This is a genomic window from Lysobacter panacisoli, assembly GCF_009765165.1.
Lineage (GTDB): Bacteria > Pseudomonadota > Gammaproteobacteria > Xanthomonadales > Xanthomonadaceae > Lysobacter_J > Lysobacter_J panacisoli.
In genome coordinates, this window is the sequence record NZ_VLNU01000001.1 from 2,544,747 (window position 1) to 2,602,417 (window position 57,671).

45 protein-coding genes and 2 riboswitches (1 of these 47 only partly in view) are annotated in these 57,671 nt (G+C 68.1%); of the genes, 23 read left to right on the forward strand and 22 right to left on the reverse strand.

What is annotated here, in order from left to right; genetic code table 11:
* Positions 1-277, reverse strand: partial view of an inositol monophosphatase family protein gene (locus FOF45_RS11925; protein ID WP_158985138.1) — the 5' end (the start) only. It extends 542 nt beyond the left edge of the window; only the first 277 of its 819 coding nucleotides appear in the window; its start codon is at positions 275-277; its stop codon lies off the left edge, out of view.
* Between the two features lie 99 nt (positions 278-376).
* Between FOF45_RS11925 and FOF45_RS11930 the strand changes: the two genes are divergently transcribed.
* The 3 genes from FOF45_RS11930 (at position 377) to FOF45_RS11940 (ending at position 4,315) form a co-directional block, all read left to right on the forward strand.
* Positions 377-1,171, forward strand: a complete 795-nt coding sequence (locus FOF45_RS11930; RefSeq protein WP_158985140.1) for an RNA methyltransferase — start codon at positions 377-379, stop codon at positions 1,169-1,171.
* Positions 1,172-1,259: 88 nt separating this feature from the next.
* The gene (locus FOF45_RS11935; protein ID WP_158987475.1) at positions 1,260-2,186 is read left to right on the forward strand and encodes a phosphate/phosphite/phosphonate ABC transporter substrate-binding protein; all 927 of its coding nucleotides are present in this window, start codon (positions 1,260-1,262) and stop codon (positions 2,184-2,186) included.
* On the forward strand, positions 2,183-4,315 hold the full coding sequence (locus FOF45_RS11940) for a putative bifunctional diguanylate cyclase/phosphodiesterase (protein ID WP_158985142.1): 2,133 nt from the start codon (positions 2,183-2,185) through the stop codon (positions 4,313-4,315). Before FOF45_RS11935 ends, FOF45_RS11940 begins: the two co-directional genes overlap by 4 nt.
* Positions 4,316-4,524: 209 nt before the next feature.
* Here the strand turns inward: FOF45_RS11940 and FOF45_RS11945 are convergent, their stop codons facing one another.
* Positions 4,525-5,139, reverse strand: coding sequence for a DNA-3-methyladenine glycosylase (locus tag FOF45_RS11945; RefSeq protein ID WP_158985144.1), 615 nt, complete (start codon positions 5,137-5,139; stop codon positions 4,525-4,527).
* Between the two features lie 153 nt (positions 5,140-5,292).
* Here FOF45_RS11945 and FOF45_RS11950 point away from each other — a divergent pair, with 153 nt between their 5' ends.
* The 5 genes from FOF45_RS11950 (at position 5,293) to FOF45_RS11970 (ending at position 12,388) form a co-directional block, all read left to right on the forward strand.
* Positions 5,293-6,378, forward strand: a complete 1,086-nt coding sequence (locus tag FOF45_RS11950; protein ID WP_158985146.1) for a sensor histidine kinase — start codon at positions 5,293-5,295, stop codon at positions 6,376-6,378.
* Positions 6,379-6,380: 2 nt separating this feature from the next.
* Complete coding sequence (locus FOF45_RS11955; RefSeq protein ID WP_158985148.1) at positions 6,381-7,241, forward strand: LytR/AlgR family response regulator transcription factor; 861 nt, start codon at positions 6,381-6,383, stop codon at positions 7,239-7,241.
* A gap of 318 nt (positions 7,242-7,559) precedes the next feature.
* A complete protein-coding gene (locus FOF45_RS11960; RefSeq protein ID WP_158985150.1) occupies positions 7,560-7,778 on the forward strand; it encodes an HP1242/YdcH family protein in 219 nt (72 codons plus the stop codon).
* Between the two features lie 381 nt (positions 7,779-8,159).
* Positions 8,160-11,246, forward strand: a complete 3,087-nt coding sequence (locus FOF45_RS11965) for an efflux RND transporter permease subunit (protein WP_158985152.1) — start codon at positions 8,160-8,162, stop codon at positions 11,244-11,246.
* A gap of 29 nt (positions 11,247-11,275) precedes the next feature.
* On the forward strand, positions 11,276-12,388 hold the full coding sequence (locus FOF45_RS11970) for an efflux RND transporter periplasmic adaptor subunit (protein WP_158985154.1): 1,113 nt from the start codon (positions 11,276-11,278) through the stop codon (positions 12,386-12,388).
* A 1-nt stretch (position 12,389) separates the two neighbouring features.
* Here FOF45_RS11970 and FOF45_RS11975 read toward each other — a convergent pair whose 3' ends face one another.
* The 8 genes from FOF45_RS11975 to FOF45_RS12010 form a co-directional block, all read right to left on the reverse strand.
* Positions 12,390-15,332 carry a bifunctional diguanylate cyclase/phosphodiesterase gene (locus FOF45_RS11975; protein WP_158985156.1) on the reverse strand — a complete coding sequence of 981 codons (2,943 nt, stop codon included), beginning with the start codon at positions 15,330-15,332 and terminating at the stop codon, positions 12,390-12,392.
* 211 nt (positions 15,333-15,543) lie between these two features.
* Positions 15,544-15,906: a response regulator gene (locus FOF45_RS11980; RefSeq protein WP_158985158.1), complete on the reverse strand. Its 363-nt coding sequence runs from the start codon at positions 15,904-15,906 to the stop codon at positions 15,544-15,546.
* Entirely contained in the window at positions 15,899-17,074 is a 1,176-nt protein-coding gene (locus FOF45_RS11985; protein WP_158985160.1) for a two-component system sensor histidine kinase NtrB, read from the reverse strand. The genes FOF45_RS11980 and FOF45_RS11985 overlap by 8 nt, the downstream gene beginning before the upstream one ends.
* A 223-nt stretch (positions 17,075-17,297) precedes the next feature.
* Positions 17,298-19,415, reverse strand: coding sequence for an amylo-alpha-1,6-glucosidase (locus FOF45_RS11990; RefSeq protein WP_158985162.1), 2,118 nt, complete (start codon positions 19,413-19,415; stop codon positions 17,298-17,300).
* Positions 19,416-19,424: 9 nt separating this feature from the next.
* A complete protein-coding gene (locus FOF45_RS11995; RefSeq protein ID WP_158985164.1) occupies positions 19,425-20,480 on the reverse strand; it encodes a glycosyltransferase family 4 protein in 1,056 nt (351 codons plus the stop codon).
* A gap of 163 nt (positions 20,481-20,643) precedes the next feature.
* The gene (locus FOF45_RS12000; RefSeq protein WP_158985166.1) at positions 20,644-21,549 is read right to left on the reverse strand and encodes a ribonuclease H-like domain-containing protein; all 906 of its coding nucleotides are present in this window, start codon (positions 21,547-21,549) and stop codon (positions 20,644-20,646) included.
* On the reverse strand, positions 21,546-23,966 hold the full coding sequence (locus FOF45_RS12005; protein WP_158985168.1) for a DEAD/DEAH box helicase: 2,421 nt from the start codon (positions 23,964-23,966) through the stop codon (positions 21,546-21,548). The genes FOF45_RS12000 and FOF45_RS12005 overlap by 4 nt, the downstream gene beginning before the upstream one ends.
* A gap of 267 nt (positions 23,967-24,233) precedes the next feature.
* Positions 24,234-24,869, reverse strand: coding sequence for a hypothetical protein (locus FOF45_RS12010; protein ID WP_158985170.1), 636 nt, complete (start codon positions 24,867-24,869; stop codon positions 24,234-24,236).
* Positions 24,870-25,067: 198 nt separating this feature from the next.
* Between FOF45_RS12010 and FOF45_RS12015 the strand changes: the two genes are divergently transcribed.
* Together FOF45_RS12015 and FOF45_RS12020 are read left to right on the forward strand one after the other, a co-directional pair.
* Positions 25,068-26,777, forward strand: a complete 1,710-nt coding sequence (locus FOF45_RS12015; protein ID WP_158985172.1) for a sensor domain-containing diguanylate cyclase — start codon at positions 25,068-25,070, stop codon at positions 26,775-26,777.
* Positions 26,778-27,035: 258 nt separating this feature from the next.
* A complete protein-coding gene (locus FOF45_RS12020; protein ID WP_158985174.1) occupies positions 27,036-29,678 on the forward strand; it encodes a M1 family metallopeptidase in 2,643 nt (880 codons plus the stop codon).
* A 68-nt stretch (positions 29,679-29,746) separates the two neighbouring features.
* Here the strand turns inward: FOF45_RS12020 and FOF45_RS12025 are convergent, their stop codons facing one another.
* Together FOF45_RS12025 and FOF45_RS12030 are read right to left on the reverse strand one after the other, a co-directional pair.
* Positions 29,747-32,605 (reverse strand): PAS domain-containing hybrid sensor histidine kinase/response regulator, encoded by a 2,859-nt coding sequence (locus FOF45_RS12025; protein ID WP_158985176.1) that lies wholly within the window; start codon positions 32,603-32,605, stop codon positions 29,747-29,749.
* Positions 32,606-32,842: 237 nt separating this feature from the next.
* Entirely contained in the window at positions 32,843-33,553 is a 711-nt protein-coding gene (locus tag FOF45_RS12030; protein WP_158985178.1) for a response regulator, read from the reverse strand.
* A gap of 170 nt (positions 33,554-33,723) precedes the next feature.
* Between FOF45_RS12030 and FOF45_RS12035 the strand changes: the two genes are divergently transcribed.
* The 7 genes from FOF45_RS12035 to FOF45_RS12060 all read left to right on the forward strand — a co-directional run bounded on the left by FOF45_RS12035 (position 33,724) and on the right by FOF45_RS12060 (position 39,249).
* A complete protein-coding gene (locus FOF45_RS12035; RefSeq protein WP_158985180.1) occupies positions 33,724-34,524 on the forward strand; it encodes a methyltransferase domain-containing protein in 801 nt (266 codons plus the stop codon).
* A 54-nt stretch (positions 34,525-34,578) separates the two neighbouring features.
* On the forward strand, positions 34,579-34,857 hold the full coding sequence (locus FOF45_RS12040; RefSeq protein ID WP_158985182.1) for a DUF4242 domain-containing protein: 279 nt from the start codon (positions 34,579-34,581) through the stop codon (positions 34,855-34,857).
* Between the two features lie 28 nt (positions 34,858-34,885).
* On the forward strand, positions 34,886-35,251 hold the full coding sequence (locus tag FOF45_RS18175) for a hypothetical protein (RefSeq protein WP_199244477.1): 366 nt from the start codon (positions 34,886-34,888) through the stop codon (positions 35,249-35,251).
* 60 nt (positions 35,252-35,311) lie between these two features.
* Positions 35,312-35,863, forward strand: a complete 552-nt coding sequence (locus FOF45_RS18180) for a hypothetical protein (RefSeq protein WP_199244478.1) — start codon at positions 35,312-35,314, stop codon at positions 35,861-35,863.
* 71 nt (positions 35,864-35,934) lie between these two features.
* Entirely contained in the window at positions 35,935-36,453 is a 519-nt protein-coding gene (locus tag FOF45_RS12050; RefSeq protein WP_158985184.1) for a hypothetical protein, read from the forward strand.
* 154 nt (positions 36,454-36,607) lie between these two features.
* A complete protein-coding gene (locus FOF45_RS12055) occupies positions 36,608-37,540 on the forward strand; it encodes a hypothetical protein (RefSeq protein ID WP_158985186.1) in 933 nt (310 codons plus the stop codon).
* Positions 37,537-39,249, forward strand: coding sequence for a DUF6792 domain-containing protein (locus tag FOF45_RS12060; RefSeq protein ID WP_158985188.1), 1,713 nt, complete (start codon positions 37,537-37,539; stop codon positions 39,247-39,249). Before FOF45_RS12055 ends, FOF45_RS12060 begins: the two co-directional genes overlap by 4 nt.
* A 127-nt stretch (positions 39,250-39,376) precedes the next feature.
* On the opposite strand, the gene gcvP is transcribed toward FOF45_RS12060, so the two are convergent.
* Entirely contained in the window at positions 39,377-42,298 is a 2,922-nt protein-coding gene (gene gcvP, locus FOF45_RS12065) for an aminomethyl-transferring glycine dehydrogenase (protein WP_199244479.1), read from the reverse strand.
* A gap of 49 nt (positions 42,299-42,347) precedes the next feature.
* Positions 42,348-42,461: riboswitch (glycine riboswitch) on the reverse strand.
* Between the two features lies 1 nt (position 42,462).
* A riboswitch (glycine riboswitch) is annotated at positions 42,463-42,562 on the reverse strand.
* Between the two features lie 168 nt (positions 42,563-42,730).
* Here gcvP and FOF45_RS12070 point away from each other — a divergent pair.
* Complete coding sequence (locus FOF45_RS12070; protein ID WP_158985192.1) at positions 42,731-43,153, forward strand: VOC family protein; 423 nt, start codon at positions 42,731-42,733, stop codon at positions 43,151-43,153.
* Between the two features lie 39 nt (positions 43,154-43,192).
* Positions 43,193-44,443: a multidrug effflux MFS transporter gene (locus FOF45_RS12075; RefSeq protein ID WP_158987477.1), complete on the forward strand. Its 1,251-nt coding sequence runs from the start codon at positions 43,193-43,195 to the stop codon at positions 44,441-44,443.
* A gap of 4 nt (positions 44,444-44,447) precedes the next feature.
* Here the strand turns inward: FOF45_RS12075 and FOF45_RS12080 are convergent, their stop codons facing one another.
* From FOF45_RS12080 to FOF45_RS12120, 9 genes are all read right to left on the reverse strand, one after another.
* Complete coding sequence (locus FOF45_RS12080) at positions 44,448-45,716, reverse strand: amino acid permease (protein ID WP_158985194.1); 1,269 nt, start codon at positions 45,714-45,716, stop codon at positions 44,448-44,450.
* Positions 45,717-45,888: 172 nt separating this feature from the next.
* Positions 45,889-46,983 carry an aromatic ring-hydroxylating oxygenase subunit alpha gene (locus FOF45_RS12085; protein ID WP_158985196.1) on the reverse strand — a complete coding sequence of 365 codons (1,095 nt, stop codon included), beginning with the start codon at positions 46,981-46,983 and terminating at the stop codon, positions 45,889-45,891.
* Positions 46,984-47,030: 47 nt separating this feature from the next.
* Entirely contained in the window at positions 47,031-48,470 is a 1,440-nt protein-coding gene (locus tag FOF45_RS12090) for an amidohydrolase family protein (protein ID WP_158985198.1), read from the reverse strand.
* Positions 48,471-48,638: 168 nt separating this feature from the next.
* Entirely contained in the window at positions 48,639-50,639 is a 2,001-nt protein-coding gene (locus FOF45_RS12095; RefSeq protein ID WP_158985200.1) for a M2 family metallopeptidase, read from the reverse strand.
* A gap of 254 nt (positions 50,640-50,893) precedes the next feature.
* Positions 50,894-51,373 carry a hypothetical protein gene (locus FOF45_RS12100; RefSeq protein WP_158985202.1) on the reverse strand — a complete coding sequence of 160 codons (480 nt, stop codon included), beginning with the start codon at positions 51,371-51,373 and terminating at the stop codon, positions 50,894-50,896.
* A gap of 172 nt (positions 51,374-51,545) precedes the next feature.
* The gene (minE, locus tag FOF45_RS12105) at positions 51,546-51,812 is read right to left on the reverse strand and encodes a cell division topological specificity factor MinE (RefSeq protein WP_158985204.1); all 267 of its coding nucleotides are present in this window, start codon (positions 51,810-51,812) and stop codon (positions 51,546-51,548) included.
* Between the two features lie 2 nt (positions 51,813-51,814).
* Positions 51,815-52,624, reverse strand: coding sequence for a septum site-determining protein MinD (gene minD / locus FOF45_RS12110; protein WP_158985206.1), 810 nt, complete (start codon positions 52,622-52,624; stop codon positions 51,815-51,817).
* Positions 52,625-52,649: 25 nt separating this feature from the next.
* On the reverse strand, positions 52,650-53,420 hold the full coding sequence (gene minC / locus FOF45_RS12115) for a septum site-determining protein MinC (RefSeq protein WP_158985208.1): 771 nt from the start codon (positions 53,418-53,420) through the stop codon (positions 52,650-52,652).
* Between the two features lie 8 nt (positions 53,421-53,428).
* The gene (locus FOF45_RS12120; RefSeq protein ID WP_158985210.1) at positions 53,429-54,037 is read right to left on the reverse strand and encodes a GNAT family N-acetyltransferase; all 609 of its coding nucleotides are present in this window, start codon (positions 54,035-54,037) and stop codon (positions 53,429-53,431) included.
* A gap of 149 nt (positions 54,038-54,186) precedes the next feature.
* On the opposite strand from FOF45_RS12120, the gene FOF45_RS12125 reads away from it, so the two are divergent.
* From FOF45_RS12125 to FOF45_RS12140, 4 genes are all read left to right on the forward strand, one after another.
* Complete coding sequence (locus FOF45_RS12125; protein ID WP_158985212.1) at positions 54,187-55,383, forward strand: sensor histidine kinase; 1,197 nt, start codon at positions 54,187-54,189, stop codon at positions 55,381-55,383.
* The gene (locus FOF45_RS12130; RefSeq protein ID WP_158985214.1) at positions 55,380-56,021 is read left to right on the forward strand and encodes a response regulator; all 642 of its coding nucleotides are present in this window, start codon (positions 55,380-55,382) and stop codon (positions 56,019-56,021) included. Before FOF45_RS12125 ends, FOF45_RS12130 begins: the two co-directional genes overlap by 4 nt.
* Positions 56,022-56,045: 24 nt before the next feature.
* Positions 56,046-56,171 carry a hypothetical protein gene (locus FOF45_RS18525; RefSeq protein ID WP_425481920.1) on the forward strand — a complete coding sequence of 42 codons (126 nt, stop codon included), beginning with the start codon at positions 56,046-56,048 and terminating at the stop codon, positions 56,169-56,171.
* 337 nt (positions 56,172-56,508) lie between these two features.
* The gene (locus tag FOF45_RS12140; RefSeq protein WP_158985216.1) at positions 56,509-57,585 is read left to right on the forward strand and encodes a polyketide cyclase; all 1,077 of its coding nucleotides are present in this window, start codon (positions 56,509-56,511) and stop codon (positions 57,583-57,585) included.
* The last annotated feature ends 86 nt before the right edge of the window (positions 57,586-57,671 follow it).

Below are 57,671 nucleotides of genomic sequence, written 5' to 3' on the forward strand. Positions count from 1 at the left end.
GCAGGTAGTTGCTGGTGCCGTCGAGCGGGTCGATCACCCAGGTGAACCGGCTGGAACCCGACGCACCGCTTTCCTCGCCGAGGATGGCGTAGTCCGGCGTGGAGCGGCGGAATTCCTTGATGATTTCCTTCTCGGCGAGGCCATCGACCTCGCTCGCGTAGTCCATCCGGTCCTTCTCGACCACGTTGAGCGCGTCGAGCTTGTTCATGTGGCGCAACAGGACGTTGCCGGCGGCGCGTGCGGCCTTGACCATGAGGGTGACGGCGGGTTTCTGCATGGGGCAAGGGCCTCGTTCGGGGGACGGGGGGATGGGCTGGCGGGGGTTAAAGAGCGCACCGGCGCTGTGGCCGGGGCGCGGAGTTTACCATTGCGCGCCATGAGTTCCGAATCCAATCACGACCCCATCGCCGCGGCCGCCCTGGCCGCCCGTATCCGCATCGTCCTGGTGGGCACCCAGCACCCGGGCAACATGGGCTCGGCCGCCCGCGCACTGAAGACAATGGGCCTGTCGCGGCTCGTCCTGGTCGCGCCGGAGAAGGCCCCCAATGCCGAATCCGACGCGCTGGCCGCCGGCGCCGACGACGTGCTGGCACAGGCCGCCACCTTCGACACCCTGGCCGACGCCGTGGCCGACTGCCGCCTGGTCCTGGGCTGCACCGCGCGCAGCCGGCGCGTCCAGCTGGAAGAACTGCTGCCCCGGGACGCCGCCGCCCGCGCCGTCGGCGAGGCCGCCGGCGGGGCCGAGGTCGCGCTGGTGTTCGGCCGCGAACGCACCGGCCTGAGCAACGACGAGCTGCAGCTGTGCCATGCCGCTGTCCACATCCCGGCCAATCCGGACTACAGCTCGCTCAACCTCGCCGCTGCCGTGCAGGTGCTGAGCTACGAGGTGCGCCTGGCCGTGCTCGAAGCCGGCCGCGAGGCCAACCCGGCCGAGGCCGCCGAACCGCGCGACCCGCCGGCCTCGCACGCCCAGATGGAAGGCTTCTTCGCCCAGCTGGCCGAAACCCTCGACGCGATCGACTTCCACAAGGGCCGGACGCCGGACTCGGCCATGCGCAAGCTGCGTCGGCTGTACCTGCGGGCCGGGCTGGACGAACGCGAGGTGCGGATCCTGCGCGGCATCCTCGCCGACGCCCAGCGCATGGCGATGCTGGCCGGGGGAAAGCGCTGATCTGCGGAACCATCGGCGGTTTGCCGTATCGGGCCGCCCGGCTTTTCGCTACGCTGCCCAGCGGCACTCAGACGGGTTGTCGTTCTTGATCGCAAGCCTGCGCCGTACCGCCCTGCTGCTCCTCTTTGCGCTGGCCTGCGCGACCGTGCCGCTTTCCGCGACGGCCGGTAACGCTTCCGGCGTGCTCGTGCTCGGGCGCATCAGCGACGATCCCAAGACCCACTACGAGCAGCTCAAGCCACTGCTCGATTACGTGGTGCCGCGCATGGCCGACGTCGGCATCCGCGAAGGGCGGATCCTGATGGCGAAGGACTCGCACCAGATGGCCAGCTACCTGCGCCACGGCCGGGTCGACTGGGTCACCGAGACCAGCGGCACCGCGATGCTGCTGCGTCGCAACGCCGGGGCGCGGCCGCTGCTGCTTACCGAGCGCGACGGCGTCAGCCACTACCACAGCCTGTTCTTCGCCCGCCGCGACAGCGGGCTGCGTTCGGTCGCCGACCTGGCCGGCCACAGCGTCGCGTTCCAGCGTCCGTCCTCGACCAGCGCCTACTTCGTGCCGGCCGCCGAGCTGCTGCACCGCGGCCTGTCGCTGGAGATCCTGCTCTCGCCGGAAGACGCCATCGACGGCGGTTCGGTCGGCTACCTGTTCGCGTGGTCGGAGCTCAACATCTCGACCTGGGTCCACAAGGGCCTGGCCGACGCCGGCGTGATGAGCAACCTCGACTGGAACAACCCCAGCCGCATGCCGCCGGCATTCCGCAACGACCTGCAGATCATCGGCGAGACCGGCGACTACCCGCGAGCGGTGGAGATGGTCCGTTCCAACCTCGATCCGCGCGTGGAGGCGCGACTGCGCGAGGTGCTGCTCGACGCCGCGGGCGATCCCGACGCGGGCGATGCGCTGCTGCGCTTCTTCAACACCACGCGTTTCATGCCGGTCGATCCCGATTCGCAGCGCGCCCTGGACCGCATCTCCGTCGGTGTCGAGCGGGTGAGGGCGGAGGTCGAATGAAGTTGCGCATGGGGCTGCAGGCCCGGTTCCTGATGCTGATGGCGGTCGCGCTGGTGGTGGTGCTCACCCTGGTCGCGCTGCTGCTCAATCGCCAGGAGCAGATGCGTCGCGAAGTCGAGGGCGTGAGTCGCCAGGCGATGCGCACCATCGTCGCGCAGAGCCTGCGCCGCCAGGGCGAGGGCGCGGTCACGCAGCTCGCCGCGGCGTTGACCAATCCGCTCTATTACAACGACCTCGACGCCATCGGCGCGCTCGCGCGTTCCACGCTGCGCACGCCCGCGGTGCGCTACGTCACCGTGTACGACGAAGCCGGTCGCGTGGTCCACGACGGCAGCGACGCGATCGTCCATTTCGGGCGCCGCATGGATGATCCGATGGCGAACGGCGTCATCGTCGCCAAGCGCCTGCACACGCAGATCTCCGGCGGCGTGATGGACGTGTCGATGCCGATCATGATCGGCCAGCAACGCATCGGCGGCGTGCGCATCGGCTACGACACGCAGGCGATGCGACGCGACCAGGACCAGGCCGTGGGTACGCTGCGCACGCGCCTGGACACGCTGGGCCAGCGCCACGTGATCTGGATCGGCCTGCTCGGCGCGGGTCTGCTGGTGTTCGGCGCGTTGTCGCTGTGGCTGATCCAGCGCCTGCTGGTGCGTCCGATCCGCCAGCTCGCCGACTCGGCGCAGGCGATCGAAGCGGGGCATTTCGACACGACCACGCCGATCGACGACCGCAACGACGAAGTCGGCGACCTGATGCGCGCGTTCGATCGCATGAGCCGGAGCCTGGCGCGCCACGATCGCGAGATCCGGCACATGGCCTACACCGACGCGCTGACCGGGCTGGCCAACCGCCTCGCGTTCCGCGAAGCGCTCGAATTCCGCCTGGGCCAGATCCACGGCGCCGGTCGCCAGCTCGCGTTGTTGTTCGCAGACATCGACGACTTCAAGCGCGTCAACGACACGCTCGGCCACGATGCGGGCGACGAAGTGCTGCTGCAATGCGCGCGCCGTATCGAGGACGCGGTGCAGCGCGTCGGCGGCGACGAGGCGTTGCTGGCGCGCTTCGGTGGCGATGAGTTCGTGATCCTGGTGCAGGGCAACGACGATCCGGCACAGGACGTGCGCAGTCTTGCCACGCGCCTGGCGGAAACGCTGGTGGTCGAGCTGGGCGCGCCGCTGATGGTGCAGGAGCGCCAGGTGTTCCTCGGCACGTCCATCGGCATCACGCTGTTCCCCGAGGACGCGGCCAGCGCGACCACGCTGATGAAGAACGGCGACATCGCGATGTACCAGGCGAAGGTCGCCGGCAAGAACTGCTTCCGTTTCTACAGTCGTGCGATGAACCAGGCGGTAGAGCGGCGCGTGCACCTGGAGCACGAACTGCGCGGCGCATGGGATCGCGGCGAACTGAGCCTGGTCTACCAGCCGATGTTCCGCCTGGTGGACGGCGCGATGATCGGCGCCGAAGCGCTGCTGCGCTGGCGCCATCCCGAACTGGGCTTCGTCGCGCCGTCCGTGTTCATCGACGTGGCCGAGCAGAGCGGCCTGATCGAAGTGCTCGGTCCGCAGGTGCTGCACGCGGCCTGCGCCGACGCGAAGCGATGGCAGGCGGCGCGCAACGACGATGAGCCGATGTTCGTCGCGGTCAACGTCTCGCCACGCCAGTTGCGCAGTGGTGACCTGCCGGAAGTCGTGTCCGCGACACTGCGCGAGACCGGGCTGGCCGCGAACCTGTTGCACCTGGAACTCACCGAGACCGCGGTGATCGGCGATGAACTCCACGCCAGCGCGCTGCTGTCGGAGCTTCGCGGCATGGGCGTGCGCGTGTGGCTGGACGACTTCGGCACCGGGTTCTCCGGCCTGAGCCACCTGCGCCGCGTACCGGTGGATGGCGTCAAGATCGACCGCAGCTTCGTCGCCGACGTGCTGCGCGATCCCGACGACCTGGCGCTCACCACCGCGATCATCGCGATGGCGCATTCGCTGGGCATCCTCGTCGTCGCCGAAGGCGTGGAGAAGGAAGGCCAGTACGCGATCCTGCGTGAACGCGGTTGCGATTTCGCCCAGGGCTACTGGCTGGGCCATCCGATGACCGCCGAGGAATTCCACGCGCTGCGCGTGTGAGCGCAGTGGCTCCCCCGCTTGCGACTTCTCTTTCCGGCCGTCATTCCCGCGAAGGCGGGAATCCATCCCTCCGCAGCGGCATGCCTTCCGCAGAGCGTGATGCCGGTGAGAGTTGGATCCCCGCCTTCGCGGGGATGACAGCAAACATCCAGCCCGGGGCTTGTTGACGCGGCGATCCCGGGTGCGCTGCGCTTACCCGGGCTACGCCGTCATGACCTGCGACGCACCATGCGCGGCCGCGCCGACGGTCTCCGCGACACGTGCGGATCGAGCGGTACGTGGAAACGCAGCGGCATGTCCGCTGCCTTGGTGATGCCGATGCGCACGGATACGTCAGGATCCATCGGCGGCGGCGTTCCGTCGTCCGCGAACCACAGCGGTCCTCGCGGATCGGTGATGTCGATACCGTTGTACGCACCGGTCACGCCCAGCGCCTGCGTTAGCCGCCCCGGCCCGCTCGCGAGCAGCCGCACGTCTTCCACGCCCCGCGCCTCGCGCATGCGCTCGATGCCCTGCAACGGTGCGAGCGCACGGATCAGCACGGCGTGGCCATCCTCGCCGCCGCACACCGCGTTCATCGCCCAGTGCATGCCGTAGATGAAATAGACGTACAGATGCCCGGGCGCGCCGAACATCACCTGCGTGCGCGGCGTGACGCCACGGAACGAATGCGCGGCCGGATCCTCGCCGCCACGGTAGGCCTCGACCTCGACGATGCGCCCGGCGCGTCCGTCGGCGGCGACGACGATCTTGTTCAGCAGCGTGGGCGCGACATCGCGCGAGTCGCGGGCGTAGAAATCCCGGGGCAGGGGCGTGAAGGTCATGCCGCATGCTACGCGGCGCGAGGCCCGACGGTCCGTGCGCGGCCGAACGGGGTGTCCGGGCGGCGAAGCGTGCGGTTCGGCCGACGAACCGTTGCCGGTCCGGGCCGCACTGGGGATAGGATCGGAGCCTACGCAAGGCGCCGCACCGCACTCATGGCCATCACCGCGACTCATCCGCTCGACCTCCCGCGCCAGCACCTGTTCTGGATACTGCACGCGGGCGGATGGCTGGGCTATTTCGGCCTGGGCTATCTCGCCGCGATCGCCTACGGCAAGCCGTCTGGCTACTGGGTCGTGCCGTTCACCGCCGCGTGCACGGGCTTCGTCGTCACGCTCGGCCTGCGCTACCTCTTGCGCGCGTGCTGGGGCCTGCCGCCGCGCACGCTGCTGATGACGATGATCGTGCCGATCCTCGCCAGCTCGGCGGTGATGGACCTGACCACGCGCACGATGCTGGTGCGCTTCTGCGACACCTGCGCGCCGACCAGCCGCGTGGCGTACATCGCCTATTCGCTGACCTACATCTACGTCGTGCTGGCATGGGTCGGCCTGTACATGGGCGTCAAGTATTACCGCCAGCTGCAGGACGAAACGCAACGCGCGCTGGCCGCGCGCAACATGGCGCACCAGGCGCAGCTGAAGATGCTGCGCTACCAGCTCAATCCGCATTTCCTGTTCAACACGCTCAACGCGATCTCCACGCTGATCCTCGATCGCGACAACGCCACCGCCAACCGCATGGTGCAGGGCCTGTCGTCGTTCCTGCGGCACTCGCTCGACAACGACCCGATGCAGCGCGTCACCCTGCGCCAGGAGCTCGACGCGCTGACGCTGTACCTGGACATCGAGAAGATCCGCTTCGCCGAGCGTTTGCGCATCGAGACCGACATCGACGAGGACTGCTGGCGCGCGCTGCTGCCGAGCCTGCTGCTGCAGCCGCTGGTGGAGAACGCGATCAAGTACGCCGTGGCCAAGCAGATCAGCGGCGGCACGTTGCGCATCGAAGCGAAGCGCGAAGGCGACCAGCTGGTCCTGCGCGTGATGGACGACGGCCCCGGATGCCAGAGCCTGGAGGGCAGCCAGCTTCCGCCCGGCAAGGGCGTCGGCCTGCGCAACACGCGCGAACGCATCAACGTGCTGTACGGCGACGCCGGCAGCTTCTCCGTGCGCAATCGCGAGCGCGGCATCGAAGTCACGCTGCGCCTGCCATTCGAGAACAAGCAGCTGGGCGGGGATTGAACATGGACCGTGCCGTCGAACGCGATCACCACCTCGACACGCACGTCCGCCTGCGCGCGCTCATCGTCGACGACGAACCGCTGGCGCGCCGCGGGCTCGAAATCCGCCTGGAAGCTCATCCGGACGTGGAGATCGTCGGCGAATACGGCGACGGCGCATCGGCGATCGAAGCGCTGCGAGAGCATCGTCCGGACCTGGTGTTCCTCGACGTGCAGATGCCGGGCATGGACGGCTTCCAGACGCTGCGCAGCATTCCCGCCGCGGAGATGCCGCTGGTGGTGTTCGTCACCGCCTACGACCATTACGCGATCCGCGCGTTCGAAGCCTCGGCCACCGACTACCTGCTCAAGCCGGTCGAAGAAGCACGGCTGGCGCAGGCGCTGGCACGCGTGCGTGCGGCGCGCTCGCAGCGGCAGGCGAGCGACCATCGCGCGCACCTGCTTGGACTGCTGGGCGAACTGAGCGGACGTCCGCTGCTCGATCTGGACGAAGCGCTGAAGCCCGATGCGCTGGAACAGTTGCGGCGCGAGGACAAGCTTGCGGTGCGCGATGGCGGCCGCACGGTACGCGTGGACCTGGGCCACATCCGCTGGATCGACGCCGCCGGCGACTACATGTGCATCCACGTCGACGGCGAGAACGAGCAGGGTGAGACGCTGGTGCTGCGCGCGACGATGCGCGACCTCGAGAAGCAGCTGGATCCACAGCGCTTCCCGCGCATCCACCGCTCCACGATCGTGAATGCGCGGCGCGTGGTGGAAATGCGCCCCCATACGAACGGCGAGGGCTTCCTGCGGCTGGATTGTGGGCAGGAACTCAAACTCTCGCGGACTCATCGCGACAAGCTGGCGCTGCTGATCTGACGCGCGCGCCGTGCGCGCCCTCTCCCGTCATGCTGTGTATGCCGACCTCTCCCGCGAGGGGAGAGGTGGGGCCTTTCCTTCTCCCCCTGAGGGAGAAGGTGGCGCGCAGCGCCGAAGAGGGGTGGCGCGAAGCGCTACCTGATGCACGCGCTACGCGCGCCCCCTCTCCCGTCATGCTGCGCATGCCGACCTCTCCCGCGAGGGGCGAGGTGGGAATTTGGCTCTCCCTTTCTAGGACGCGGCAGATTTGAGCTCGCGCAATACGCACTCCGGCCACGGCGGTACGTTCGCCGTGGATACCCACCGATAGGAGTGCGCATGTTTCCGGAATTTCGCGATCTGATCACCGAACTGAAGGTCAGGGATTCGCATTTCGTCCGATTGTTCCACCGCCACAACGAGCTCGACCAGCAGATCAAGAACATGGAGTCTGGCATCGAGCCCGCGGGCGATATGGTCATCGAGCACATGAAGAAGGAAAAGCTGCAGCTCAAGGACCAGCTGTACGCCATCCTCCTTCGTGAGTCGGCTGCCTGACCGAGGGCTCTTCCTTCTCCCCCTTGCGGCGACCGAAGGGAGTGCAGGGCTGAGAAGGTGCCCGAAGGGCGGAAGAGGGGCGCGCGAAGCGCGCTGGCCGCATCCTCTGTGCGCTGCGCGCCACCCCTCTTCCGGCGCTGCGCGCCACCTTCCCCCGCAAGGGGAGAGGGGAAAACCAGCGAAGTCCCCGCATAGGCCATAAGTTGGGTCGGATTTCGCGTTTCGTTGCATTGAAGAAACGCCTCGTCACCGCTTGCCACGCTTCGCCGCGATCAGCACTCCACTGATCGCAACCGCACGCGCCGCGTGACTTCCGGGCCATCTTGGCAAAGCGCTACGAGCGCATCGTGCGCCGGCACTGGTCCCCCCCCGAGCCGCACGATGAAACTCACCGAAGCATCACTGCGCAATCCCGCGGCCGTCGCCGTCGCCGTCGTGATGGTATGCGCGTTCGGGCTGATGAGTCTGCTCGACCTCCCGTTGCAGCTGTTCCCGGACATCGAACGCCCGCAGATGTCGATCCAGACCGGCTGGCGCGCCGCGTCGCCGCAGGAAATGGAATCGGAGATCGTCGAGCCGATCGAGGCGGTGATGCAGGGCTTGCCGGGCCTGGAGGAAATCGAGTCCAACATCAACGCCGGCAACAGCTTCATCAACCTCACCTTCGCCGTCGGCAGCGACATGGACGCGATGCTGGTCGAGGTGCTGTCGCGCATGAACCGGCTGCAGCCGCTGCCGCGCGACGCGAATCCGCCGGTCGTCCAGGCCGGCGCCGACAACGCCAACAATTCGCTCACGTACTTCTTCGTGCAGAAGTTGCCGGGCACCGACGGCGACATCCTCGACTACCGGCAGATGATCGAGGACCGCATCGTGCCGCGCCTGTCGGCGGTGGAAGGCGTGGCGGGCGTGGAGATCAACGGGGGCGCGCCGGAAGAGCTCACCATCACGCTGAACCTGGAGCGCGCGGCCGCGCTCGGCATCCAGATTCCGCAGGTCGCCGATGTCGCCGCGCGTGCGACCGATGTCTCCGGCGGCGTGGTCGAGGCCGGTCGTCGCGAATATGTTCTGAGGTTCGCCGGGCGCTATTCCCCCGAAGCGCTCGGCAACCTCATCCTCGCCTGGCGCGACGGTCGCCCAGTGCGGCTGGGCGATGTCGCGACGGTGGAAGTGAAGCGTCCCGAGCAGCGCTTCTTCGCCTACCAGAACGGCAATCCCGCGATCGGCCTGCGCATCCTTCGCGAGAGCGGCGCGAACGTGCTCGACACGCTCGACCAGGTGAAGGCCGTGGTCGAGGAAATCCGCGAGAAGGAGCTGAAGCCACAGGGCCTCGACATCCGACAGAGCTTCGACGCGTCGGTGTTCATCAATCGCGCGATCGGCCTGCTGTCGGGAAGTCTCGGCGCGGGCGTGCTGCTCGCGGTCGGCTGTCTGTGGTGGTTCCTGCGCGACGTGCGTGCGACCGCGCTGATCGCCTGCGCAATCCCTATCTCGCTGCTTGCGACCTTCATCGTGCTGCAGCTCACCGGGCGCAGCCTCAACGTGATCTCGCTCGCCGGTCTCGCGTTCGCCGTAGGCATGGTGATGGACGCGGCCGTGGTCGTGGCCGAGAACATCGTGCGCCTGCGCGAGGAAGGCATGCCATCGACGCAGGCCGCGCTGGAGGGTTCTCGCCAGGTTGGCGGCGCGCTGGTCGCTTCCACGCTGACCACGATCGCAGTGTTCCTGCCGGTGATCTTCATGGACGACGTCGAGGGACAGCTGTTCGCGGACCTCGCGCTGACCATCTCCATCGCGGTCGGCATCTCTTTGCTGATCGCCGTGACCGTGCTGCCAGCAGCGGCGGGCTCGTGGCTGCGCGAACGCGCCGGCGATCGCGAAACGCACCGCTTCTGGAACGGTGTCAGCGATTGGGCGATGCGCGTCACCACTGGGCGGCGCAACCAGCTCGCGTGGGTCGGTGCGCTGGTCGTCGCGCCGATCCTGCTCACGCTGGTGTTGATGCCGAAGATCGATTACCTGCCGCCGGTGAAGCGTGCCGCGGTGGACGCGATCTTCAACTTCCCACCGGGCATGAGCCCGGAGCGCGTGAACCGCGAGATCGCGCCGACGCTGCTGGCGCGCATGCGCCCATACATGGATGGCGAGAAGGGGCCGCAGCTGAGCAACTGGTACCTCAACCTGTGGCCGGGCGGCGGCACCATCGGTGCGCGCGTGGTCGATCCGGACGACATCGGCGAGCTTGAGCGCATCGTCCGCGACGAGGTCGTGGTCGGCTTCCCCGATACGCGCGCGTTCGCCAGCGAAGGCGAGCTGTTCGGCAGCTTCGGCGGTTCGGCGCGTGCCATCGCGATCCATCTGCAGCACGCCGACGGCGATGCGCTCACGCGCGCGGCGGAAAGCGGCCGTAAACTGCTGAGCGAGCGTTTCGCCGGCGCGAACGTGCAGGCGTGGCCGAACGCCGACGCCGGCACGCCGGAGCTGCGCATCAATCCCGACGATCGCCGCCTGGCCGAAGTGGGCTGGCGTCGTCCGGACCTCGGCACCGTCGTTCGCGCGCTCGGCGACGGGCAGTGGCTGGGCGAGCACTTCGACGGCGATCGTCGCCTCGCGATCATCCTGCGCAGCGACCGCGAGGACGACGTGGAGCGCCTCGGCGCCGCGCCGTTGGCAACGCCACAGGGTGGGGTGCTGAGCCTGCAGGAACTGGCGCAGGTCGACACCGTGCTCGCACCGAACCAGGTGCGTCGCGTCGATCGACGCCGCACCGTGACCCTCACCGTCGATCCGCCGGCCGCGATGTCGCTGGAGGAAGCGCTGGGCATCGTCGAGGGCGACATCGTGCCGGTGCTGCGCGAGGCATTGCCGGAAGATGCGGCGATCCGTGTGTCGGGCAGCGCCGATCGGCTCGGGGAAGTGGTGCGCAGCATGGGCACGAACTTCCTGATGGCGCTGGTGGTGTTGTTCCTGCTGATGGCGGCGATGTTCCGCTCGCTGCGCGACAGCGCGTACGTGATGGCGACGTTGCCGATGGCGGTGCTCGGCGGCGTGATCGGCCTGCGTGTGCTCGACCTCATCGCGGGCCAGACGCTCGACCTGCTGTCGATGATCGGCTTCATCATGCTGCTGGGCATGGTGATCAACAACGCGATCCTGCTGGTCGCTCAGGCGCGTGAAGCGCAGGCCGAAGGCGCGAGCCTCGAGGACGCGCTGAAGCAGGCGCTCGACCAGCGACTGCGTCCGATCCTGATCGCCGCACTGACCGGCGTGCTCGGCGCATTGCCGATGGCGATCAATCCCGGCCCCGGTGCGGTCATCTATCGCGGCCTCGCGGCCGTGTCGGTCGGTGGTGTCGCGCTCAGCCTGGTGTTCACCGTCGTGGTCGTGCCCGCACTGCTGCGCCTGTTCGATGGACGCCGCGCGCCGGCGCCGATGCCCGTCGCCGCGCAACTGCAGCCGGCTTCCTGATTACGCACTCCCTCCCCCGGAGAAACGTCATGCGCACCCTGCACAAGAGTCTGATCGCCGCCGGCCTCGCTGCCGTGCTGATCGTTCCGTTGTTCCATTGGGACGTCGATGCCAGCGCGCCGGACGCGAAGCCCGAAGCGCCCCCCGCGGTGGTAGGCGTCGCGCCCGCGGTGACCACCGAACTGGCACCGCGCCACTGGGCACCCGGCAGCGTGATCAGCCGCCAGGACGCGCGCGTGGCGAGCGAGCAGGACGGCCGCATCGTGCGCGTGGCCGAAGTGGGCCAGCGCGTGCGTGCAGGCGAAGCGCTCGCCGTGCTCGACGACACCGCGCTGAAGCTGCGTGAGCAGGAAGGGCAGGCGGACCTCGCGCGCATCCAGGCGCAGCTCGACATGGCGACGCGCCAGGAGCAGCGCTACGCGCAACTCGCCGCGCAGCAGAACATCGCGCGCGCGCAGCACGAGCAGCTGCAGGCCGATCGCGACATGCTGGTGCAGGAACGCGCCCGCGCGCAGGCGCTGCTCGCGCAGACGCGCCACCAGCGCACGCAGATGGTGGTGCGCGCGCCGTTCGACGGTGTCGTCGCGGAGCGTTCGGTGCAGTTGGGCGAGTACGTCACCACCGGCGATGCGGTCGCGCGGCTGGTCGATACGGCCTCGCAGGAAGTGCGCGTGCGCGCGCCGGTCGATCTGGCCGAACACCTCGCCGTCGGCATGTCCGTGGTGGTGCGCGTGGGCAAGTCGGAACGAACACATCCCGTCAGCGCACTAGTCCCGGTCGGCGACGAAGCCTCGCGCCAGCTCGAACTGCGCATCGCGATGGACGCCAGCGAGCTGCCCGTGGGCAGCGCGGTCGACGTCGGCATGCCGAGCGCACGCAAGCGCGCCGTGGTCGCGGTCCCGCGCGATGCGGTGATCCTGCGTCGCGAGGGCGATTTCGTGCTGCGCGTGGCGGCCGACAACAAGGCCGAGCGCCTGCCCGTGAAGACGGGCACCGAAGTCGAAGGCATGGTCGAGGTGCAAGGCGCGGTGAAGCCGGGCGATCGTCTGATCGTTCGAGGCGGCGAGCGCATCGAACCGGGCCAGTCGGTGGAGATCAGGCAGGACCTGGCGACGGCGACCGCATCTTTGTCGCGACGCTGAGTCAGCGGCGCTCGGCGGCTTCCGGGGCGCGCCAGGGCCCGTCGATCCACGCGTCCGTGTCGCGCAGATGCGCGATGGTCTCGGCCAGCGGCGCGGGCCGGTGGATGCCGTAGCCCTGCACCTGGTCGCAGCGATGGCGGCGCAGCCATTCGAACTGCTCCTGCGTCTCCACGCCTTCACCGATCACCTTCAGGCCCAGGCCGTGGCCCAGCGCGAGCAGCGCCTCGCAGATCGACGCATTGCGCTCGTCGCGGTGCACGTCGCGCACGAACGAACGGTCGATCTTGATCGCGTCCAGCGGCAACTGCTTGAGGTACGACATGCTCGAGTAGCCGGTGCCGAAATCGTCCAGCGAGATGCACACGCCCTGGCGCTGCAGCGTGCGCAGCGTTTCCAGCGCCTGTTCGGGCCGTGTCATCAACACGCTTTCGGTGAGTTCGATGTGCAGCGCACCGCGTTGCAGCCCGAACTCCTGCAACACGTGTTCGATGTCGTGCGCGACGTCGCCGTCTAGGAACTGCATCAGCGAGACGTTGACCGCGACCGAGAGATGGCCGAGCCCGGAATCGGCCAGCGTGCGTTGCGCGGCCGCCGCTTCGCGCAGGGTCCAGCGACCCAGCGGCACGATCAGCCCGGTGTCCTCGCACAGGCCGATGAACTCCGACGGCGGCACGAAACCGCCGTCGTGCTGTGGCCAGCGGATCAGCGTTTCCAGCCCGACCGCGGCGCCCTTCGCGACGTCCCACACGATCTGGTAGTGCAGTTCGAACTCTTCCATGTCGATCGCACGGTGCACGCGGCCGGCCAGCAGCAGGCGGTCGCTCGCATGCCGTGCCATTCCGGGTTCGAACACCACCACCGCGCGACGCTCGGTGCGTGCGACATGCGCCGCGAGGCCAGCGTTGGCGATGGCCTGCGCGCTGCCGTTTTCGCCCGCGCGCAGATCGCACACGCCGATCCACGATTCCAGACGATGCAGCGTGTCTTCGCCGGGGATCGGTCGCGCCAGCTCCTGCTGCAGAAGATCCAGCGCACTGTCCCATTCGCCGGCGGGACATACGACCAAAGCGAACTCGTCGGCGCGAACGTGACCAGAGGCACCGTAACGCTCGCCGAGGCGCGCGATCCGCGTCGCCATCGCGCGCAGCGTCTCGTGCCCGGCTTCGCGGCCAAGACTGTCTTCGATCAGTTCCAGCCCGCGCAACTGGATGCAGGCGACGCGGCAGTCGCCCGGTGGCATCGCGTCGACGCGCTGCGCGAGCGCATCCGCGTTGGGCAGGCCGCTGGTCATGTCGTGGCTGGCACGATAGGCCAGTTCGCGCTGCTGGCCCATGCGCTCGGTGACGTTCTCGGCCAACACGAGCCGGCACTCGCGACCCTGCAGGTCGATGCTGATCGCATGCACGCGCACTTCCAGCAGGCGCCCGTCCTTGCGCCGGTGGATCCACACGCGAATCTGTTCCTGCTGGCCCAGTTCGTGCCCGACGAGATCCTCCAGCACCGAATCGCGGTGTTCCGGCGGGCGGATGTCGAGGATGGTCATCGCGAGGAACTCCTCGCGCGTGTAGCCGTACTGCGCGCACGCCGCCTCGTTCACTTCGACGAAACGCAGCGTCGCGACGTCGAAGACCCAGAACGGCAACGGGTTGCGTTCGAACAGCAGTCGATAGCGCAGCTCGGTCGCTTCCAGCCGTTGCTGGGCATCCATGCGGTCGGTGATGTCGAGCACGGTGCCGGCCATCTCCGCCGTGCCTTCCGGGCCGGAGATCGCCGCCCCGCGCGTCGTGATCCAGCGCATCCTGCCGTCCGGGCTGACGAGTCGATGGTCGATCGAATACGGCTCGCCGCTGCGCCACGCCTCGGCGAACTGCGCCATCACGCGTTCGCGGTCGTCCGGATGCACGAGCGCGTAGAACTCCTCGACCGTGCCCGCGACGTCCACTCGGTCGAGTCCGAGCAGGTCGGAGACGCGATCCGACCAGTGGATCGTGCCGCTGCGGTTGGCGGTCCAGGAGCCGGTGCGTCCGAGTTCCTGTGCGCGGCGAAGGCCGTCCGCGGTTTCGGTCAATCGCGCCACCAGCGCGGCATTGTGATGCGCATTGCGATGCAGGACGCGCACGAGGTAGGCAAGGCCGATGCCGAATAGCGCGTACAGCCCCAGGCCCGCGATGACCAGTCGCCACCACGGCGCGAGCACCGCCGCGCGCGAGCTGCCGACGCTCACGACGATGGGATAGTCCGGCGCGGTGCCGCTCGTGGTCATGCGCGTCACGCCATCGTGGAGGTCGGTGACGCGATGATTGGCCGATTGCGTGGCGGTCGGCGTGGGCTGCGCGCCGCGCTGCCCGGTGTGCGCGACGCCCCGGCTGTCGGCGAGGATGTGGCCGTCGTCCTGCGTGAGCTGGATCAGGCGCGTGCGGCCGGTATCGAGGTCGTCGATCAGACCTTGCAGTTCGCCGGTGTGCAGGCGCGCCAGGATCCAGCGTCCATCGCGCATCGGCGTGGCGAGCGGCAGCAGCCAGTGGCCCGCACGCCGTTCCAGTGGTCCCAGCACCATCGCCTGTCCCGACTGCGGCGTGCGCATGTCGGGCCAGCGACGCAGGTTCGCATCGCCGCGGCCGGGCGTTAGTGCGCGGCCATCGGCGTCGGTGAGGACGATGCTCTCCAGTTCGTGCTGGCGTTGCGCGACGCCGGCGATCGACTGCGCGGTCAGGCGCACGGCGCGCTCGGGCGCTTCCTCCGACAGCCGTTGCGCATCGTCGGCGATGCCGCGCATGGCACGTTCGAGGTTGCGCAGTTCCAGCCACACCAGCCGCTTGGCGCCCGCGGTCAACGCGAGGTTCTGCTGCTCGGCGGCGGCCAGCCGGTTGCGGTGGTCGGCGAAGGCGACATAGAGCAGGGCGATCGCCAGGACCGCGCCGAGCACCAGGCCGAAGGACAGCACCGCCCCCGCCGTTTGCGATCGGACGACAGCTTCGCGGGGACCCTCGTGCGCGGGCATCGGCTCGGGAATGATGGAGAAAGTCCTATTCGGTCGGCTCGTCCGTGACAGCACCGTGAGCGCCGCGTCAAAGCGTTCGGCGCGCGGTACCGGCCTTCACGTTATCGGCCGCGTCCGCGCGGTCTTCAGTCGTGAGGTGGACGCCTTTGCAGGGTCAGGACTGGGGCGCCGTGCCGCGCAGCAGGCCGGCCAGTTGCGCGATGCGATAGGGCTTGGGCAGGAAGTTGACGTTGGCCGGCAGCGGCGGCAGCTGCGCGCGGGCAAAGCCGGACGCGAGGATCACCCGCGCCTGCGGCTGCAGTCGCGCCGCGTGTTCGGCCAGGTCGATGCCGGAGACTCCATGCGGCATGCTCACGTCGCTCACGACCACGTCGAAACTGCCGTCCTGCATCGCCTGTATCGCGGCCGGGCCGTCGGCGACCGACACCACCTGGTAGCCGAGCATGCGCAGCGCCTCGCCGACCAGCAGGCGCAGGTCGTCCTCGTCCTCGACGAACAGCAGGCGCGCCTCATCCATTCGGGCGGCCTCCGATCACTGGCAGGCACACACGCACCGTGGTGCCGCGGCCGGGCTCGCTGTCCAGCGTGGCGAAGCCGCCCGACTGCGCGGCGAACCCGAACACCTGGCTCAGGCCGAGGCCACTGCCGCGGCCGACGTCCTTGGTGGTGAAGAACGGTTCGGTCGCGCGATCCGCGACCTCCATGCTCATGCCGTGGCCGTCGTCGATCACGTCCACCGCGACGTACAGGCGCGGCGTCGTCTCCGGCGCCGATGGCGGCGCGGTTTCCACGGTGCTGCTGCGCACCACGATCGTGCCGCCGGTGGGCATCGCGTCGCGGCTGTTGGCGACCAGGTTGAGGATGCCCGCCTCGAACTGCGCCATGTCCACGTCCACCGGTGGGAGCGCATCGGCGAGCTCCAGGCGGAACTGGATCGCCGAACCGCACGCGCGCCGGTACATCTCCGCCGAGCGCGCCAGCAGATCGTTGATGTCGTGCACTTCCGGCGCGAGGTTCTGGCCGCGTGCGAACGCCAGCAACTGGCGCGTGAGCAGCGTTCCCCGGTCGGCCGCGCGCTGCGCCGCCTCCGTCCACTCCTGCACGCGCGGATCGTCGCTGTTCTTCAGGGTGATCAGGTCGAGGCTGTTGACGATCACCGTCAGCAGATTGTTGAAGTCGTGCGCCAGCCCGAGGGTGAGCTTGCCGATCGCTTCCAGCTTCTGCGACTGCACCAGCGCCTTCTGCGCATCGATCAGGCGCTGCTGCGCTTCGTAGCGCTCGGTGACGTCGCGGGTGACTTTCGCGAAGCCGATCAGTTCGCCTTCCTGCCAGATCGGGTCGATCACCACGCTGGCGCGGAAGCGCGATCCATCCTTGCGCACGCGCCAGCCTTCGGCCTCGAACTTGCCCTGCGCGCGTGCGGTCGCCAGTCCGCGCGCGGGCTCGCCGCGTTCGACGTCCTCGCGCGTGTAGAAACGCGAGAAGTGCTGGCCGACGATCTCGCGTTCGCTGTAGCCCTTGATGCGCTCGCCGCCGGGGTTCCAGCTGCGGATGTACCCGTTCGGGTCGAGCATGTAGATGGCGTAGTCGGTCACGCCGCCGATCAGCAGCGCGAGCTGCCGGGCTTCGTCGTCCAGGCCTTTGGTCGCGACGGCACCGCCCCTCGGCGCCTGCGCGGGAATCATGTCTGCCAACGTGTAGTCCCCCTTCGAGCGGCGGAGACTAGTGTGCGCGACGTTAAGGTTCCGTGCACCGTGCTGCCCACGCGGCGGCCGTCGCCCGCATGGGCGTGCGTCCAGACGCGGGTTCGTACTGCGCTCACGGAGCGGTCTCCTGCACGATGCAGTACCGAGCTAAACACAGCGGATGGACACGCAGGGTGAAGCGCGCGTGTGCAGCGAGGTGGATTCAGCCGCACACTCGCGCGACAACACCGCCCGCATCGCGTCCTTCGACGAACACGGCGACGCGTTCGCCCAGGCGTTTGAGTACGAGGTGCGCGCGATGTTCGCCCAGCGCGATGTTGCGGATCGACAGCTCCTCCACGCCGGCTGGCAAGCGTGGATGGTCGAGCACGATCTCCGCGGCGGGTCCGTCGATACGGATGCCCAGGCATGCCTGCAGCGACATGAACGCGGAGCCGGCGGCCCACGCCTGCGGCAGGCAAGCGACCGGATACGCCACCGGGGAGCCGCCCGGCACGCGCGGGAATCCGCAGAACAGCTCCGGAAGGCGCATGTCGAACGCCACCGCCGCCTCGAATGCACTGCGCAGCAGTCGCACCGAAGCGTCGCGCTGGCCGTAGCGCGACATGCCGGCCGCGCACAGCGCACTGTCGTGCGGCCACACCGAGCCGTTGTGGTACGACATCGGGTTGTAGCGCGCTTCGCCAACGGCGAGCGTGCGCACGCCCCAGCCGTTGAAGAAGTCCGGCGACAGCAGCTGCGTCGACACCTTCCGTGCGCGCTCGGCCGACGGCAGGCCGCAGAACAGCAGGTGACCGGGATTGCTCGCGCGCACCTCGCACAACGACTGCTCGCCGTCCACGGCGATGCCGTAGAAGCCCGACTCCATCCAGAAGTGCCGCTCCACCGATTCGCCTATGCGCTGCGCACGTGACTCCCAGCGTCGCGACGATTCGTCCTCGCCCAGTGCAAGCGCGAGTTTGGCCATGCCGCGCATCGCGGCGTACACGTATCCCTGTACTTCGACCAGCGCGATCGGGCCCTGCGGCGAACGGCCGTCGGCGTGGAATACCGAATCGAAGCTGTCCTTCCAGCCCTGGTTCGCCAGCCCCGTCGTTTCGCCGCGCGCGTAGTCGAGCAGTCCCAGCGGATTGGCGTCGCACACGCGTTCGATCCACGCCGACGCGGCCTTCAGCTCGGTCCAGATGCCGCGCACGAACGCCACGTCGCCGGTGCGTCGCGCATAGGCGGCCGCGAGCACGAGGAACAACGGGGTGGTGTCGACGCCGCCGTAGTACAGACCGAACGGGAGCTCGCGCAGCCGCGCCATCTCACCCTTGCGCGTCTCGTGCATGATCTTGCCCGGCGAAGCGTCCATGAACGACGACTCCTCCTTGGCCTGGTTCTTCGCCAGGAACGACAGCACGCCGCGCGCGAGTTGCGGATCCAGCCACAAGGTCTGCAGCGCGGTGATCACCGCATCGCGGCCGAACGGGGTGGAGAACCACGGAATGCCCGCGTACGGGTACGGACCGGTGTCGAGCTCGCTGGTCAGCAGCGCGAGGTCCGCGCGGGAACGCTCCATCCAGGCGTTGAACAGCGGCGCTTCGCTGTTCACCTTCGGCAGGCGGCGCTGGCGCTTGCGCATGCGCGTGCGCGCGACGCTGGCCGCGGCGCGGTAGCGCGCACGCGTGGCCGCCGGCGGATCGTCGCCGGCGCCGACTTCCAGGTGCAGTTCCTGGCGCGCGCGCGAAGGCAGCGAGAAGTCCATGCACAGCCGGCCGTCGTCGAGGCGCGCCGGTGGCCGCGAGAACACGATCGAGGATCGGGACGGCGCGCCGTCGAGGCCGATATAGCCGAACACCAGCCCATCCTCGCGCACGCGCGGCTGCAACGATTGGCCGCGCGCGGCGCGATGGCTGCCGCGGACTTCGAACATGTCGCGGAAATCCGCATCGACATCGAACACCAGGCGCAACCGGACTTCATCGGCGCCGTAGTTGGTCAGTGCGATGCGTTCGAACATGCGGTCCGAGCACAGGAAGCGCGTCCGCTTTAGGTGCACCAGTCCGTGCGGCGTCTCGTCGCCGCCGAGTGGCGGCAGCGTGCGGTTGGTCAGGTGCGCGACGAAGAACACGTTGTCGCGCGAGACCATCGAGCTGAGCAGGGCCGGCAACGAATCGCCCAGCGTGAGGCGGTAGCGCGAGAGGATGCGCGTGTCGTTGTGGAACTGACCGTCGCTATCGCCGATCACGTCGCCGTGGCCGTTGGCGATGAGGAAGGTGTCGCCGTCCTTGAGGACGTAACTGGAGAACAGCGTCGCGGCGGCAGCCGGGTCCATAAGCGGGGCTCAGGCGGTGAGGCGGATGCGTGTGCCTCCCTGTTCGAGCACGCGCCAGTACAGTTCCGCGTAGCGGTTCGCCATGCCCGCCGCGGAGAAGCGCTGCTCGAAGCGCGCGCGGATGCGCGCGCGGTCCAGGCGCAGGACGTCGTCGACTGCATAGGCCGCGCGGTCGATGCTGTCGACGATGCGTCCGGTGATGCCTTCCTCCAGTACTTCCGGCACCGAGCCGCAGTTCCATGCGATCACTGGCGTGCCGCAGGCCATCGCCTCGATCATCACCAGCCCGAACGGTTCCGGCCAGTCGATCGGGAACAGCAGGGCCAGCGCGCCGCCGAGGAACTCGCTCTTCTGCGCGTCGCTGATCTCGCCGACGTACTCGATCAGCGGATCGTCGAGCAGCGGTTCGATCTCATCGTGGAAGTAGGCGCGATCGACGGCATCGACCTTCGCTGCGACCTTCAACGGCAAGCCGACGCGCTTGGCGATCGCGATGGCGCGGTCCAGGCGCTTTTCCGGCGATATTCGGCCGAGGAAGGCGAGGTAGCCGCGTGGTTGCGCGCTGAAGCGGTACAGCGAGGTCGGCAGTCCGTGGTAGACGGTGCCGGCCCAATTCGCCGATGGAAGCGGGCGTCGCTGGCTGTCGGAGATCGATGCGAGCGGGAACTGCGGCCAGCACGCGTACGCGTCGGACAGGTCCTTCAGGTCGAGACGTCCGTGCAGCGTGGTCAGCGTGCGCCAGGGCGTGTCCTGGAAGAACGGGAAATGCAGCAGGTCGATGTGGAAATGCAGGATGTCGAAATCATCCGCGCGGCGGCGCACTTCATCGAGCATCGCCAGGTGGGCGGCCATGTCGCTCTTGAGCGGCGCGGGGTCGAGACGGATCGCCTGGTCGCGCATCGGTGCGAGCGTCGCCAGCGTGTCCGCTTCGGCGGACGCGAACAGCGTGACCTGGTGGCCAGCCTGCACCAGCGCATCGGCGAGGTGCGCGACGACGCGCTCGGTCCCGCCGTACAGGCGCGGCGGCACGGCTTCGTACAGGGGTGAAACCAGCGCGATCCTCATGCCGCTTTTGTTCCGCACGCCGCAGCCTGGCCGAGGGCGCGTGCTGCGCTCGACCCGCCGCTAATGGCAAGGAATCGACGATATGTCAGCGTCCTTCAAGGTCGCGTGATGCGACGGTGCATGCGCGATGACGCGCGCGTGGCTGAACAGGTGCGACGCGATGTCAGGCGATGGGAAGCGCGTGCGCAGCGTGTTCCACGAACACTCCGAACGGGTCCGTGCAGTCGAGTTCGTGCGCGGTGCACGCGGACAGGTGCGACAGCAATTGCGCGAGCGTCACCACGTCGCGATCGTTATGCGCGAGTACGCGGCGCAGGTTGTGCGCACTCCCGCCGCGCAGATACGACAGCCACGCGGCCGGCGCCTCGGAACCGGGCAGGTCGTCTTCGCGCACCACGCCAAGCGCGCGCCGTTCGATGGTCGCGAGCCGGCAGTTCTCCCAACGCCCGCGGTAGCGGCGACGCGTGGGGTAGAGCAGGTCGACGTGGGCGAAGTCGGCGAGCGGATTGCGCATCCGGTTGAGGCGATAGCGCGTGGCGAGCAGCGGCGCGTCGTAGCACTTGCCGTTGTAGCTGACGAGCACGCTGTCGGGATGCAGCCACTGGCGGAACGCGTCGAGCATCGCGGCCTCGCCGGACATCGTCGTGATGAGTAGCTGGCGGACGCGCAGCGCGCCGTCGTGCCAGTCGGCTGCGCCGACCATGAAGGCACGCGTGCCGCTGCCGCCGGCGAGGCCGGTGGTTTCGGTATCGAAGAACACCAGACGTTCGGCCTGCAATGCTTCGCGGCGGTCGAAGCGCCCGTCGATCCAGGCCGCATCCGGGCCGAACGGCACGCGCGTTTCGATCAGGCGCAGTCCGGGTGCGATCTCGAGACCGGGCACGACGCGATCGTGCGCGCCCAGCGGAAGGACGGATGCGAAGTGCGATGCATCGGGCGTGCGGCGACGCAGAAGTCGCCGGAGTCCGTCGAGCGCGGGCGTGGTCGCGTCCGGTGCGGAGGCCTGCGACGCCGGTGTCGCGCCGGCCTGTCGCTTGAGCTGCTGCAAACGCGCGAGGGTCAGGCTCATGCGTGGCCCAGTGCGTGCAGCACGCGCAGGGCGAGCGCGCGTGGTGCGGCCGAAGCGTCCTCGTCCGCGGCAAGCACGGGACCGACGCAGGCCGGGCAACCCGCCTTGCAGTCGCAGCGTTCGACCAGTTCGGTCGCGCGCTGCACGAGTTCGCGCTGGCGGAACCACAGCGGTTCGCTCAGGCCGACGCCGCCCGGGTAGTTGTCGTACAGGTAGACGGTCGGCACGAAGCGCTCGCCCTCATCGATCGACGGCATGCCGTCGCCGCCGCGCAGCTGCCCGCGTCCGCGTCCGTCGGCGCTGGCGAACCATGCGCCGTTGCCATCGCCGACCGCCTTCTGCAGGTCGACGCCTTCCGCCATCACCGCCAGCTTCGCCACCACGTGCAGCGCGTAGCCCGCGCCGAGGAAACCGTCCAGCGCTTCCTGGCGCGAGGCGAACGTCGACTCCAGCACGGACTGCGGCAGCTGCCACCACACGCTGGTGGTGTGCAGTTCCTGGTCGGGCAGGGTGACCGGGCCGTAGCCGATGTTCTCGTGGGTGTAGTAGCGGATCTTCTTGTAGCCGGCGACGCGGCGCACCACGTGCACCTCGCCGTGATGGCAGGTGCCGCTGCCCGCGGGCGATCCATCGAAGCGTTCGAGCACCTTCAACTTTGTGTAGTCGATCGCGTCCGTGTAGTAATCGACATGGGTGCGCGTCACGAATGCCTTGCGGCCGTCCCAGTCGAGTCGCTCGACCTGGTAAGGCGTGGCCTGCACCATGTAGATGGCGCCTTCGTACAGCGTCAGTGGCGCGGACGAGAAATCGACCTCGGCGATGATCGTCTGCCGACCTTCGCTGCGGTCCACCACGACGAAGTTGCCGTCGGCGACCGAGCGCAGGCTCACCGCGTTGGCGGGATAGCTGTCGGCGATCCATTCCCAGCGGTCCTGTTCGCCGTGCACCACGCCGTCCTCGGCGAGCAGTTGCAGGTACACCGACGGATCGACGTCGCCGAACAGCTCACGCGCCTGGAACGGCAGCTCGAACGCGGCGCAGCGGATGTGGTCGAGCAGGATCACCGGCTGGTCAGCGTGGATGCGCGCGTGCTCCGGCGACGCGCTGGCGAAGAATTCCGGATGGCGGATGACGTACTGGTCGAGCGGATCGGAGCTGGCGACGAGCACGCCGAGTGAGGCCTGGCGACGGCGGCCCGCACGTCCGAAGCGCTGCCACGTCGCGGCGATGGAACCGGGGTAGCCGTTGAGCACCACCGCATCGAGCGCGCCGATGTCCACGCCCAGCTCGAGCGCGGACGTCGAGACGATGCCGTCGATCTGGCCGGCGCGCATCGCGCGTTCGGTCTCGCGGCGCTCGGTGGGCAGGTAACCGCCGCGATAGCTGCGGATGCGCGCCGGCTTGCGTGGATCGTGGTCGAACACGTCCTTGAGGTACTTGGTCAGCACTTCGACCATCAGCCGCGACTGCGCGAACACCAGCGTCTTCAGGCCCGACTTGATCGCCAGCCGCGCGATCAGGTTGCTCTGCGAACGCGCCGATGCGCGCAGGCCGAGGTCGGGATTGACCACCGGTGGATTCCACAGCAGCACGTACTTGTCGCCGCTGGGCGCGCCGGATTCGGTGATCGCAGTGACGTCGCGTCCGGTCAACGCCTCGGCGTGCGCCTTCGGATTGCCGATGGTGGCCGAGCACAGGATGAACTGCGGATTCGAGCCGTAGAACGCACAGATGCGCTGCAGGCGGCGGATCACGTTGGCCACGTGCGAGCCGAACACGCCGCGGTAGCTGTGCACTTCGTCGATCACCACGTAGCGCAGGTTCTCGAAGAACTGCGCCCACTTGGTGTGGTGCGGCAGGATGCCTTGGTGGAGCATGTCGGGATTGCTCACCACGATGTCGCCGTGCAGGCGGATCGCCTGGCGCGCATCGCCCGGCGTGTCGCCGTCGAAGGTGAAAGTGCGCACGCCGAGGTTGCCGGCGGCGTTGAGTTCCAGCAGCTCCGCCACCTGGTCCTGCGCGAGTGCCTTGGTCGGAAACAGGAACAGCGCCTTGGAGCGCTGCGTCGCCGCGGCGGCGAGCACGGGCAGCAGGTAGCACAGGCTCTTGCCGGACGCGGTCGCCGTGGCGATCACCACGTCCTCGCCGCGCGTGACGGCGTCCCACGCCTCGCCCTGGTGCGAGTAGAGGCGATCGATGCCGCGCGCCTTCAATGCGGCGACGATGCCCTCGGGCACCGCCTCGGGCATGGGCACGCTGCGCTCGGGTCGCCCGGGAATCGTGTGTACACCGGTGACGCGCGAGACGTACTTGTTTTCCAGCCGCTGTGCGAGTGCGCGGCCGTCGGCGCGGGGCGCTGGACGCGCGACCTCGGGAAAGACGCTGTCCTGGGCTGGGCTGCGCGCCGGTGGCTGCATGGGGATCGCTCCGCGAAAGGCAGGGCTTTGTAGGCGGAGTGCGTCTCAGTGGGTGAGACGGGGAGGTCGCTCCTCGCCTGCGAAGTTGCTCCCTCTCCCCTCGCGGGAGAGGGACAGGCGCGAAGCGCCAGGGAGAGGGGTGGGGCGCCGGCTTGTGGCGCAGCGCGCTTCGCGCGCACCCCTCTTCCGCCCTTCGGGCACCTTCTCCCTCAAGGGGAGAAGGAAGTGCGCGTCCCCTTCGCGGGAGCGACGGCAGGAAGCGACGTCTCAGCCCATCGCAGTCCCGCGCCACGACCACAACCGCATCCGCGCCGTGCCGTGATTCCCCAGTCGATGGATCGCCAGCGCCGATGGCGAGAACACGAACGGCTCGAACGCCTCCGCTTCCAGCGCCTGCAGGTGCGTCGCGCTGCCCCGGCCCAGCGTGATGTGGGGTACGTAGTTCGCGCCGCTGTGCTCGGGTGCGAAGCATTCGACATAGCGCACCGTGGACGGACGGATCGGTGCGCCATCGTCTTCGGGCGCGAACGCCGCAGCGGTGCCACCGCTTCGCGCGAACGCCTGCACGGCGGCCAGGCAGTCGTCGGCCAGCGCCTGCAGTGCGGGCTGCGGACGGATCAGCCATGACGCGCTGCCGCTGCCGTCCTCGATGCGTACGTTCACGCGCGTCACTTCCAGGCGCATGCCCGCGACATCGCGACCGGCCAGCACGGCGGCGAGTGCATCGCACACAGGGTCGAGGTCGCGCGCGCCGATGTAGCGCTGCACCAGCGTCGCGTGCGGAAGATGGGTGGCGTCGAAGGCGAAGCCGGCCGGATGGTCGGCGCGCAGTGCGGCGTTGACGCGGCGTGCGCGCTCCTGCGTGGCCGCGTCGAGTTCGAGCAGGACGTCGATGGCGATCATGCAGGCGTTCCGGCGAGGCCAGCCGGCATCATCGGCGTTGGCGCGACGCGATGCACGCGACTCAAGCCCGGCGTCGCGCGGCCGATAAACTGCGTATTCCGTCGCGGAACGCAGGGCCTCACGGCGCGTTCCGCGATTCCCGTCCACGGCATGGAGGCCGCCCTTGCGATAGATTCGCCGGGGGAGGGTTAACCCGTCATGCCGTTAAGCAAAATCTCGCCCCTCCGCGGGTTCCTGTCCGCGACCGTGATCCTGGTCGCGCTGGGCATCTATGTCGTCGCCAATGCGATCCAGCTCGGCGCCGATTACCGGCTGGTCACGCGCACCCACGAGGTGCTGCGACATCTCGACCGGATCGAAACCCTCAAGCACGAGGCCGTGGCCGAATCGCGCGGTTACCTGCTGGCTGGCCGTGGCGAAGCGCGCGACCGTTTCTGGCGCGTGAGCGGCGAGCTCCACCGCGAGGCAGCGCTGCTGCTCGACCTGGTCGCGGACAACGCGCCGCAGCGCACGCGCAGCCAGAAGTTGCTGGAGGCGCTCGACCGGCGCCTGGCGTTGAGCGCCGATGCGATCCGCACCTTCCGGCCGGGGCAGGCCGCGACGATCAATGCGTCCGCCGCGAGGGTCTCCGCGATCCGAGCCGGCGATGTCGATGTGGCACGGCGACTGGATCAACTGCGCCAGGCCGAACGCGTGCTGCTGGCGCTGCGCTCGCAACGCGCCGAGCGTTCCGCATGGCTGGTGCTGCTGGCCACGGGCATCGGCATTCCGCTGAGCCTGCTGCTGATCGGCCAGGCGCATCGCCGCCTCGCCCGCGAGAACCGCGTGCGCCAGCAGGCCGAGGCCGCAGCGTCGGCGTCGAACGCCGAACTCAACGCCACCGTCGCCCAGCTGGCGCGCCTGTCCGACAGCATGGGCGCGCTCAGCCATTACTCGAGCATGCTGCAGGGCGCGTCCGACGCGCAGGAGCTGTACGAGATCACCTCGACCACGTTCCGTCGGCTGTTTCCCGGTCTCGCGGGCATGCTGTACGTGATCCGCGCTTCGCGCGACCACGCCGAGCTGATCGCGCACTGGGGTTCGCCAGTCGCGCCGAACGATCCCTCACCCGAGCCGCACGCCTGCTGGTCGGTGCGCCGGCACGCGCCCTACGTCATCGACGACCTTCGCCAGGGCATGCGTTGTCCGCACATCGGTCGTCCTGCCGGCGCGGAGGCGGTGCATGGCGTGTGCATTCCGCTGAGCGCGCATGGCGAAGTCGTCGGCTGGCTGTCGCTGCAGGGTGAAGGCCGCGGCCACATCGCCGACGAATCGCTGGCGGTGCGCCTGTGCGAACAGCTGTCGCTGGCGCTGGCCAACGTGCGCCTGCGCGAGAGCCTGCGCCACCAGGCGGTGCGCGACGCGCTCACCGGGCTGTTCAACCGCCGCTATCTGGAGGAATCGCTGGCGCGCGAGATCGCCCGCTGCCAGCGTCGCCAGCAGCCGTTGGCGGTGCTGATGATGGACGTCGACCACTTCAAGGCGTTCAACGATCGCCACGGCCACGCGCAGGGCGACGCGGCGCTGGCGGCGTTCGCGCGGATGGTGCGCGAGATGTGCCGGCCGGAGGACATCGCGTGCCGTTACGGCGGCGAGGAATTCACCCTGATCCTGCCCGAGACCGACCTCGCGACCGCACTGGAACGCGCCGAGGACATCCGCGCGGGTGCGGCGCTGCTGCGCATCGGCGACGCCGGCGGTGCGCTGCTGCGCATCACCGTGTCGATCGGCGTGGCGCTGATGCCCGACCACGGCGACGTCGGCCTGGAACTCATGCGCGCGGGCGATCGCGCCCTGTATCGCGCCAAGCATGAGGGACGCGACCGGGTGGCCGTGGCGGCCGGGGCTTCGGCGATCGGGGCGATCTGAAGCGCGATCCGGGCGTTGCCTGCCCGCGCCTGCGATCGCTTCCGGTGCGTGCACGACGCGAAGGCCGGGCCGTTGGACCGACGGATGAACAGGGCCCCGACCCGCTTGCTGGCGCAATGACCGGGCGAGGGTGGGTGCCTTCGACAAATCCGGCAGGACGTGCACACTTCGGCTCTGGCACGGTGCCGTCAGGGGGACGGCACCAGCCGTTTCGGTCCAACCGGCCCTAGCGGCCAACGATCACGAGGGGAGAAGTTGATGCGTCGTATCCTGGTTTCCGCCGTTGCGCTCGCACTGGCCGCGGCCTGCACTACTGCCGTTGCGGCCGCCGCCGACGGCGCCGCACCGATGAGCCACGAGACCACCACCCAGTTGCCGCGCAACGTGCGGCCCGTCCACTACGACGTGTCGATCACGCCGCAGGCGTCGTCGCTGTCGCTGGCCGGCCAGGTCACGGTCACGCTGGACGTGCTGGAAGCGACGCCGAGCATCACGCTCAATGCGATGGACATGGCGTTCCCCTCGGCGCGGCTGACGCCCGATGGCGGCAAGGGCAAGGCGTTGACGCCGAAGGTGAGCGTGGACGCGCAGGCGCAGACCGCGACGTTCGCGTTCGACAAGCCGCTGCAGCCGGGCCGCTACCGCCTCGCGCTGGACTACACCGGCAAGATCGGCACGCAGGCCAACGGCCTGTTCGCGATCGACTACGACACCCAGGATGGCCGCAAGCGCGCGCTGTTCACCCAGTTCGAGAACTCCGACGCGCGGCGCATGATCCCTTCGTGGGACGAGCCCTCGCACAAGGCCACCTTCACGCTCGAAGCCACCGTGCCGACCGGCCAGATGGCGGTGAGCAACATGCCGGCGACCTCGACGCAGGATCTCGGCAACGGCACCACGCGCGTACGCTTCGCACCGTCGCCGAAGATGTCGACCTACCTGCTGTTCCTCAGCGTCGGCGACTTCGAGCGCGCGACCACCCAGGCCGAAGGCGTGGAAGTGGGCGTGGTGACCCAGCGCGGCAAGATCGACCAGGCGCGCTTCGCGCTGGATTCCTCGGCCGACGTGCTCCGCGAATACAACGACTACTTCGGCACCGCCTATCCGCTGCCCAAGCTCGACAACGTCGCCTCGCCGGGCGGCAGCCAGTTCTTCAGCGCGATGGAGAACTGGGGCGCGATCTTCACCTTCGAGCACACCCTGCTGCTCGATCCCAGCATCTCGACCCAGTCCGACAAGCAGCGCGTGTTCTCCGTCGCCGCGCACGAGATCGCGCACCAGTGGTTCGGCGACCTGGTGACGATGAGCTGGTGGGACGACCTGTGGCTCAACGAAGGCTTCGCCACGTGGATGGCGTCGCGCACCACGCAGAAGCTGCATCCGGAATGGAACACGCAGCTCGGCGCGGTCGGTTCGCGCGAGGCGGCGATGAGCCGCGACGCGGTCGCGACGACGCATCCGGTCGTGCAGCACGTGGAAACCGTCGAGCAGGCCAGCCAGGCGTTCGACGCGATCACCTACCAGAAGGGCAGTGCGGTGATCCGCATGCTCGAAGGCTACGTCGGCGCCGAGGCATGGCGCGACGGCGTGCGCAGCTACATGAAGGCGCACGCTTACGGCAACACGGTGTCGGACGACCTGTGGCGGCAGATCCAGGCGGCGTCGGGCAAGCCGATGCTGGACATCGCGCACGACTTCACCCTGCAGCCGGGCATCCCGATGATCCGCGTCGCGTCTTCGGCCTGCAGCGGCGGCAAGACCACGCTGACCCTGACCCAGGGCGAGTTCACCAAGGATCGTCCGGACAAGCAGTCGCTGCGCTGGCGCGTGCCGGTGATCGCGCAGTCCGCAGGTGGCGAGCCCGTGCGCACGATCGTGGAAGGCGGCAGCGGCACGCTCGAAGTGCCGGGCTGCGGTCCGGTCGTGGTCAACGCAGGCCAGAGCGGCTACTACCGCACGCTGTACGCGCCGGCGCAGTTCGCGCAGCTGCGCACCGGTTTCGCGAAGATCGATGCGATCGACCAGCTCGGCGTCATGAACGACGTGTGGGCGCTGGGCCTCGCCGGCCTGCAGTCGCCGTCGGACTACCTCGATCTGGTCAAGGCGACGCCGCGCGACGCCGATCCGCAGATCTGGGGTGACATCGCCGGCAGCCTGCACGCACTCGACGAGTACTACGACGGCGACGCCGCGCGCCAGGCTCGATTCCGTCGCTTCGCCATCGCCCAGCTGTCGCCGATGCTGGCGCGCGTGGGCTGGGACGAGAAGGCGGGCGAATCGGATCCGGTGAAGATCCTGCGCACAGATCTCATCGACACGCTCGGCGCGCTCGGCGATCGCAACGTGATCGAGGAAGCGCGTCGCCGCTATGCCTCGGATGCGATGCCGGCGGGCCTGCGCAAGACCATCCTCGCGGTGGTCGCGCGCCATGCCGACGCCGCCACGTGGGACAAGCTGCGCGCTGCAGCGCAGGCGGAGAAGACGCCGCTGGTGAAGGACGAGCTGTACTCGCTGCTGTCGTCCGTACAGGACGCGGCGCTGGCCGAGAAGTCACTGGAACTGGCCATGACCGACGAACCCGGTGCCACCAACAGCGCCGGCATGATCCGTTCGGTCGCGCGCCTGCATCCGGACCTCGCGTTCGACTTCGCGATGGCGCACCGCGAGCAGCTCGACGGCAAGGTCGATTCGACGTCGCGCTCGCGCTATTACCCGGGGCTGGCCGGCGGTTCGCTGGATCCGGCGATGATCGGCAAGGTCGATGCCTACGCGAAGGCGTACGTCGCCGAGAGTTCGCGCCGCGCCGCCGAAACCGCGATCGCCAACATCGCGTACCGCATCAACGTGCGCAAGGAACGCCTGCCGGCAGTGGATGCATGGCTGTCGAAGCACGGCGGCTGATGCAGCGCTGATCCGCTGGATGTGCCACCACAAGGCCCCGCATCGCGGGGCCTTGTCTCTTGCAGGGTTCACGCCTGTTCTGCGTCGTCCCGGTCATCGCCCAGAACCTCGGACAGCAAGCGCGACAATCGAGCATGGTCGATCGGCTTGCGCAACACCGTCGGCAGCATGTTGGCAGGCAATGTCGCGTCGGAGACGCGATCGGCGAGTCCGGTGTAGAGCAGCACCGGCAATCGCGGCGCGATGGACAGCAGCGCCTGCGCGAGCTGCACGCCGGTCAGCGACGGCATCGAGTGGTCGGTGATGATCAGCCGGTAGTGCTGGGGCGCGGCACGCACGCGATCGAGCGCCTGTTCGGGCGAGGCGACGAAATCCGCTTCGAGTCCCCAGCTCGACAGCAGTTCGCACATGAACTCGCCGACGCTGTGTTCGTCGTCCACCACCAGCACGCGTCCCTGCGGCGCATTCGGGCGCGGCTGGTCGGATCGGCGTCGCGCGGGCGTCGCACGCGCGGCGAGGTCGCATGCCGGCAGCAGCACGTGGAACGTCGTGCCCGCACCGGCGATGGTGTCCACGCGCAGGTGGCCGCCGTGTTCGTGGACGATGCCGTGCACGGTGGCCAGTCCCATGCCCGCGCCCTTGCCGGGCGGCTTGGTCGAGAAGAACGGATCGAAGATGCGTTCCAGCACGGCCGGTTCGATGCCCGGCCCGGTGTCGCGCACGCTCAGTTCGACGAAGTCGCCTTCGATCGGTTGCTGGCATGCGCAACACAGGTCGCCTTCGACATGCGCATCGCGCAGGCTCAGTTTCAGACGTCCCGACTCCTGCATCGCATCGCACGCATTCACGCACAGGTTCAGCAGCACCTGGCCCAGTTGCACCGGATCGAACTGCACGGCACGCACGCCTGATGCGATGTCGACTTCGACGCGCACGCCGTCGGGAATCGTCGGCTGCAGCACCGCGAGGTTCTGTTCGATGCAGCTGGCGGCATCGAGTGCGCGCGCCTGTCCCTTCTGGCCGCGGCTGAACATCATCATCTGCTGAATCAGGTCGCGCGCGCGCTCGCAGCCCTGCATCGCCTGATCGAGATAGCCGGCCAGGCGCGCGTCATCGCCCGATGCGCTGCGTTCGCTGGCCAGTCCCACGTAACCCATGATGCTGGCGAGCAGGTTGTTGAAGTCGTGCGCGATGCCGCCGGTGAGGTGGCCCAGCGCTTCCATCTTCTTGGCCTGCAGCAGTTGCGCTTCGAGGCGGCGACGGCGCTGTTCGGCCTCGGTGCGTTCGGTGATGTCGCGCAGGTAGCCGATGAAGGTCTTGCCCGATGGACTGTCGTCCACGCCGACCGCGAGCTCCGCAGGGAACTCCGTGCCGTCGGCACGGATCGCGGCCACTTCCAGGCGACGCTTCAGGACCGGTCCGGGGCCGCCCGAAAGGTAGTGCTTGAGTCCGAAGGCGTGCCGTTCGCGGAAGCGTTCGGGGATGATGGTATCGGCGAGCGATCGTCCCAGCACATCGCGTTCGCGCAGGCCGAAGCAGGCTTCGGCGGCCGGATTGAACTTGACGATGTTGCCGTTCTCGTCCATCGCGATGATGCAGTCGAGCGCGGCATTGACCGTCGCGCGCAGGTGTTCGGCGTTGCGCCGCGCCGCTTCCTCGGCGAGCGTGCGCTCGGTGATGTCGCGGGTGAACGCGAGGATGCGCGGCGCGCCGCCGATGTTGGCGACCTTCAGGTACACCTCGTCCCAGTGCAGCGAGCCGTCCTTGTTGCGACGGTGCCATTCGAACGCCGCCGATCCCTCGCGTCGCGCGCGATCCAGGTGCGCCGCGGCGTCCGCGCCGGTGTGCGGCCGCTCGCCCGAGCCGAGCCGGTCCATCGTGATGTCCAGCATCTCCTCGTGGCTGTAGCCGAAGATCGCGCAGGCTTTCGGGTTAACGTCGACAATGCGGCCGCTCTCGAAGTCGTGCACGAAGATCGCATCCTCGCTGGCCTCGAAGATCTGCCGGTAGCTCGCCTGCGAGGCGAGCAGCGCCTGGTCCGCGCGCTGGCGTTCGATCTCGGCGGCGGCGCGCACGGCGAAGATCTTCATCACCGACTCGATGAACTCCGCCTGTTCCAGCGGCCGCCGCGAGACGATGGAGATCAGGCCCAGCGGCTGTCCCCGCGAATCGTTGAGCGGATATCCCGCATAGCTTTCCGCACCCATCTGGATGAAGTCGTCGTCCAGCGGGAACTGCGAACCCAGTCCCGCCGGGTAGATGCGGAAACCGTGGCCGACGACGGTCGCGCACGCGGTGTTGGCGAGGGCGTAGTCGAAATGCTCGCTGGGCGCGTCGTCGGCGATGAAGGCGAGCACGTGCATGGTCGCCGCATCGTCCTGGCGGACCTCGGCGATGAAGGCGACGTCCACGTCCAGGATCGCGGCGAGGTAGCGCGAGAGTTCGACGAACAGTCCGCGTCCGTGCGCCGTCGAGACCGCCAGTGCCGACGTGCTCAGGGCGGTCTCGATCTGCTTGCGCAGGGTGATGTCGGTGGCGATGCCGCACACCGCGTACGGCGTCTCGTCCACGTCGAGCAACGGGAACTTCGCCGACAGGAACGTGCGCTGCTCGCCGGCGAAGATGCCGCTTTCCTCGAACTCCATCGCGCGCGCCTCCAGCAGCACGCGCATGTCGTTGCGCCGCAGGCTCGCGGCCATTTCCGGCGGAAAGATGTCACGGTCGCTACGCCCGATCAGCGATTCCGCCTCGCGGCCGGTGAGCCGCTCGAACTCGCGATTGACGAACAGGTAACGCCCGCTGCGGTCCTTGGCGAACACCGCCGCGGAGGTGTTGTCGAGCACCTGCTGCAATCGCAGTTCGCTCTCGCGCAGCGCCCGTTCGCGGTCGTCGACCTGCGCCTGGGGGGAGGGAGCGCCGGTGTTCATGCAAGGCTCCGGGCGAACGGGCGTGGGCCGAGTATAGGAGTGCGGCGGACGTGCATGGGGCGGTGTTACAAGGCTGAAACAAAATCGTCGCTGCGCTCGAGGTCCGATTGCTGTCATTCCCGCGGAGGCGGGAATCCAGCTCTCCGCGTCACTCTGCCTTCCGAAGAGCGTGATGGATCGGACGGTTGGATTCCCGCCTTCGCGGGAATGACGGCAGTCAGCCGGATCGAAACAACCTCACGGCACGAACATGTACCCCACGCCGCGCACCGTGCGTATCGCGCGCGGATTCTCCGGATCGATTTCCACCTTGCGGCGCAAGCGTGCGATGCGGATGTCGATGGAACGGTCGAACGGCTCCCACTCGCGGTTCTTGGTCAGCGTGAGGATCTGGTCGCGCGAGAGCGCCTTGCCCGCGTGTTCGTACAGCACGCGCAGCAGGTCGAACTCCATGTGCGTGACCATCACTTCGCTGCCATCGCCGTCGAAGACCTGGTGCGCGTCGAGGTCGAGCACGCAGCGACCGAACGGAACGCGTCGTGCAGTAGAGGCGGTCGGGGGTGCCGATTCCGGACGCGCCTGGATGCGGCGCAGTACGCTCTTCACGCGCGCAAGCAGCTCGCGCGGATCGAACGGCTTTGCGACGTAATCATCGGCGCCCACTTCCAGCCCGACGATGCGGTCGATCACGTCGCCCGAGCCGGTAACCATGATGATGCCCACGTCGAAACGCTCGCGCAGGTAACGCGCCAGGGTCAGGCCGTCCTCGCCGGGGAGACGGATGTCGAGCAGCACGATGTCGGGCGCCTCGCGCTCCAGTTCGCTGCGCATCGCGTTGCCATCGCCCGCCTGCAGCGCACGGTAGCCGTGCGTCTGCAACGCCTCGACCAGCATCTCGCGCGTGGGGCGATCGTCGTCGACCACCAGGACACAGGGCGTGTGCGCCATCGCCAACCTCGACTGGGGGAATACGGCATCAAGCAGGGCAACGCGGCGCCAGTATCCGCCCGTGTTACCAACCGTTACAAACGCAGGTGCGCGCGACATTCGACCGATACCGTCGCTGCCTAGATTGGCCTCCATGCCGGCGGAGATGCCGGCACCAACCGGAGGCCGCCATGAGCCGTTGCCCGCTCGCACTGGACACCCTGTACCTGAATCGGCAGGTGCGCGCGACCTATGAGCGCGTGGCGCGGGCCCCGGCCAGCGGATTCCATTTCCACACCGGCGCGGCGTACGCCGTGCACCAGCTTCGTTACGAGGCCGGCGAGCTGGCGACGCTGCCGGCGACCTGCACCGACCGCTTCTCCGGCGTGGGCAATCCGCTGCGCATCGGCACGATTCCTGCCGGGGCCACGGTGCTCGACCACGCGTGCGGCGCGGGCATGGATCTGCTGCTCGCCGCGCGCGCCGCCGGTCCGGACGGCCACGCCATCGGCGTCGACCTGACCCCGGCGATGCGCAGCTGCGCGATCCGCGCCGCGGCGCAGGCGGGCCTGCTCGATCGCGTGATGCTGCATGAAGGCACCTTCGAGGACCTGCCGGTCGCCGACGCCAGCGTCGACGTCGTGATCTCCAACGGCGTGCTGAACCTGGCACCGGACAAGCCGCGCGTGCTGCGCGAGGTCGCCCGCGTGCTGCGTCCCGGCGGCGCGCTGTTCCTGGCCGATGTCGCGCTCGATCGCGAACTCGCCGCACCGGCTCGCGCCAATGCCGACCTGTGGGCATCGTGCGTCGGCGGTGCGCTCACCGAGGAATCGATGCTGGAACTGCTCGCCGACTGCGGTCTCGTGCAAGCGCGCGTGACCGAGCGCTTCGAGTGCTTCGCCGGCACCGGCATCGACCGCAAGTTCCACGACCGACTGCATGCCTACGGCGTGAACGTGCACGCCGTCAGGCCGAGCGAACCATCGGCCTGAGCCGATGCCATCGCGTCCCGTTCCCCCGCGGGGCGCACTACCGGAGGCACCACCATGTTCAAGAAGTACGTCATCGAACGAAACATCGAAGGCATCGGCAACGAACCGGTCGAAGCGCTGTGCGGCGTCGCACTGCAGTCCAATCGCGTCCTCGACGAACTGGGCAGCGGCGTGCAGTGGCTGCATTCGTATGTCGCCAACGACAAGACCTACTGCGTCTACCTCGCGCGCGACGAGTCGCTGATCCGCGAACACGCGCAACGCGCCGGCTTCCCCGCCGACTCGATCGCCGAGGTCAAGTCGGTACTCGATCCCACGATGGCCCCCGCTTGAAGGCCATTCCGCTCTACCGGAGTCACGAATGAACGCAGCAACTGCCCATCAAACCGCCCAGCGACGGAACGCAGACGTGGCGGCCGGCGACAGCGCACGCTACGCGCGCTGCATCCAGGTGTCCAAGCGCGTGCGCTGGGACATCGACGCCGACGTGATCCGCGGCCGCGATTTCGACCACGGCCGTACTTTCCTGCCCGACGGGCTGTCCTTCGCCGATCGGCTGGATTTCCTGGACGACGACGAACGCCGCTTCTTCAGCCAGGTGCAGGGCCGCACCTATGCGTGGATGTTCGGCCTCGTGGAGCGCTTCATCGGCGCGAAGATGTTGCAGACCTCGGGCCAGCACTGGCTCGGCGACCAGCGCGCATTGGAAGCGCTGGTGCGCTTCTAGGACGAAGAGATCAAACACCAGGAGCTGTTCCGCCGGCTCGAAGCGCTGATGGATGCGCGCATGCCGGCGGGCCACGCCAAGGTCGCCGAACCCAACGCGGTAGCGCGTGCGGTACTAGGCCGCCGCAGCTGGGCGGTGCTCGCGCTGATCTGCCACATCGAGTTGTTCGTGCAGCGTCATTACGAGGAGAGCATCGCGCCGCAGGCCGAGCTGTGCCCACTGTGGAAGGACGTGTTCCTGTTCCACTGGAGAGAAGAGTGCCAGCACGCGATCCTCGATGAACTCGAATGGCGCGCCGAGCACGAGCGCATCGACGCGGCCGAGCGCGATGCAGCGGTGGACGACCTGATCGCGCTGGTCGGCGCGGTGGACGACATCCTGCGCGCGCAGGCCGACGCGGACGCGTCGTACTTCGCGGCGACATGCGGACGGCCGCTCGGAACGCGGCAACGCGCGCATGTCGGCGAAGTGCTGCGGCGGGCGTACCGCTGGCAGTACGTCGTCTCCGGCGCACAGCACCCGCGCTTCGAACGACTGCTCGCGGAGATGACCACGCCCGGACAGCAACATCGCATCGCGATGGCGCTGGAGCCGATCGTGGCCGATGTCTGAGTCCTTCATGCCCCATCACCTGGAACGAAAGGCGGCGGCCGGCTCCGTCCGGCCGCCGCGGGAGTGCCCTGATGAAAGCCATGACCCTGATGGCCGCGCTGGCGATGCTGGCGGCGACTCATTCCATCGCAACGCGCACGGCGATCGCGCGCGACCTGGCGAAACAGCCGGCGCAGACGATCCGCACGTTCGACCTGCCCGCGGTGAAGGTGTACGCGACGGTCGAACCCGCTGACGCGACCGCTTCGGTCGAGCCGCGCATCCACGACCTGCCTACCGTGCGCGTGCATGCGCCGCGCGAGCCCGCGCAGGACCGCACGCGGGTGGTCGCCTATCGCGCGGGTGCGCGACGCGAATCGCTCGGCATCCCGCGCGGTGGCGTGCGTCGCGGTATTGCGCCGGAACGCACATCGCGTCCGCGCATCGAAGAGCGCGGCGACCGCTGGGTCGCGCTGGGATGCCTGATCCGCGTGCGCCTGGCGCGCGTGTGGCCGACGCACCACTGCAGCAGCGGCGCCACGAACGCCGCCGCCAGAATGCCGCAGGCGAGCGTATCGTTCACTGCTTCCACGCTGGGCCGACGACGATGAGTCGACGGCGGACATGAAAAGGCCCCGCAATGCGGGGCCTTTTCGTTCTTGCGGTCGCGGTGCGACGGATGCGGGCGTGACGTTCGAAACATTCTCATTGTTCGCGGCAGTGGCGCGTGTTGGTCTGCGAGGACGATGACAGTCAGGCGAACCGATGAAGCCGGAAGGGATGATGTACGCCGCAGTGGCGCTGAGCGCAACGCTTTCGCTGGGCGTGCTGGTGGCGTTCTTCTGGTCGGAGCGGCGCTGGCGGCAGTGGGATAGGGAGCAGGCGCAGCGGCTTCGCAACCTTCGTACAGATCACATAGGTGGGGAGAACGCTTCACCGCGCCAGGACGACGAGTTGGCGTGGCCGCCGATCCCTTTCCAGCGCCGGCCTTTCCATGAGGCGCTGGCGGAAGACTGCCCGGAACTGGCGCCGTCGCCTCAGGCACGCGCCATCGCGCAATACCTGGCCACACGTCCGGCCAACCCTGAAACGGAGAATGACGAGATGAGATGGAACGAGGCCACCGCGACCGCGGCTGTGATGGTCGGCATGTTGAGCGGGTGTCATTTTGGCCCTCCGAAACCCAGGCTCAACCCGCATCCCCAGGAGCGCTACGAGATCACGATGACGATCGAGGATGCGCCAGGGCCGTTCACCGACATCGGCGGGTTCGTGCAGTACGACGTCGACAACTATGAAGAGTGCATGCCGGAGAAGTGGACATTCGTGAGGGGTCACTATCATGACCAGCTCGATGAGTTCATTCCTTTCGCCTATACGCAGATTGCCGAGAACGTATATCGCACGCGGATCACGGTCGATGCGTTGCGGAATGTGGATTACCACGGCCTTGGTGAGTGCCGGTGGGGTCTGACTGCCGTCACTTCCAACCTTCGTGGAAAGAACGTTGACTTCATTCCAAGACTTCATCTGGACGAGCTTCGGAAACAGCAGGCTAAGAGAATCTACTTCTCTACTCGTACGTACTTTGCAGAGAAGGGATACCCTGACTCAGGTGGTGAGCGCTCTGAGTTTGGTCCAGAAGTGCAAGATGAACTCTTCACGATTACGCTGACGCCACGGAGGATTTCGCCGTGAGCCTGAGTACCCTGGATCGATCCCATTTGGCCGAGGACGCGTACAAGGATCGCAGTCGGGAAGCGGTCGCCGTGGATCGCAGCAAGAAGACAGTCTGGGTTGGCGGCCGCGAGTACGAGGTCTTTGCCCATACGAGCAAGCCCTCCGGCTATCAGGGCACGGCATACCGCGAGCTGCCCAACGGCGAAGTGGTCATCGCCAGCCGCGGAACCGAGTTCAATCCCCTCAGCCCAGAGTTCCTCCGCGACGTGGTCCGCGCCGATGGCGGCATGGTCGCCAAGGCGGTGAACATCCAGGCCCATGACGCAGTGGTATTCGCGCAGGAAGCGATCGAAATCACGAAAGCTCGTGCGAAGGAGCGGAATGAACCCATGCCCCGCATCACCGCCGTCGGCCACTCCCTGGGCGGCACCCATGCCCAGATCCAGTCGTACCACTTGGGCCTGGAAGCCGAAACCTTCAACGCCTTTGGCGCGACCAGATTGAAGATCATGCAAGGGCAGCCGGCGCCGGGTGCGCACGCGGTCAACCACATGGACGCGGCCGACTTCGTCAGCGCCGCCAGCCCGCACTTCGGCGAGCAACGGGTCTACGCGACCGAAGCCGACATCGCTCACCTGCGCAAGCAGGACTACGGCTTGGGGCCGTATCGTCCCGACGTCCTGGCTATGACGTCGCCCACGACCACACTCGCGCAGTGGTTCGTGAAGCCCGATCCAGTCACGGCCGCGCTGAGCCCGCACGGCATCGGTGCCCACGGCATTGCGACGATGGCGCCGGACCGTCGCGGCGACGCCTCCGTCCTCACCGAGGAGAACCGGCAGCGCTACGAACACCACAAGGCTCTCGTCGATGCGTACCGCAACGACATCGGCGACATCACGCGGGGTGTCTCGGCGCACGCACGGAACTGGTCGTTCGCCGTGAACGCCATCGACCGCTCGGCCCAACAGGCGACATTGGCAATCGAGGGAGCTGGCATTGCCATCGCCCCGACGCGGGCCGCGCAAGCGGCGACCATTCGACTGGGCCAGTCCGTGGTCGATGAAGCGCCGCGGATCGTGCGCGAGACCCTGGATCGAACCGCGGACGCCACACTAGGCGCGACGATGGGCCTGTCGCAGGCGCTGGATCGCGGCATCGACCGGGCATCCGAGGTGGCGGGCAGCGCCGCCGCGCTCGGCAGGAACGCGCTGGACGTCCTCACGCCCGCGACGGAACACGGAATGGTGCGGAAGGCTCATCCGGACAAGATCCCAACCGACCGGAGCCCGGGTGCGCTGGATCCCCGCTTCATCGAGTCGAGCTCCCGCCAGTTCCTGCAGGAAACCTCCCGACCACACCACGCCGAGCGCGAACCGCTGACGTACCTCGATACGGCGCACCCGCACCACCGATTGTTCCGCGAGCTGCGGGAGAAGCTACCGGCAGATGTGAGCAACGAGAAGGTCGCCGAGCTGACCCTGGCCGCGAGGCAGGGCGGCGTGCGACCGAACCGCGTTGAGTCAGTCCATGTCCTCGGCAACGGCGACGCATGGGTGCTGGGCACGATCCCGGGCTTCGACGGCACGATCAATCTGCGCACGCCGGCGCCACCGATCACCGAGACGATGCAGAAGGCCGACGCGTTCGAGCAGCAGCATCAGGCGCGCGTGGCGCAGTGGCAGGAGCAACGGCAGCAATCGCAGTCGCATGGGCGGTCGATGTAAGCTGACGCGAGCGTGGGATGTTCAGTCCGAGCCGGGCAGCTGATTTTCCGGACTGATCATCGCGCAGACATGAAAAGGCCCCGCAATGCGGGGCCTTTTCGTTCTTGCGGGTCGATTGAGAAGCGGCTTACGCCTCGACCGGTTCGTCGTCTTTGTACGCATCCACCGGGATGCAGGCGCACATGACGTTCTTGTCGCCGTACACGTTGTCGACGCGCGCGACCGGCGGCCAGTACTTCTGCAGGCGCAGCGAGGGCAGCGGGAAGGCGGCCAGTTCGCGCGGGTAGGCGTGGGTCCACTCGCTGGCCGACACGGCGGTCGCGGTGTGCGGCGCGTGCTTGAGCGGGTTGTCCTCGCGGTCCAGCTTGCCGTCCTCGATCGCGCGGATCTCGTCGCGGATCTGGATCATCGCGTCGATGAAGCGGTCCAGCTCGTGCATCGACTCGGACTCGGTCGGCTCCACCATCAGCGTGCCGGCGACCGGGAAGCTCAGCGTCGGTGCGTGGAAGCCGAAATCGATCAGGCGCTTGGCCACGTCCTCGGCCGACACGCCCGTGGCGTCCTTGAGCGGACGCAGGTCGAGGATGCACTCGTGCGCGACCAGATCGTTGCGGCCGGTGTAGAGCGTCTCGTAGTGCGGCGCCAGGCGACGGGCGATGTAGTTGGCGTTGAGCAGCGCGACCTGGGTCGCGCGGCGCAGGCCGGCGGCACCCATCATCGTCACGTACATCCAGCTGATCGGCAGGATCGACGCCGAACCGAAGCTCGCCGCGGAAACCATGCCGACGTCGCCGTTGCCGACGCCCTGGGTCTTCACGCCATCGCTGTTCAGAGCGCCGGGCAGGAACGGCGCGAGGTGCGACTTGACCGCGCACGGGCCGACGCCCGGGCCGCCGCCGCCGTGCGGGATGCAGAAGGTCTTGTGCAGGTTGAGGTGCGAAACGTCCGAACCCCACTTGCCCGGCTTGGCGACGCCGACCAGTGCGTTCATGTTGGCGCCGTCGGTGTACACCTGGCCACCGTGCTTGTGCACGATCTCGCAGATCTCGACCACGTCCTCTTCGAACACGCCGTGCGTGGACGGGTAGGTCATCATGATCGCGGCGAGACGGTCGCTGTACTTCTCCGCGGCGCGGCGGATGTCTTCGATGTCGACGTTGCCGTTGGCGTCGGTCTTGGTGACCACGACCTGCATGCCGCACATCTGCGCCGATGCCGGGTTGGTGCCGTGCGCGGATTCGGGGATCAGGCAGATGTCGCGATGCGCTTCGCCGCGCGAGCGGTGATAGGCGCGGATCGCGAGCAGACCGGCGTATTCGCCCTGCGCGCCGGAATTCGGCTGCAGGCTCACCGCGTCGTAGCCGGTGCATTCAACCAGCATCGCTTCGAGCTCGTCGATCAGCTGCTTGTAGCCGGCGGCCTGCGCGGCCGGGGCGAGCGGATGGATGTTGCCGAACTCCGGCCACGTCACCGGGATCATCTCGGCGGTCGCGTTGAGCTTCATGGTGCACGAGCCCAGCGGGATCATCGTGCGGTCCATCGCCAGGTCCTTGTCGGCCAGCGAACGCATGTAGCGCAGCAGCTCGTGTTCGCTGTGGTGCGTGTTGAACACCGGATGGGTCAGGAACGCGCTGGTGCGCAGCAGGCCGCCCGGCAACGCGTCGGCGGTGGCGCCGTCGAGCGCAGCGATGTCGACCTTCGCGCCGAACAGCGCGGCGATCGCGGCGATGTCGTCGCGCGTGGTCGTCTCGTCCAGGCTGATGCCGACGCTGCGCGCGTCGATGCGGCGCAGGTTGATGCGCGCGGACGTTGCCTTGGCGTGGATCGCATTCGCGTCGACGTCGACGACGTGCAGCGTGTCGAAGAAGTCCGGGCCGACGGTGACGCCGGCGTTGCGCAGCGCGGCGGCGAGGATCGCGGCGAGGCGGTGCGTGCGGCCGGCGATGCGGGCCAGGCCTTCCGGGCCGTGGTAGACGGCGTACATCGAGGCCATCACCGCCAGCAGCACCTGCGCAGTGCAGATGTTGGACGTGGCCTTCTCGCGGCGGATGTGCTGTTCGCGCGTCTGCAGCGTGAGGCGGTATGCGGCCTTGCCTTCGGCGTCGATCGAAACGCCGATCAGGCGGCCCGGCATCGAACGCTTGTAGGCGTCGCGGCAGGCCATGAACGCCGCATGCGGGCCGCCGAAACCGAACGGCACGCCGAAGCGCTGGGTGTTGCCGACGACGATGTCCGCGCCCCATTCGCCGGGCGCGGCGATCAGCGTCAGCGCGAGCAGGTCGGTGGCGACGGCGACCAGGCCGCCGCGCGCGTGCACCGCGTCGCTGAGGGCCTTGTAGTCGTTGATCTGGCCGAAGGTGTTCGGGTACTGCAGCAGCACGCCGAAGCTGTCGATGCTGGCCGCTTCCGCGTCGTCGGCGACGACCAGCTCGATCTCGAGCGGTTCGGCGCGCGTGCGCAGCACTTCCAGCGTCTGCGGATGCACGCCGCTGGAAACGAAGAAGGTGTTGGACTTGGACTTGGCCGAGCGCTTGGCCAGCGTCATCGCCTCGGCGGCCGCGGTGGCCTCGTCGAGCAGCGAAGCGTTGGCGATCTCCATGCCGGTGAGCTCGGCGCACATCGTCTGGAAGTTGATCAGCGCTTCCATGCGGCCCTGCGAGATCTCCGCCTGGTACGGCGTGTAGGCCGTGTACCACGCCGGGTTCTCGAGGATGTTGCGCAGGATGACGTTGGGCGTGTGCGTGCCGTAGTAGCCCTGGCCGATGAAGCTGCGGAAGACCTGGTTCTTGTCGGCGATCGCGCGGATCTTGGCGATGGCCTCCACTTCCGTGATCGGCGCCGGCAGCGCCAGCGGGTTGGGCGACTTGATCGACGAAGGCACGATGGCGTCGGTCATCGCGTCGAGCGAGTCGTGGCCGATCACGCCCAGCATCTGCGCGATCTCGGCGTCGTTGGGGCCGATGTGGCGTTCGATGAAGGCGTCGTGGCGCTCCAACTCAAACAAGCTGAGGTCGCGCAGGGAAGGGGTCTTCTGGCTCATGCGGGGCATCCGGAGTTGGCTCGAAAGCCGGGCGTGCGCGTGCGCGCACATGGAGTGCCCCTCTGTCCTTTTGCCTGAGAGTTTGGAAGCGCGGGGCGGGGGACGTGACCCCGCTGCGTTCTTGCCCCTTCGGCGCCGGTTCTGCCATGTGGCAGGCGGTCTCTCCAGAGTGTGAGCCGACGGCGGTATCGGGGCCTGAGCGATTCCGGGCGTTTGCGCCTTCGGCAGCGATCCGGGCCATGAAGGCCGGTCCGCTTCTCCCACCGTCTGCTTGCGGCGCGATTATACCGGCTCGACCCCGCCCGCCGGGCGGATCGGCGAAAACCGGGGCGCGGTCACATCTGTGCGGTGCCGCGCTTTTGCCGCCTCGGGCGGAAGGCCAGAATCCCCCATTCAGGTTGCCGGTCACGAGCTACCATGACGTATCAAGGAGCCGTGCTCATGGATCAGCCCCCCTTCCGACTGCTGCAGCTCGACCATGTGGTCCTGCGCGTCCGCGACGTGCCGGCGATGGTGCGCTTCTACCGCGACGTGCTCGGCTGCAGCGTCGAGCGCGTGCAGGAGGCGATCGGCCTGACCCAGCTGCGCGCCGGCTCGTCGCTGATCGACCTGGTCGATGTCGAGGGCAAGCTCGGCCGCATGGGCGGCGCGGCACCGGGCGCGGAGGGCCGCAACATGGACCACCTGTGCCTGCGTGCCGAACCGTTCGACCGCGACGCGATCCTCGCCCACCTGCAGGCGCACGGCGTCCGCGTCGGCGATTTCGGTTCGCGCTACGGGGCCGAGGGCGAAGGGCCTTCGCAGTACCTGTTCGATCCCGAGGGCAACCTCGTCGAATTGAAGGGGCCGCCGGACGCCCGCTGACGCGGACGTGCCCCGAGCCCCGATCCTTCGACGATGCCCATGCCTGCCCAGCCACCGACCCTGTCCATCTCCGTCCGCCGCCTCGCCCTGCTGCTGGGCGGGCTGGCGATGTTCGGTCCGTTCTCCATCGACACCATTTTCCCGGCGTTCCCGTCGATCGGCGCGCAGTTCGGCGCGGACAAGCTGGCGATGCAGCAGACCATCAGCGTGTACCTCGTCGCGTACGCGCTGATGAGCGTCGTGCACGGCCCGCTGTCGGATGCGATCGGCCGGCGCAAGGTCATCCTCGGCGGACTGATCGTGTTCGCGATCGCCTCGGCCGGCTGCGCGCTGTCGAAGGACCTGCCGACGCTGCTCGCGTTCCGCGCATTGCAGGGACTGTCTTCTGGCGTCGGCCTGATCGTCGGACGCGCGGTGATCCGCGACGTGCTGCACGGCGACGACGCGCAGCGACTGATGAGCCAGGTGTCGATGATCTTCGGCGTCGCGCCCGCGGTCGCACCGGTGATCGGCGGCTGGATCCTGGGCTGGAGCCACTGGCCGGCGATCTTCTGGTTCCTGGTGGTGTTCGCGGTCGTGCTGCTGGTCTCGACCTGGCGCATGCTGCCGGAAACGCACCTGCCCGACGCGCGATTGCCGCTGGTGCCGCGCCGGTTGCTGCGCGATTACGTCGCCATCGTGGTCAATCCGCGCTTCCAGAGGCTGGCCGCGGCGAGCGCGTTCAACTTCGCCGCGCTGTGGGTGTACATCGCTTCGGCGCCGGCGTTCGTGCTCGACATCCTCAAGCTCACCGAGCGCGAGTTCGGCTGGTTCTTCGTGCCGATGATCAGCGGCATGATCCTGGGCGCGTTCGTGTCGGGGCGCTCGGCGGGCAAGGTCAGCGGCGAGCGGCTGGTGGCGATCGGCTTCGGCTGCTCGGCCGTAGCGATCCTGCTCAACCTCGGCTACAACCTGCTCGTCGACGTGCCACGCGTGCCGTGGGCCGTGCTGCCGATGATGCTCAACGCGTTCGGCATCGCGCTGGTGTTCCCGATCGTGACGCTCGCGATCCTCGACATGTACCCGCGCCAGCGCGGCTCGGCGTCGTCGTTGCAGGCATTCACCAGCCTGGTGCTCAACGCGTTCATCGCCGGCGTGCTGTCGCCGTGGATCAGCGATCGCGCCTTGTGGCTGGTGGGTTCGGCGGTCGTGTTCCTGGCGATCGCGTACGCGTTCTGGCGCTGGGAATTGCGCGTGTCGCGCACGCGCATGGGCGAAGGCCCGCCGACGGTCCCGGGCGAAACGCTGTAACGCGTCAGCGGCGCCGCCGCAGCCAGTAGTGCAGTGGCAGTCCGGCGATCACCAGCGCCGCGCCCCACACCAGCGCTTCGGAGCCGATGCCGAACAGCGCATACAGGCTGTACGCCAGCGCGAGCGCTGCCACGATCCGGCTGGCCGCGCCGGTGCCGCGCGACAGCCATGCCGCGCTGCTGACGACGTACGGCAGCAGCGTCGCGGCGGTCGAGAGCAGGATCGAGAAGGTAAACACCTGCACCAGCGAATGGCTGTAGTTCGACGCGACCAGTCCGCTGGCGAGCGCGCTGCTCACCACCACGCCGATCGCCGGCGTGCCGCGCGCGTTGAGGCGCGCGAAGAACGCGGGAAACACGCCGTCGCGCGCGGCCGCCATCGGCAACTGAGCCGACAGCAGGATCCAGCCGTTGAGTGCGCCGAAGCACGACACCGCCATCGCCAGCGCCAGGCCGATGCCCGCGGCCGGTCCCCACAGCGAGCGCGCCGCGTCCGCCATCGGCGCCTGCGAATCCTTGAGCGCCTCGCTCGGCAGCAGTCCGAGCACCGCGGTGCAGGCGAGGATGGTCGCCACGCCCGCGAGCACGGTGCCGAGCACCGTCGCGCGCGGCACGGTGCGTTCGGGGCTTTCGATGGAACCGGCCGGCACGGTGGCCGCTTCCAGTCCGAGCAGCGCCCACAGCGTCAGCGCGACCGCCGCGTGCGCGACCTGCGGCAGGCTCTCGCCGGTGGGATTGAACGGCGTGTAATGCTTCGGTTCGACGAACCAGATCGCGATGCCGCCGAACACCAGCAGCGGCAAGAGTTTCAGCACGGTGGTGACGAGTTGCATGCGTCCGGCTTCGCGCACGCCGGCGATGTTCACCGCGCTGCAGATCCACAGCGCCGCCAGCGCGCAGCACGCGGCGCGTAGCGGCGTCGCGGTCAGCGCGGGGAAGATCGCGCCGACGCTGCCGGCGAACGCGACGGCGATGGCGGCGGTCGCGCACCAGATCGAGATCCAGTAGCTCCACGCGATCACGAAGCCCGGCAATTCGCCGAAAGCATTGCGCGCGTACACGTACGGCCCGCCGGTCTGCGGCCAGCGCGTGGCCAGTCGCGCGAAGGTGAGCGCCAGCAACACCGCGCCGGCGAGGGTGATGCCCCAGCCGACCAGGCTCGCCGCGCCGAACGGGGCGAGTGCCGCCGGCAGCAGGAACGCGCCGGAACCGATGATGCTGCCCACCACCAGTGCGGTGGCCGACCAGAAGCCCAGAGGGCGTGCGGAGGTCATGGGGAAGGCGTTGTCCTGGACGGAGTCTCGTCGTACCTGGTGCATCCGTTGTCATCCCCGCGAAGGCGGGGATCCAACGTTGACGACATCACGCTCGCCGGAAGACGGGATCGGTTCGGATGGATGGATTCCCGCCTTCGCGGGAATGACGGCGACGATACGCTGCGGTCGATCACGAGGCATCCGCGCGATACACCGCGCGCAGCAGCTCGTGGAAGTGGTGCACCGCGTTCTCGCGCAGCGGATTCAACCGGCCCGGTTCGTAAGAGCCCGACGCCAGCCCACGCTGCACGTCCTCGCAGATGGTCAGGTCCTCCAGCTGCACTTCATCGCTGAAGGACAGGTCGGCGTCGCGTCGCGCGCGTGCTTCGCCGGAATCGTCGACGGCGTAGTAGAAGTCGAACTCGACGCGGCAGTGGTTCACGCCCTTGGGCACCACGCGGTTGGTCTGCAGCCGGCCGGGCAGGATGTTGAGCATCGTGTTCGGCCACATCCAGTAATAGAGCGCGTCGCCGTCGCCGTAGAGACCGTCGCCGCTTTCCAGCGGGCTCCACTGGTAGGAGTACCACTGCGCGGTCTGCGTGATGTAGCTGCGGTAATCCAGCAGCTTGTTGAGCCCGGGGTGGATGTGCGGGACGTGGTAGCCCTCGAGGTAGTTGTCGACGTAGACCTTCCAGTTGCACGCGACGTCGTAGCCGACGCGGTGGTGGTGGCCGTAGTGTTCCAGACCGCGATTCGGTCCGAGGCGCTCGTCGATGCCGGCGACGAACGCGTCGAAGTCGGGTGCGCGCGCCTCGTCGACTGCCGCGAACACCAGTCCCTGCCACACGCGCACCGACAACTGCGGCAGCTGCACGTCGGACATCACGAAATCCGGTGCGCCGCCCATTTCCGGCGCGGAACGCAGCACGCCATCGAGTGTGTAGGTCCAGCCGTGGTAGCGGCAGCGCAGCGATTTCGCGGCCAGTCCGTCGCAGGTGGCGAGCGGTCCGGCGCGATGGCGGCAGACGTTGTGGAAGACGCGGATCGCATCGTCGGCGCCGCGCACCGCGATCACCGGCAATCCGGCGAAATCGCCGATGACGTGGTCGCCGGCGTTGCGCAGCTGGCAGACGTGGGCGATCAGCTGCCAGCCGCCGTCGAAGATCGCGCGCCGGTCCAGCGCCACCATCGCCGGATCGGCGTAGTAGCGCGCGGGCAGCGCGGTGGCGTGGTCGAGCGGCTGTGCGGCCAGGGCCGCGGCGTCGAGCAGGTCGGGGCGGTTCATGGGAAAAGTATGACGCGTCCCGCCACCTGAATGCGCCGCTCCGTGGGCTACTTCACGGCGGCGGCGCGCTGCGCGGCGACCCGGGCCTCGACGTCCGCGAGCATGCCGTCCAGCGCGGCCCGGTCGTACACCTGGCCGCGCATCACCACGGTGCGGATGGCGCGCGTGGCCGCGATGTCCTGCAGTGGATCGGCCGACAGCAGGACGATGTCGGCGGCCTTGCCGGCGGCGAGACTGCCGTTCGTGTCGGCGTGGCCGAGGAAGCGCGCGCCGTTGATGGTCGAGGCCTGCAACGCCTGCAGCGGCGTCAGCCCGTAGCGGACCAGCCAGCCCAGTTCCTGGTGCAGGCCGATGCCGGGGTAGTTGTACGAATTGAGGAAGCCCGCGTCGGTGCCGGCGAGGATCGTCACGCCGGCCTGCTGCAGCATCGGCAACACCGAGGCGCTGCGTTCGAAGCGTTCGTGCCGCAGCTTGACGGCCGCCGCGTCGTCCTTCGCCGCGCGCTCGACGCGCCAGGTGTAGGTGGCCTGCAGACCCGGGCCGATGTACTTCAGGTACGCATCGTTGCGGTGGTCGTCCTGGTCGAGGTACGCGACGACCTGACTGCCGTTGAGCGTCGGCGTGATCGCGGTGCCGTTGCGGGCGAGATCGCGGTAGACCGTGCGCGCGCGCTGCGGATCGAAGCTCGCATACCACTGCGTCCACGCCTCGCGGCTGGTGATCTCACCGCGCCCGATCGCCTCGCCGAGCGATTTCTCCTTCGGCGACCCCGCCTTGAACGCGTAGTCGATGTGTTCGATCGAACCGAGCCCGGCCGCGCTGACTTCCTGCAGCGTAAGCGGGTAGGGCACGTGCGCGGAGGTCTTCAGGCCGCGCTTGCGCGCTTCCTTCACCGCCGCCATGAACAGTTCCGGCGAGAGCGTGTTGTCGGTGATCTTGACGAAGTCGACCTTCCAGCCCTGGAGCTTGTCGAGCGCTTCGTCCAGTTCCTTGATCGAACCGATCTCCAGGTCGCCCGGCCAGATCGACTTGTAACCTTCGATCTTCGGACCGGACGTGAAGATGCGCGGGCCGAGCAGTTGTCCGGACGCGGTCTGCGCGCGCCACTCGAACACGCTCGGGCTGAGGTCGCCGGCGGCATCGCGCACCGCGGTGATGCCGTGCGCCACGTACAGCGGCAGCAGGTTGCGGTTCTCTTCGATCAAGGCCTCGCCGCCGCCGAAATGCACGTGCATGTCCCACAGGCCTGGAATCGCGTACTGGCCTGCGGCGTCGATGCTGCGCGCGGCCTCGTAACGGCTGGCACGCGCGTCGTCGACGATCGCGACGATGCGGTCGTCGCGCACCGCGATGGCGCGATGCGGCAGCACCTTGCCGTTGATCACGTCCACGACGTTGGCATCGCGCACCAGCAGGTCGACGCGTTCGCCCGCGTGCGCGGAAAAGGCGATGAGCGAGGCGAGGGCAGTGGGGAGGAGTTTTTTCATCGTCGTGCGCAGTCCGGAAATACCTGCCCGCACCATAGGCCCGGCGACGTCGCGGCTCAATGACGTGATCGGACGGAAACGCGTCCGCATGCGGTCGGCATCGCATTTCGAGCCGAAAAAACGAAAGGCCGGCAGATGCCGGCCTTTCGTGTTCCGCATGGGCAGGTATCAGCCCTGCTTCGGCGTTTCCTGCTTCGCCGGTGCGGCGGCGGTCGTGGTCGACTGCCAGCCGCAGGTCTTGCCTTCGTTCTGCTGCTTGAGCCACTTCTGCAGCGGATCGAAGTATTCCAGCACCGCCGAGGCGTCCATCTTCTCGCCGCCGGTCAGTTCCTTCAGCGTCTTCTGCCACGGCTGGCTGGCGCCCTTGCTCAGCATCGCCTGGAACTTCGCACCGGCTTCCTTGTTGCCGTAGAAGCTGCACTCGTAAAGCGGGCCCTTGAAGCCGGACGCGTCGCACAGCGCCTTGTAGAACTGGAACTGCAGCACGTGCGAAAGGAAGTAGCGCGTGTACGGCGTGTTGGCCGGCACATGGTACTTGGCGCCCGCGTCGAAGAAGTCCTCGCCGCGCGCGTTGACCGGAGCGATGCCCTGGTACTTCGCCTTCAGGTCCCACCATGCCTTGTTGTAGTCGCCCGGCTTGATCGAGCCGTCGAACACGCCCCAGCGCCAGCGGTCGATCATCAGGCCGAACGGCAGGAACGACACCTTCGCCAGCGCCATGCGCATCTGCGCGTTGATCAGCGATTCCTCGCTGACCTGCTGGTCGCCGGCCAGGCCGATGGACTGCAGGTACTTGGGCGTCATCGCCAGCACGATGGTGTCGCCGATGGCTTCATGGAAGCCGTCGTGCGCGCCCTGCTGGAACAGCGGCGGCTGCTTGTTGTAAGCCAGGTAGTAATAGACGTGGCCGAGCTCGTGATAGATGACGGTGAAGTCTTCCTCGTTCGGCTTGATGCACATCTTGATGCGTACGTCGCCGGCCATGTTCATGTCCCACGCGCTGGCGTGGCAGACCACGTCGCGGTCGCGCGGCTTGATGAACTGGGTCTTCGACCAGTAGCTCTCCGGCAGCTTGGGCATGCCGAGCGAGGTATAGAAATCCTGCGCGCGCTCGTTCATCAGCTTGGCCGAGGCGAGGCGGGCGTCCTGCTCGATCTGCGCCAGGTCGTCGGGCGAACGTTTGCCGGGGTTCTTCGACAGTTGCGCGTCGAAGGCGGCGCGGTACTGCGATTCCAGCGCGGTGGTGATCTCCGGAACGCTGGCGTTCGGATACGGCGCCAGGATGTCCCACAGGTTGCCCCAGTCCTGCTGCCACATGTTGCCCATCAGGTGCGCGGGCAGCATGTTGCCTGTGACATGGCCCTTGTCCGCGCCGTACTTGGCGTCCAGGCGCGTGCCGGCGTAGCAGTGCAGCTGTTCGTACAGCGGCTTGACCTGGCCCCACAGACGGTCGGTCTCGGCGGCGATCTCCGCGGGCGTCATGTCGTAGCCCGAACGCCACATCTCGCCGGCATCGGCGAAGCCCATGTCGTGCGCGCCTTCGTTGACCAGTTCGACGAAGCGAACGTAATCCTTGCGCATCGGCTGGGCGATGGTGTGCCAGCCCTGCCACGCGTCGAGCTGCGCGTCGTAGTCGCGGCTGCTGCGCAGCACGTCTTCGAGGTCGCCGAGCTGGCGGCACTGCTTGGCGTCGCCTTCGCCCTTGCAATAGGTGCCGGCGCCGTACATGCCTTCCATCTTCGAGGCGATCTTGGTCAGCTCCTCGAGCTTGGCCGGATCCTTCGGCGGCGGCATCGCGGTGCCCAGCTTCAGCAGCTGGATCGCACGCGCGGTTTCCGGCGACATCTGCTGGCCTTCGAAGCGCCCGGCCTGTTCGATCCAGCTCTTGAGCTGGGCGAGGTAACGTTCGTTGGCCTTGGCCGACAGCAGCTGGCTGTCGTCGTTGATGTAGGTCGACGACAGCCACTGCGCGGCGCTCATCTCCGGATACATCTTGCGGTATTCGTCGTTGACGCGGGCGATGAACTGGTCGGCGGTCTCGCCGGCCGGCGCGGTGACCGGCGCTCCGCCGGTGGTCGTGGTCGTCGGGGTCGGTTCCTTCTTGCAACCGCCCAGGCCGATCACGGCCGCGGTGATGCTGAGCGCGAGCAGTGCGCGTACGGGTTTCATCATGGCTTTCTCCGGAATACCGCGCGCCGATGGGCGCGACGGGCCCCGGAAGGCTAGAGGCGGCTGCGTGTCGGCGCAAGGGAACTACGTCGTGGTGCGGCGCAGCGTGCTGGCCTTCACGCCGAGATGAATGCGTCATCCCCGCGAAGGCGGGGATCCAGGGCCCCGTGACTACTCCGCTCTCCGGAGGCCGTGATGTCCGCACAGTTGGATTTCCGCCTTCGCGGGAATGACCTGCCACGGCCGGAGGGCCGTCATCCTTGCCGCGCCAGCGCGCGCGCCTGCGCGTCCGCCAAACCGCGTTCGTGTAGCCAGGCCCAGGCCGAATCCGAGTCCTGCTCGAAGTACGCCTTCGCCGAGCCGAGCCGGAACGTGTAACCCCAGCCGTCCATGTCGGCCAGCACGCGGTCGCGGCCCACGCCGGGAAGGGCGTCGCCGAGCAACGCCTGCAGCACGCATACCGCGTCTTCTTCCTCGATGGAATCGGTCGCGTCGGTGTGGACCTGCGCACGCCGTTCCGGCGGCAGCACGATCAGGTGCGCGGCTTCGTGCAACAGCGAATGCACGGGCGTGTCGCCGCGTGCGTAGACGTTGTGTCCGATCAGGCCCGCTTCGCATTCGCCCCAGTAGCTGCCGGGGATCGGCTGCCCGTCATCGACGCGATGCAGTTGCAGGCCATAGCCGGCGAGAAGCGCGGCGACGGCGTCGAAGTCGATGTCGGCGAGGGTAAGCATGGTGTCTTAGACGATTGCTGGCGGCGCGTGGGTGGGCTGCAAGCGTATTGCCCGACCCGACCCACCCGGCCCGAACGCACAGCGTTCGGGCGTTCGAAGGCGCGCGAACCGGTGGTTCGCAAGCCGCGCCTTCTCACCCCCTCTCCCGCGGGAGAGGGGTATTCGTGCGAACTTACGCCTGCGCGGGGTTTTCCGGCAGTGCGACGGAGATGTCCAGCACCTTGTTGTCGCCATCGCCGATCAGGTCGACCTTCACCGCATCGGCGTCGACGTTGATGTACTTGCGGATCACCTCGAGCAGCTCGCGCTGCAACATCGGCAGGTAATCCGGGCTGGACGTGCCACGACCGGCGCGCTCGTGCGCGACGATGATGCGCAGGCGGTCCTTGGCGATGGAGGCGGTCTGCTTCTTGGCTAGCAGGAAATCGAACAGGCCCATCCTCAACCTCCGAAGATCTTGCTGAAGAAGCCCTTCTTCTCCGCAGTGGTGAAGCGCATCGGGCGGGTATCGCCCAGAAGGCGCGCGACGGCGTCGTCGTACGCCTGCGCGGCGTCCGACTCGGTTTCAAGGATGACCGGCTCGCCCTTGTTGGAAGCGTTGAGCACGTCCGGCGATTCCGGGACCACACCGACGGTCTTGAGGCCGAGGATTTCCTCGACGTCGCCGACGCTGAGCATCTCGCCCGTTTCCACGCGCTTGGGGCTGTAGCGGGTCAGCAGCAGGTGTTCCTTGACGCGCTCGCCGTTCTCGGCGCGGCGCGTCTTGGACGAGAGCAGGCCGAGGATGCGGTCGGAGTCGCGCACCGAGGAGACTTCCGGGTTCACCACGACCAGGGCCTGGTCGGCGAAGTACATCGCCAGGTAGGCGCCTTTCTCGATGCCGGCCGGCGAATCGCACACGATGTAGTCGAAGCCGTCGGCGACGAGGTCGTCGAGCACCTTCTGCACGCCTTCTTTCGTCAGTGCGTCCTTGTCGCGCGTCTGCGACGCGGCGAGCACGAACAGGTTCTCGAAACGCTTGTCCTTGATCAGCGCCTGCTTGAGGTTCGCCTCGCCGTTGACGACGTTGACGAAGTCGTACACCACGCGGCGCTCGCAGCCCATGATCAGGTCGAGGTTGCGCAGGCCGACGTCGAAGTCGATGACGGCGACCTTGTGGCCGCGACGCGCGAGGCCGCAGGCAAGGCTGGCGCTGGTGGTGGTCTTACCCACGCCGCCCTTGCCTGAGGTGACTACGATGATTTCGGCCAAGTTCAAATCCTCCGGTAATGCGGTCTCAGTCCAGAGCCGCGATCTTTAGTTGTTGGTCTTCGAGCCAGATCTGCACGGCCTTGCCGCGCAGTTCCTTGGGAATCTCTTCCATCACTTTGTAGTGGCCCGCGATCGCGACGAGTTCGGCATGGAACTCGCGGCAGAAGATGCGGGCCTGTTCGTTGCCCTGCGCGCCGGCCAGCGCGCGTCCGCGCAACGGACCGTAAATATGCACCGAGCCGTCGGCGATGACTTCCGCGCCGGCGCCCACCGTTGTGAGAACGGTCAGGTCGCGGTTGTCGGCGTAGACCTGCTGGCCCGAACGCACCGGTGCGGACTGGATCATGCCAGGGGCGACGTTCGCCGCTGTCGCGACTGGCGCCGGCGTGCTCTTGGCGGCGGGCTTGGCCGGCGCTTCGGGTTCGCGGCGCGACGGCTTGGCGTCCTGCGCGGGTGCGGCGTCGTCGCGCTCGTACGAAGCGCGGAACTTCGCCAGCAAGGGCAGGCCCAGCGCTTCGGAGAGTCGTTCGATCTCGCTGGTGCCGTAGGCCAGCGCGACCGGCAGGGCGCCGGCTTCGCGCAGGCCTTCGATCAGCGCGCGAGCAGTGGCTTCGTCGGGCGTGCGGGTGAGGCCGCCGAAGTCGATCACCACCGCGGCGCGCCCGAACAGCTTGGGCGCGCGCTGCACGCGGCCGCGCATCTCGTCGACGAGGCGGTCGACGTCGAGGGTGCGGATGCGGAGGTTTGCGATGCCGACCTGGCCGATCTTCAGTTCGCCCGCCGGTTCGAAATCCATCGCCGCGCTCACAGGGCGGTTCCCGTGGGACGGTGTGCCGTCGCCGCACCGCGCGCGGTGCGCGGGCGGGTGATCCACGGCACCTGCGGCAACGCATCGCCGTAGGTCTCGCGGACCCAGCCGAAGCTGCACAGCGGCTTCATCAGCATCGCCGCGCGCACGTCGGCCTCGTCCATCAGGTGCTGGCCGACCTCGTGGAAGCCGAAGCTGCCGTGGAAGAGCAGGGCGGGATCGTTGCTGCCCTCGAGGAAAACCTCGCAGGCCATCTGCGGATAACGCAGTTCGGCGTAGCTCTGCGCGTCGGCGTAGAACGCGCGGCCGACACCACCGCCGCGGCGGCGGCTGGCCACCACGATGCGGTCGATATAGAAGAAATCCGGATAACGCTCACGGAACCAGCGGAAGTTGCTGCTGTCGTGATCCGCATGGCTGCCCATGCCGATCAGGAATCCGGTGAGTGCCCCGTCGCGCTCGGCGACGCGGAAGTATTCGGCGGTATCGAAGAAGTGACGCAGTCTCGCCGCATCCAGGGGCAGGATCGCGGGGCCGGCGGCGTTGTTGAGGGCAAGGACGGAATCCAGCTCGTGCTCTCGCACGTCGCGGACGACGATCGACATTCCAGACTCCAGGTGATTCTCGGGCCGGACGCATGGCACGTCCGGCCGGGCGATTATCGCATGGCCGTCACGCTCGGGCGACCCGGCCCGGACGTAAGGCATGACTTTCGGACGGCTCCACAGGCCCTTGATGCGTTTAGCATGCCGACATGTTGGCCCGCCTCAACCACACCCGACTGCTGCGCTACGCGGGCCTGTTCACCTGGGGCGCGGTAGGGCTGTGGCTGCTCAATGTCTGGCTCGACCCGGCGATCCTGGCCCCGGAAACCGAGGGCCCTGCGGCCCTGCAGGTGATGCGCTGGCTGGCCGTGTACCTGGCCTTCGGCGCGGTTTACTGGTGGATCACGCGCCAGCTGGGCCAGCGCCAGCCCGGCGTGGTCGACCACTTCCTGCTGCTGGTCCTGACCGGCTGCGCCATCGGCGTGAGCTACTTCTCCGGCACCGGCCTGGGCAGCATCCTGCTGATGGTCGTGGCTGGCCTGCTGCCCTGGCTGATGCCCGTGCGCTGGGGCCTGGCCTGGCTGATCGGCGGCAACATCGCGATCATCCCGGTGTTCGTCGAGGCCCTGGACTTCCCGCTGATGTCGGCGGTCCTGCAATCGCTGGGCTACATGGGCTTCTCCAGCCTGGTGTTCGTGACCGCGCTGGTCGCCCGCCAGCAGGCCGAGGCGCGCGAGGAACAGCGCCGCCTCAATGCCGAACTGCGCGCCACCCGCGCCCTGCTCGGCGAGAGCGTCCGCGTCAACGAGCGCACCCGCATCTCGCGCGAACTGCACGACCTGCTGGGCCACCACCTCACCGCACTGAGCCTCAACCTTGAAGTCGCCGGGCACCTGTCCGAAGGCCGGGTGAAGGAGCACGTCCAGCAGGCCCACACGCTGGCGCGACTGCTGCTCACCGACGTGCGCGAGGCGGTCAGCCAGCTGCGCGAGGGCGGGGCGATCGACTTGTCCGCGGCGCTGATGCCACTGGCCGAGAACGTCCCCGCGCTCGACATCCACATGGACATCGAAGCGCCGTTGACGCTCGACGATCCCGAGCGCGCGCACGTGCTGCTGCGCTGCACGCAGGAAATCATCACCAACGCCGTGCGCCATGCCGGTGCGCGCAACCTGTGGATCGCCGCCGGACGCCGCGCCGATTGCATCGTGGTCAGCGCGCGCGACGACGGACACGGCGCCGACAACCTCGTCGCCGGCAACGGCCTGCGCGGCATGCGCGAACGCCTCCAGCAACACGGTGGCGACCTTAAAATCGAAACCCGGCCGGGAGCAGGCTTCTGCCTGCATCTGACATTGCCGGCCTCGGCGGCCGCGGCCGCTGCCTGCGAAGGAGTCACCGCATGATCCGTGTGTTGATAGTCGACGACCAGACGCTGGTTCGGCAGGGCGTCCGCTCCCTGCTGGCGCTCGCCGAAGGCATCGAAGTGGTGGGCGAAGCCGGCGACGGCCGTCAGGCGGTGGAAATGATTCCGCAGATCCGCCCGGACGTGGTGCTCATGGACATGCGCATGCCGGTGATGTCGGGCCTGGAAGCGCTGCAGTCGATGGCGCGCACCAACAACCTGCCGCCGACGATCATCCTGACCACCTTCGACGACGACCAGCTGGTGCTGGCCGGCCTGAAGGCGGGCGCGAAGGGCTACCTGCTCAAGGACGTCTCGCTGGAGCAGTTGGTCAGCGCGATCCAGGCCGTGTCCGAAGGCGGCTCGCTGGTGCAGCCGGCGGTGACGCAGCGGTTGCTCTCGGGCCTGGAGCACATGCGCAACGATTTCGTCAGCCTGGATCGCCCCGATCCGCTGACCGAACGCGAGACCGAGATCCTGCGCCTGATGGCTGGTGGCTTCTCCAACAAGGAGATCGCCAATTCGCTCGGCGTCGCCGAAGGCACCATCAAGAACCACGTGTCGAACATCCTGTCCAAGCTCGGCGTGCGCGATCGCACCCGCGCGGTGCTGAAGGCGTTCGAACTGCAACTGGTCTGACCGCAGGATGCCCGGCCCGGCGCAGTGCGCCGGGCGTTCGCGCCCGCGCGAGCCGGTGGCTCGCAAACGCGTGCGCTCACCCTGTCCAAGCTCGGCGTGCGCGATCGCACCCGCGCGGTGCTGAAGGCGTTCGAACTGCAGCTGGTCTGACCGGCACGGGGGCATCGCAGCCGTCCATGTCGGTGCGCTGCGGGCTCCGGGGCCGCCCGGCCCGTCCATCCCTGGACGGGCGTTCGCACCCGCGCGAGCCAATGGCTCGCAAGCGCGGATGCTCACCCGCGCCGTGCGGTCCCGCAGACGGGTCGGAGCACGCGGAAACGGCCCACGGCCACGTTGCCGACCTTGCCGCGAAGGCCCGTGGCGCGGCGGCTCCACCGCCCACCTTTAATTTTCTTGCAACGGACGGCTGCCCCGTCCGCGGCTTCCTTGATACGATTGCCGGTCTGTGTCCCGGTCCGACCGGGTCCCGGCCCTCGGAGAAACCTGAATGACCCGCCTGATCGAGATTTTGATTTCCTTGGCAATCGTTGCCGCGTTGTTCCTCATCGTGGGCATTGCGCTCCCGGCGAGCCGTCACCTGCAGCATTCGGTTGAGACCAACCGCAAGCTGACGATCGTGTTCGACACCCTCAACAGCCTGCGCCGCTTCAAGGACTGGAACATCCTGGTCCTGAAGGATCCGGCCATGCAGCTGAAGCTTTCCGGCCCGGAATCGGGCGTCGGTGCCCGCCTTGAGTACGACTCCAAGGAAAAGGGCCTGCGCCAGGGCAGCTGGGAGATCACCGCCAGCGAGCCGGGCAAGCGCGTCGCCTATGCCCTGACCGACATCGAGCCGGGCAAGAACAAGCGCACCGAATTCACCCTGAAGCCGACCGGCCGCGGTGGTCGTAACGTCGAGATCACCCAGACCTACGCCGTCGACTACGGCTGGAACCTGATCGGCCGCTACGCCGGCCTGTACGTCAGCAGCAGCGTGGGCGAGGACATGAAGGCCAGCCTGGGTCGTCTGACCAACATGCTGGCCGCCGTGCCGAACTTCGACTACGCCGAACTGAGCAAGGCCGATCCGGCCAAGGCTCCGAAGGTCGTCGACCGTCCGGCCGAGAACCTGCTGGTCGTGACCGCTGCGGTTGAGCGCAGCAACGAGAAGGTCATGGGCCAGATGAACTCGAACATCGAGTGGATCAAGAAGGTCATGGCCTCCAACGGCCTGGAAGCCGACGGTCCGGTGCGCATCATCACCAACGAGTTCGGCGCCGAGATGTACTCCTTCGACGTCGCCCAGCCGGTCCGCAAGATCGGTGCGACCGGTCCGGCCGGCAAGCTCGACATCAAGCTCGAGGGTCCGGTGACCGCCGTGTACACCGAGCCGACGAAGGTCGCGGTGGTGCCGGGCTTCAAGGGCCACATGGCCAACCTCGCCAAGGTGCGCGACGCGCTGCGTGGCTGGGCGATGACCCACGGCTACGAAACCGTCGAGCGTCCGTACGAATCGTGGAAGTCGGGCATTACCGGCGGCTTCACCGAGGAAGGCGAGTACGACGTGTTCTGGGCCGTCAAGTAAGCCGATACGGCTGACGCTCCAGCACGACGCTCCATAGAACGCGCCGCGGTTTTCCGCGGCGCGTTTGTTTTGGGCGGTCGGTTGGC

Coding starts and splice junctions, on each gene's coding strand:
- FOF45_RS11930 (WP_158985140.1), top strand. CDS start 377: ATGAGTTCCGAATCCAATCACGACCCCATCGCCGCGGCCGCCCTGGCC.
- FOF45_RS11940 (WP_158985142.1), top strand. CDS start 2,183: ATGAAGTTGCGCATGGGGCTGCAGGCCCGGTTCCTGATGCTGATGGCG.
- FOF45_RS11945 (WP_158985144.1), bottom strand. CDS start 5,139: ATGACCTTCACGCCCCTGCCCCGGGATTTCTACGCCCGCGACTCGCGC.
- FOF45_RS11950 (WP_158985146.1), top strand. CDS start 5,293: ATGGCCATCACCGCGACTCATCCGCTCGACCTCCCGCGCCAGCACCTG.
- FOF45_RS11955 (WP_158985148.1), top strand. CDS start 6,381: ATGGACCGTGCCGTCGAACGCGATCACCACCTCGACACGCACGTCCGC.
- FOF45_RS11960 (WP_158985150.1), top strand. CDS start 7,560: ATGTTTCCGGAATTTCGCGATCTGATCACCGAACTGAAGGTCAGGGAT.
- FOF45_RS11965 (WP_158985152.1), top strand. CDS start 8,160: ATGAAACTCACCGAAGCATCACTGCGCAATCCCGCGGCCGTCGCCGTC.
- FOF45_RS11970 (WP_158985154.1), top strand. CDS start 11,276: ATGCGCACCCTGCACAAGAGTCTGATCGCCGCCGGCCTCGCTGCCGTG.
- FOF45_RS11980 (WP_158985158.1), bottom strand. CDS start 15,906: ATGGATGAGGCGCGCCTGCTGTTCGTCGAGGACGAGGACGACCTGCGC.
- FOF45_RS11985 (WP_158985160.1), bottom strand. CDS start 17,074: ATGATTCCCGCGCAGGCGCCGAGGGGCGGTGCCGTCGCGACCAAAGGC.
- FOF45_RS11990 (WP_158985162.1), bottom strand. CDS start 19,415: ATGGACCCGGCTGCCGCCGCGACGCTGTTCTCCAGTTACGTCCTCAAG.
- FOF45_RS11995 (WP_158985164.1), bottom strand. CDS start 20,480: ATGAGGATCGCGCTGGTTTCACCCCTGTACGAAGCCGTGCCGCCGCGC.
- FOF45_RS12000 (WP_158985166.1), bottom strand. CDS start 21,549: ATGAGCCTGACCCTCGCGCGTTTGCAGCAGCTCAAGCGACAGGCCGGC.
- FOF45_RS12005 (WP_158985168.1), bottom strand. CDS start 23,966: ATGCAGCCACCGGCGCGCAGCCCAGCCCAGGACAGCGTCTTTCCCGAG.
- FOF45_RS12010 (WP_158985170.1), bottom strand. CDS start 24,869: ATGATCGCCATCGACGTCCTGCTCGAACTCGACGCGGCCACGCAGGAG.
- FOF45_RS12015 (WP_158985172.1), top strand. CDS start 25,068: ATGCCGTTAAGCAAAATCTCGCCCCTCCGCGGGTTCCTGTCCGCGACC.
- FOF45_RS12020 (WP_158985174.1), top strand. CDS start 27,036: ATGCGTCGTATCCTGGTTTCCGCCGTTGCGCTCGCACTGGCCGCGGCC.
- FOF45_RS12025 (WP_158985176.1), bottom strand. CDS start 32,605: ATGAACACCGGCGCTCCCTCCCCCCAGGCGCAGGTCGACGACCGCGAA.
- FOF45_RS12030 (WP_158985178.1), bottom strand. CDS start 33,553: ATGGCGCACACGCCCTGTGTCCTGGTGGTCGACGACGATCGCCCCACG.
- FOF45_RS12035 (WP_158985180.1), top strand. CDS start 33,724: ATGAGCCGTTGCCCGCTCGCACTGGACACCCTGTACCTGAATCGGCAG.
- FOF45_RS12040 (WP_158985182.1), top strand. CDS start 34,579: ATGTTCAAGAAGTACGTCATCGAACGAAACATCGAAGGCATCGGCAAC.
- FOF45_RS18175 (WP_199244477.1), top strand. CDS start 34,886: ATGAACGCAGCAACTGCCCATCAAACCGCCCAGCGACGGAACGCAGAC.
- FOF45_RS18180 (WP_199244478.1), top strand. CDS start 35,312: ATGCCGGCGGGCCACGCCAAGGTCGCCGAACCCAACGCGGTAGCGCGT.
- FOF45_RS12050 (WP_158985184.1), top strand. CDS start 35,935: ATGAAAGCCATGACCCTGATGGCCGCGCTGGCGATGCTGGCGGCGACT.
- FOF45_RS12055 (WP_158985186.1), top strand. CDS start 36,608: ATGAAGCCGGAAGGGATGATGTACGCCGCAGTGGCGCTGAGCGCAACG.
- gcvP (WP_199244479.1), bottom strand. CDS start 42,298: ATGCCCCGCATGAGCCAGAAGACCCCTTCCCTGCGCGACCTCAGCTTG.
- FOF45_RS12070 (WP_158985192.1), top strand. CDS start 42,731: ATGGATCAGCCCCCCTTCCGACTGCTGCAGCTCGACCATGTGGTCCTG.
- FOF45_RS12075 (WP_158987477.1), top strand. CDS start 43,193: ATGCCTGCCCAGCCACCGACCCTGTCCATCTCCGTCCGCCGCCTCGCC.
- FOF45_RS12080 (WP_158985194.1), bottom strand. CDS start 45,716: ATGACCTCCGCACGCCCTCTGGGCTTCTGGTCGGCCACCGCACTGGTG.
- FOF45_RS12085 (WP_158985196.1), bottom strand. CDS start 46,983: ATGAACCGCCCCGACCTGCTCGACGCCGCGGCCCTGGCCGCACAGCCG.
- FOF45_RS12090 (WP_158985198.1), bottom strand. CDS start 48,470: ATGAAAAAACTCCTCCCCACTGCCCTCGCCTCGCTCATCGCCTTTTCC.
- FOF45_RS12095 (WP_158985200.1), bottom strand. CDS start 50,639: ATGAAACCCGTACGCGCACTGCTCGCGCTCAGCATCACCGCGGCCGTG.
- FOF45_RS12100 (WP_158985202.1), bottom strand. CDS start 51,373: ATGCTTACCCTCGCCGACATCGACTTCGACGCCGTCGCCGCGCTTCTC.
- minE (WP_158985204.1), bottom strand. CDS start 51,812: ATGGGCCTGTTCGATTTCCTGCTAGCCAAGAAGCAGACCGCCTCCATC.
- minC (WP_158985208.1), bottom strand. CDS start 53,420: ATGGATTTCGAACCGGCGGGCGAACTGAAGATCGGCCAGGTCGGCATC.
- FOF45_RS12120 (WP_158985210.1), bottom strand. CDS start 54,037: ATGTCGATCGTCGTCCGCGACGTGCGAGAGCACGAGCTGGATTCCGTC.
- FOF45_RS12125 (WP_158985212.1), top strand. CDS start 54,187: ATGTTGGCCCGCCTCAACCACACCCGACTGCTGCGCTACGCGGGCCTG.
- FOF45_RS12130 (WP_158985214.1), top strand. CDS start 55,380: ATGATCCGTGTGTTGATAGTCGACGACCAGACGCTGGTTCGGCAGGGC.
- FOF45_RS12140 (WP_158985216.1), top strand. CDS start 56,509: ATGACCCGCCTGATCGAGATTTTGATTTCCTTGGCAATCGTTGCCGCG.